Source organism: Burkholderia sp. AcTa6-5, assembly GCF_017815075.1.
GTDB lineage: Bacteria > Pseudomonadota > Gammaproteobacteria > Burkholderiales > Burkholderiaceae > Burkholderia > Burkholderia sola.
The window spans coordinates 1-57671 of the sequence record NZ_JAGIQE010000020.1; the positions used below are offsets into that span (position 1 = coordinate 1).

A 57671-nucleotide genomic window follows, 5' to 3' on the forward strand; every position below is an offset into this window, starting at 1 on the left:
ATGATCTGGCTGTCCGTGAATCTCGACTTCTTCATTCTGTAGAACTCCCTCAACGAGAAAATTCTACTTCTGATCCCGCCGGTTCTGCGGGGGGATTACCGAACGATACGGCCGATGCGGATCGTCCGAGACGGCGATCACAAGTGGAAGAAAGGTTACGGCCACCATCGGCGCTCGCTCGCGGAGAACGCGATGTATCGCCTGAAGACGCTCACCGGTACGGCTATGGGCACGTCGAACCGAATCACAAGCGACCGAGGTCGCTATCCGCATGAGCGTATTCCAACATGGGGCGTATCCTTGAGTTCGTAAGCCCTGTGTACTTCGATCTCCTCGTTTCGAACTACACCACCAAGCCTACGTCTGAAAATCAAACGTCCCGACGAAGCGCACGCGGGAGGCAGGACGGACGCTTTCTGCGTTCTCGTACTGGAAGTTATAAAGTAGGATCAGACCATTATCGTCAGCACTGCGCATAGCTTCGAGCTGAAGAATCAGCACGTCGGCAAAACTATCGAGCCAAGAAAATCCCACAAGATTCTCTCGGAGGCTTAGATCCGGTTGCAGCATGTCCGCCTCGCGGAAGCCATCGTCAAACCAATCAATTCCGGTATCGTCTCGAAACTGATTGAAAGAGTCACCATTCTCATCGTAGGCGTTCTCGATGTAGTCCGTAAGATCATCGTCGTCAGTGAACTTCCCGACCCAGACTGATACTTTATTAGCTTTTTCCATTCTTCCTTACTCCGTCGGCGGCCGACGACCCACGGGCAGATCGTCGACGCCATTAGTGAGCCGATAATTTCCCCAGTTCTGCAAACGCCGTAAGTACGTTGCATAGTCCATGGATGAATCGACAATATCGATGATTTCACCGTGCGCTGTCCCTGATCCTTTCTTTCCGTGCATCCAGTCAGGATTGATACCACCAGTAGATTTCGTCGGCGTTCGATTTCCCCAGATATCTTCTGCTGTGAGCCCCCAACGCTTAAAGGTAGGGGCACGACTTACTGGCAACCACTCGTGCTGTTCGACCGTCTTCTCGATCGTGTGGTCACGTGCACCGTACCGATAGCGCGCACGGCCGATCCGTTTCGGCAGGCCGCCTCAGTAATAATGGTAAGCATCCACGGGATGCCTGGCGCCCCGTGCGCGGCAATGTTCATTGCCGCGTCGCAACGAAAGTGCTCGGCCGGCTGTAGCGGACTTTCGGCCGAAACGATCCGGCGCGCACGTCGCGCCGATACGTAAGCGTGTCAGCGTCGCTATCGACCCGCTCCAGTTGTCCGGCGGCGTTGTAGTGATACACCTGATATCTCCATTTACCGACTTGAACAGTTGATCAACATCCGCTTTGGCCATTACAAATGATGTGCCGTCGCATTGACCCATATCATATTTTCGAAATTTCCGACAAATGCTCGCTGCGCTGGTCACCCACTAGACGTTGCACGCCACCGTCGTTTCGACCTTTCTGAAAAAATCACGCATAAGCATCACCATAATCCTTACCTTTCCAAAAGATATCCACACCAGAACTTTTATATAGCTCATCAAGCAGTTCAGAAAAGCTTAACGCTATTATCGGACAACTTCCAACTACGCCATGAATTTCGAAATTGCTATCGTAGCACCTTCCACCCCTTTCCTTTGATGTATCGATAGATATGTAGTCGCCATTATCCGTTTTACATATCGCATACCATGAAAAAGAAATGTCATCCTCACAAGGGTCGCCCACAATAATCATATTAGTTTGCAACACTTCGCTAGCCGACAATATTTTGAACGATATATTTTCTTTTCCGGATCTAAACAAAATTACGCCACCGCAAAGATCGTAGAATTCCACCATATCATTCGGATATGCCATGTCAGCATGCGGTAGCGGCGGCAACTTCCCGCTCACCGGCAACACCTGACATCTACCATCGGATCTAATAATCTCCACAATCTCTTTAATCGACCTCATATCCGCCCCTAGAATTTCACTGGATCAAACTCACCCGTGTATAAATACTGATTCAATGCCCTATAGTAGGCATCCCTACTCGCCTGTGGAACATTTGCTGCATCAAACATTTTCTCGGATAGCGCCTGCATTTCTCGATTGCTCACGGCCTCCCAATCAACTTTTCCGCCAACTGGACGCCCCGTTTTTATAGTTAGCCAATCTCGGTAAGCGGCCTTTGTCGCAGCATGCGACTCAACAGACAAAGCAATTGTTGGCGAATTAGTTGGATACTTCCCACCATAGTCCGGAACATTCTTTGCCATCCATACATCAAGTACTCCGTGGTGGTTTTCTAAAGGTGAATTGCTCGGTCGATATGGAACAACGTCATACTCTTTAACGTCCTCGCAACCGCTCAATCCCAGGGGGTCAACCCACGCATCTGGCGCGTGCACATAGCCCTGTGTTCTAAAACCACCTTCAAGTCCAATCGGATCGAAACTAAGATACTGTCCTGTATCTGGATCGTAGTATCGATTCAGGTTGTAGCACAGTCCCGTCTCCGCGTCGTCCCATTGACCGGGAAAACGCAAAGTCGTGTCGATTGAAATTGCTGCGCCTTGCGCGTCATTCGCTGCTCGTCTGGCCGGCAACAGTTTCCCCCACAGCGAATACGCCCCCTTCCAAACAGGCGTGCCATGTTCGTCGAACACCGCCTTTGGCAAACCGACCTGGTCTGTCAGAATCGGATAGATGCCGCTGTCGGTCTCCTGCGCAAGCGGCAAGAAACTGCTTGGCTCAATATGCCATGTCACGACTTGGCCCGTCGTACCGTCTCGCTGCTCGATCCAGCGTTCGGCAAGCATCGGACCGTCCCACAGGAACTTCACCGTTTCGCGGCCGCCGACTTGCTGCTTCTCGATCCGGCGATTGAAAGCGTCGTAGCGATACGCCCAAACACCGCGCTCGGGCGTAACGACCCTCACGAGCCGATTGAGCCCGTCCCACGTGTATTGCCACGTTTTCGGCCTGAACCCCGGCTGTTCGACCGTCTTCTCGATCGTGCGGCCACGTGCATCGTATTGATAGCGTGCGTAGCCAACCTGTTCCGGCAGACCTCCGCGGCGATAGTGGTGGGCATCCACGGGCGCCCGTTGCCCGTGCGCGGCAATGTTCATCACAGCGTCGTAGCGGAAGTGCTCGCTCGGCTGCAGCAGACTTTCTGCGCAGATGATCTGGCCGCGCTCATCGCGCTGGTAGGTGAGCGTATCCGCGCCCGTGTCGACTCGCTCCAGTTGCCCGGCTGCGTCGTAGTGATAGACCTGCCGCGTCAATTGCGCGAGCGCACGGGCCGGATCGGCTTGCAAGGCATCGAAGGCTACGGCAGGCCCCGCAATCTGCCGGCGTATACGGCCGAGCGCATCGTACTGTTGCTGCGCGACAAAATCTCCCGCCTCACGGCCGATCTCGCGCCCTAACCCATCACGCCGGATCGTCAGTTCCCCGACTTGCGTCAAAGCCCCGGATACATCGTACGCATAGGCGGTCTCGCGCCTAGGTGTCATCCGCAGACGGCGTTGTCCATCGGCGTCGTAGACGTGCCGCAACAGTTCGCCATGCTGATCTTCGCCGATTAAGCGGCCATTCCTGTCGTAGGCAAAGCGCGTCACATGAGCGTGCTCACCCTGGACCTCCGCCGATGCCAATCGCCCGCTCGCATCGTAGCGGTAGGCAAGCTTCACGTCGCCGGCATCGATCTCGATAAGCCGGTCGGATGCATCGTACGTATAGCGCCACTGGCCACCATCGGGCAGTGTCTTCGTCAGCAGGCGACCAACGGCATCGCGCTCGTATTCGGTCGCGCGGCCTCCCCAGTCGATCTCGGTCGCGAGACGCCCGGCCGCGTCGTAGCGGTACGTGTAAGTTTCTCCCAGCGCATTGATAACCTTCGTCAGCCGGGTCGCGTGGTCGTACTCAAAACGCGTTGCATGACCGGCCGCGTCGATCGACGCCGTGAGCAGATCGAATGGACCGTAGGTTCGCTGGATCGTACGTCCTAGCGGATCGATCCATTCGACTGGGAGGCCCTCACTGTTGTATCGCGTCTGCGACACGGAGCCATCAGGGCGCGTAACCGCGCTCAGCAGACCGCGCGGATTTGCCGGGCCGTCAGCATAGTCGTAACGCGTCACATGCCCGTCGGGCGACGTTTCCTCCAGCAGCCGGCCCAGCGTGTCTATCTTGCGCCTAAAGCGCGCACCCGTTGGCAACTCGATGTCCGTCAGCCGCAACCGGTCATCGTAGTCCAGGCGCGTCTCGCGATCACCTTGAACCACTCGCAGCAATTCGCCACGGGGCCCATAGCGATAGGTCGTTTTGTTGCCGTCCGGCTCGGTACGTGCAATCAACCGATACAGATGGTCGTACTCGAGCTTGATCGTGCCGCCGGTCGGCAAGCGCGCCCCGGTTAGGCGCTGCTCGTCGTCATAGTCGAAGTCAACCGTTCTCCCCGAGCTTTCGACGACCGAAGTCAGTTGGCCGCGCTCGTCGTATCGATAGTCCGTCCGTCGGCCAAGCGGATCAGTCCGGGCCATCAAACGACCAAGCTCCCATTCGGAGTAAGTGCAATGACCGAGCGGATCGGTTTCGGCCGTTACAAGACCTTCGTCGTTATAGGCGTAGGTCCATTCGCCGTCGACGTCAATCACGCGTGTGCAGCCGGCTTCGTAGATGAATCGGCCCGTGTGATAGCCCTGCCGTGTACCTGTCTCGACTACACGACCAGCGGTGTCGTACCGATATCGAACATCGGTCTGGTCTGTATCCCGCCATTGGGTCATCCAGCCGTGTTCGTCGTACGCGTAATAGAATTGGCCAAACTGGAAGCTCGCCACGTGGGTAAGCATGCCATGCTGGTAGTCGTAGTCCACAAGCGTTCTGGAACCACCGTCCGCATCATGGAGAACGATCCGTTGCAGCCGACGGTCGCGCCCGGGATAAGCAATCTCGAGCCGATAGCCACCGCTATGGACCATGCCACTCAAACGACCAGCACTATCGTAGGAAAGAACGATCGCGTTGCCGTCGAGGTCCTCGATCCGTTCGAGGCGAGACGAGCGCCCGTCAACGAGCGGCGCGAAAATACGCAGTTGTCGCGTATCGCGATCGAAGATGCGCGGATCGAGCCGGCTTCCGACCAGCCGATAACGCGGCTCGCGCAAGTTGATGCCGTTGAGCGCCATATCCGGCGCGTCAAAGCCGATCGCAAGGCCAGCGCCGTCGTGGAATCTCACGAAGCGGCCACCATCGAACGTCAATTGCTGCGACCAGTTGTCCGACCAGCGGTGACCGAGCAATCCGTGATCGTCCGATCGAGTCCGATAGCGTCGTTTGAACTCGAGGGGCAGGACTCCGGGAATGGCAAGATCGGTACGGATCTCCAGCATTTCTCCGGATACCGGATCAACCGGATCCTTGCACTTCGGTCGATTCTCGTCCTTGATACCCCTTTGTTCCGCAGATCGGGTGGGCTCAGGTCTGAATTTCTCGCGCAGCCCCTTGCCGGCAAACTTTCCCGCCCCACCGCCTACGAGCCCCCCGAGCAAACCCGCCAGGAACTCCTGAGTCGCCGACAACTCCGGGTTCTTCGGGCCATAATTCCCGGTCGTCTTGTCGATCCAGATGCTGTTGCGCCCCGAATTGACCTTGCCGCTACAGTGGGTCTCGTGGCCGATCCGCACCAGCGGCAGGCCGTTGACGAACACGGTTTTGCTGCCGTCGACGAGTGCCTGCGGCGCGCCGGAATGGTGATCGCATTTCACCAGGTCCGTGACGCGCGCCACTTTCTTACCTTCAAAATACACATTGCTCGAACCGGTGACGATCTCGCCACAGTTGGTTCCCATACTTTGGCTGGCTGACGCGAGCGCACTACCCAGCGTCAGGCCGCCCGCCATGCATGCCCCGACGATCAGCGCGCCGGCGAGTCCACCTGTTGCCACGGTCGCCGCCACTGCCACGCCAATCGCGACCCCCACGGCAATGCCGGCGAGAATCCCCATAAAACCCGACGAGTGCGCAATCCGATCGCCAATGCATGCGGGGTGCGGATCGCCTCGGCCGATTGTGAGGCCCAGGGCATCGCCAACCTGCGTGAACTCCTTTGACAGCCAGCCGGTCACGCCGACCTTATCGAGCGCCCAAGCGCCACCGACTGCAATCGCCAGCGGAAGCATGACGGTGCCCGCTGCAACCGCGCCCGCACCCAGTGCCGCCCCGCCGGTCGCACCACCTGCCAGCGCCGTACCGGCGGCACCCAGCCCGGCGGCCGTCCCCTCGATGGCGGTCAGGCCCGCATCGGCGCCGAGCATCCCATAGTTGAGGTGCTCGTAAAACGGCTGCTCGGCCGCTTTCGCGGCCTCACCGTCCTCCAGCCTGGCGATTTGATCGAGACGTTCCTGTGCGCTGCCGCTCGGCTCGTTGTAATTCGGCGTGTCCGACATTGCCGCCTCAGATCGGATCGCGCAACTGAAGGCTTTGAATCACCGCCCGGATTTGGTCGCGCTGTGTGTCACTCAGCGTACCGGGCGCGGTGAAGGTGAGCATCAGCACGACCTGCCCGTATTCCACCATCGTCAGCCGCTGGTGAATGGGCGCCTGGTTGTTCGCCCAAGTAAACTCATGCACGTGCGCAGCACGCCCGGATACCGTGGCGTCCTCATTTGCCACCTCGGCGTAATCTGGAACCTGCTTCGCCACCTTCCGGATTTCGCTTGTCACATATTCGGCGAACTTCATGCCCCACGGCAGGCGCTCGCGCGTAATCACGAAGCTCACGCCTTCCGTGCCTGTCGCTGCCGACACAAATACGTTCATCGTTTTATCCTGCCACTCCACGGGCAGCGCCAACGTGCCTTCCTGCATCTGGTACATGCTTTGTTATCCTTATTGGGATTAGCCGTTCTTCGGGTTGATGTCGGTCCGAGCAGCCTGGATGTTGATGTTGCTGTCATCCAGGTGGATCACCGAATCGCCCTTATAGATGTCGATCGAGTCGGCAGTCATGTGAATCCGCGTACCGCCATCGCCACCGATCTTGATCCAGAGTTCCTTGGCTTCCAGGGTGTGCACGCCCTGCGGAGTCTGATGCAGCGTATTGCCCTGCACTACAACGTCCGACAGGTTGCCCACTGCGATAGCCGTCGTATGGTTGCCCTTGCCGACCTCGACGGTCCGGTCGCCTTTGAGAACTTGAGTCCACTGCGCGTCCTCGACAACGGTATGCATGTCCTTCTGTGCATGCATGTAAAGCATCTGTGCACCATTGACGTCGCTCATCAGCAACTCGTTCGACCCCGCGCCCTTGTGCGTCTGGCTCTTGATCCCCATCGTCTGGCCGGCCGCGCCGTGATACGGGTTGCCCTGCTCGCCGTTGAACACGCGGCCGACGATCACCGGGTTATCCGGATCGCCCTGATTGAACGCCACCAGCACTTCCTGCTTGATCCGCGGAATCGCGGCCGCGCCCCAGCCGTCGCCCGCCCACGGTTGCGACACGCGCACCCACATCGAATCGGAGCCGTCCTTCTTGCCGCGCCGGTCCCACGGGAAATGCACTTTCACCGCGCTGCCGTTCGTATAGATTTCCTCGCCCTTCGGCCCGACGACGATCGCCGACTGCGTGCCGTGAATCACCGGCTTCGGCGTCGCGCGCGGCGCACGGTACGGAACCTTCTTCGGCAGCAGCGCGAAGCTGTTGCGGTACGGCAGCTTCGCGCTGTGCTGCGTGTAGTCGTTCACGGCCTCGTGACGCACGTGCAGGATCACGTATTCCTGGTTGTTTTCGAGGACGGGGTGATTCGCGACGGCCACGGCGCCGGCCGTGGTCATGCGCCACGCGTAGCCGCCGCCGGTATAGCGATGGGCTTGCGCCTCCTCGGCCTCCATCGCGAAACGGGCGTAGCGGTTGCCGTCGTCGCCGTGGTCGTACAGCGACTGGTGCTCGAACCGCTCGGTCGCATCGAGCCGCGCATGCTTGAGGTTCTGCGGCCCGGCCTCCACCAGCATCAGCGGCGACGACGGATTCTGGTGATTGAAGTCGCGGAACGTGACCTTGCCGACGCCGAAACGCCGGCCTTCGTGCAACTGGTCGATGCCGCTGTCCTCGCTCGCCTCGGTTGCGGCGAACGGCACGGTGGCGAGCCCGTCGATCGGGCGAAACAGCAGGTTCGTGTCGCCGATCACGAGAAAGTGCTTGTCCTTCTCGTAGCGATGCGTCCACACGAGCCCCTCCTGCTCCATCAGCCGCGCGCAGAAGTTGTAGTAGCTCTCCTGGTACATCACGACGTACTCGAGCGGCTTCTGGCTCGTCCGGATGTCGAACGTGAAATCGGAAAACCCGTGTTCCTGGAAAATCTCGGTGAGGATGTCCTGCGCGGTCTTGTTCTGGAAGATCCGGCAGTCGGTCGAGCGCGTGAGGAACCAGAACCACGGCACGGCCGTCAAGTGATATTGCGTGACGTTTCCGGGGTTGCCGGCCCGATCGAACGATGCCACGTAGCCGTCGAAGTAGCGGTCGCCCTCGACGGCACCCGACGCCACGACGCGTTCGAGCGTCGACAGGCGCGCCTGCTGGTCGAAGCGGATCTTGACCTGCTGGCCGATCAGGTCCTCGGGCCTCAGGTCGTGGCGATGCGACAGCAGGTCGAGATGGATTTCCGGCAAGCGGTTCACGTGCTCGTCGACGACGGCCGCGCTGACCAGCAGCACATCCGGGCCGAGCGGCGTATCGAGCGTGACGTAACGGTTGAGCTGCGTCAGGCGCGCGGGGTTCGCGGCGCCGTTGATCGCTTCGGCGATGGCGCCGGGCGTCTTCTCCATTAGCGAGAAGCCGGTCTGCGCGAGTTGCAGCGCGCGCTGGACGGTGTCGACGTGCCCCGCGAGGCCGGCAAGCGGCCCGAGGCTGCCGGCCACACTCGACGCCACCGGGCCGGCGAGGCCCCCGAGCGCGCTCAACGAGCCGAGCGCACTGCCGCCCAATCCACTGGGAATACCCCCGTTCGGAGCGAAACTCATTCTTGTTCCTTGCGTGTGATCTCAGGTTCCATCGGCCGGCTCGCCGGTCCGCGGCTTCGATAATGTAGGGTAAAACCCGAGCGCTTGAAAGACGTCCGCAAACGTTTTCGTTCGAGCACTGAAAAGCGAGAAACTAAACCAGCGGCTGGGTACCCGGACGCGGCGTCCCACGCCGAAGCAGCACGCCGGTAGCGGCCGAAAACAGCACGACCTGCACGAAGCTCGTGACCGGCACGTATGGTGCGAAAAACCGGTCCATCACCTGCGCGAATCCGCTCAGGCTGAACGCGGCGAAACGCTGCTCGTCCACCACCAACCGCACCTCCAGCCCATGCACGAAAGCCGATGCCGGCTTGCCGGGTAGCCAGCACCGCACGCGCGCCGTCGACAGCGACACGAGCGCATCGAAGCGCCGGCCGGCGTCGACGGAGTCCTCCGCCCAGCGTGCGCAAAGCCGCCTGAGCTGGGTCAGGCCGCCCTTGTCCAGCCGGATCGCCTGCGGCACGAGGAGCGACAGCAGATCCCACAGCTCCCCGTAACGGAAAGCGGGCGGCTGGCTCCGTGTCGGCCGGTTCAGCAGCGAAATCGTTCCCACCGGGTCGCCGCTGGGCAACGCCAGCTCGCGCCCCCGCATCCCGGACAGATCGCCCTGCGTGCAGGACAGCCGTATCTCCAGCTTGCGATGACCGGGATCGGCAGGTCGTCCGTCCTGGTCGACCAGTTCCAGTTCGACGCCGCGGCGCGACTCGGCAGTGTCTGCCGGGACTGGCGGCGGAGTCGCCTCCGTCTCCTTGGACCGGGAATCGACAGGCTCCTTAGGCGCCCGCCGTGCCTCGTCGCGCAACATCATCCAGAACAATCCGGGACGCATGCCCGCGCCATGTTGCAGCGACCGGAACGGCGCCAGCATCGACGCGCCCGAGTCGGAAACATGGCGAACGGTGTCGATCGACCAGATAGCCGTGCGCGACGCGCCGGCCTGCGCAAGCGCCTTCACCGCGTAATGGGCGCAGCCGGCGCGCGTCTCGATCGGCTGGGCGTCGTCCGGAAACAGGTTGATGACCGGCGCACAAAACAGCCGGACGTGGTCGGCGGTGGCGGCGGCCAGGCGTTGCGCGCGATGCGAATCCGGATGCACGCCCGCGATCGCGAGGTGGAGCGCGACGCGACGGTTGACGCCGGCGATTCGCTTGATCGCCCGCATGTCCAGGTCGACAAAGTCGAAACGCTCTGGCACCGCGCAATACGTCATCAGCAAGTGGAGCGGCCAGAGCGCATCGTCGGGCCGCACGTCCAGCAACGCATCGGCGGGATCGAAGCCGACAGCCGTGAACGTCGCGTCCGGCAGACGCTTCCAGCGCGTTGCATCGCCTGCTTCGACGAAGCTCCGGCCGGCAAGAAGCAACACGGCATCGGCGAGCGCCGCGACGATTTCCCGCGCACCGGTGAAATGCATGCGCAATGTGTCCGGCACGATGGCGAACGTCGCCTTCGGCGTCGTGAGTTCGAACGTGAAGGTCAGCAAACCGGTCGTTTCCGGGGGCAACGCGACGTCGCGCGGCGCGATCGACGAGGTCGTGTAGCGCACCGACGATACCGTCAGCGGCACGATCTCGACATCGTCCGCGATGCGGAATACTTCCTTGCCGACCGGTGCGATCAGCCGCTCGCCGCGACGAACGACGCGCGGCGCAGTCAGTTCGCTGCTGCCGTCGCCATGGAATTGCGCAATCGCGCACGATGGAAACGGGCGCAGAAAAGCGCCGTCGAGCGTATCGAGAAAACTGCCCGTGAACGCAGGCACGTCATCTTCGAGACGAATGTCGTGACACGCCGCCATCAACGCGAACGACTGCAACAGGCGTTCGACGTGCGGATCGTCCGAATGCTCGCCGGTGATCGCCAGCCGAGCGGCTATTTTGGGAAAGCGCTGAGCAAACGTCTGCATCGAATGGCGCAGCAGCGTCATCTCGCGTTCGAAGTGCGGCAGCAGATCCTTGGGTTCGATGGCCATACTCGTTCCGTCCGTCGCTGCATTCGCCTACGACGATGCAGCATTCATGAAAGCGGAACGATCTTATTCGGATAGGTCGCTTTATATTTCCAATGAATTGAACGGCCACCATGTTGGCGGCGGCGAATTCGGTCGATGGCCATCCTGCCTTCGGCGAATATCAGGGCTCGCCGCGTGTGAATGGCCGCTCGCAAATTTTCGCGCCAATGGTGGCGAACCGTTAAAACAGACAGCACAGCATGCTCGTCGACGCGGCGGCCACGCGCCATGCATCGCGTCACCGCGGCGAAACCACGATCGCCGCTCGCCGATTCTGCGCCCGCCCGCCCGGCGTCTTGTTATCCCCTACCGGATCGCGCTTCCCTTTCCCGACGATCGCGATCCGCTTCGCATCGAGTCCCGCGTCGACCAACTCGACAGCCACGACTTCAGCCCGCCGCCTCGACAGCTCGACGTCGTACTTCTCCGTCCCCTCGTTATCCGAATACCCGTACACCCGCACCCCGTTGATCCCCGCCGACTGCAACGTCCGCCCGATCCGTTCGACGATCCGCCGGACATCCGGCTTGAGGTTGTACCGGTCGAAATCGAACAGGATCGGCCCGGCCGCCCCGAACTCGAACCCCTGCCCAGTCTCCTGGAACCCGGCCGACTTCAGCGCCGTGACCTGCGTCTGCGTCAGCCCGCGATGAAGCGGCGGCGTCTGGCAGCCCCCCAGCAGCATGCCCAGCAGCAGCGCACTCCCGACGCACGTCCGCCTCATGCTCACAGGAAACGAGTGGTTCATTTCGCATCCCCTTCCATCGCGCCCGCTCCGCGAGCGCTTCTTTTAACCGCCGCCGCGGCCTCGTCCGCGGCGCGAGTCGATCGACATCACACCGGCCCTGCCACGCTCTCCGCCAACTGCCACGATCCCGGCCGCGCGCGCTTGGCGCGGTACATCGCGATATCCGCCGCGCGCAGCAGGCCGCTCGCGTCCGACGCGTGATCGGGATACAGCGCAACGCCGGCACTCATCATGGTGGCCACCACGCGGCCGTCGGACAGCTCGATCGACGGCGCCATGCCGGACAAAATCTCGTCGGCGATCCGGCACACGCTGCCCGCCTCGGGCACCGCCGCCAGCATCACCGCAAATTCGTCGCCGCCCAGGCGCGCGACGAGATCGGTCTCGCGCACCCGCGTGCGCAACCGCGATGCGATGCCGATCAGCACCGCGTCCCCGGCGTCGTGGCCGAGACAATCGTTGATCTCCTTGAAGCGGTCGCAGTCGAGATAGAGCACCGCGACCCGATGACCCGTCAACGTGGCATCGCACAGCGCAAGCGCCAGGCGCGATTCGAACTGCATGCGGTTGGGCAACCCGGTGAGCGCATCGTGCGTCGCCTTGTGCTCGAGCGACGCGTTCTCGTCGCGCAGCGTGTTCTGCCAGTCTTCGAATTCGTCGAGCAACGCGTTGAAGTCGTCGCCGAGCTGATTCAGTTCGGCGATCGCCGTCGGCTCGACGCGCCGCGCGAACGCCCGCTCGCGCCGCACCGCGTGCGCGACGCCCGCCAGCGCGCGCAGCGGCGAAACGATGTTGCGCAGCAGGCGCTTCGAGCTCACATACGCACCGAACACGCTGACGGCGAGGCAGCCGAGAATGCCGCCGACGCCGCCGAGCAGGAAGCCGAAGAACTGGTGCCCGCGCCCGCGCACGACGACGTGGCCGACGATGATGCCGTCATGCATCACCGGCGCGGTGACCGGCCCGGGCAGCGCCACGTCGGCGACGGCGCGCTCGAGCCGGGCGACCCCGTTTCCGGCCGGCAACTGCCACGTCGCGAACAGTTGCCCCTTGCTGTCGGTGACGACCACCTGCGCGACGTCCTCGTCGCCGGCGATCATCCCGATCGCCTCGTTCGCCGCGACGCGATCGCCGAACACGAGCGCCGCCTCGACCGTATAACCGAGCGAGCGCGCCAGCAGATTCAGGTTGTTGCCGGCATACGCGCGCAACGCGATCACGGCGACGACGATCAACGACACGGCGGCCATCGTCACGGCGACGAACGCGAGGCGCAGATGCGCGCGGCGCAGCACGCTTTGCAGCGTCGGGCGCGGCGGGCGCGAAGCGGGAACGGGGGGCGCGGATCGTGTCATGGCGCCACCGGCCGTCGTGCAAGGTTGAGGACATTCGGATGCACGCGCACGCCGCTGCGCGCGACGGCATCGAGATTGATGTCGAAGGTGACGCGTTCACCTTCGACCGTGACGCAGAACATCGCGCCCGCGGTGCAGGACATATCGTGTTCGGCAATGGTCAGCACCGGGCGGCCGGACAACACGGCCCTGACCCGTGCGCGCTCGTCGTTGCCGAGGGCGCCGAGATAGACGACGTCGCACGCGACGCCGAGCGCGGGGTCGTCGAAGCGGACGCGCTGCACGTCGAGCACGGTCGAGCCGGCCTGCAGCGTGTCGGTCAGGCCGCCCGCGTAGTCGGGCCTGCCGGTCACGCACAGATGCAGACGGACGGGCGTCGTCGGCCAGCGCGTGAAGCTGATGATGCCGAGCACCACCTGACGCACGGCGGAGTCGTGTGACGAAAAGGCGGGACCCGTTGGGCTGGCCGGCGTGGTGGTGGCGGCAACTTGCACCGCATCGATCGGGTGCTCGTCCATCACGGCAGGCGCGCCGGCGACGACCGGTACGGCGCTCAGAACGCAAACGATTGCGGCAAACGCCTGGCGGACCGTGGCGACTCGGCCCCGCCGGCCGGACGCCTTTCGCGCGGCGATGGCCGCCGCGCACGCTGGCGTCGATGCGACTGCGAGACTCGCAGCCGCCGCGCACACACTTGCATCCATGATGGAAACATCTGCCGCAGTCGTTCCCGGCCCTGCCTCCTGCCTGCCATGCGCGTGCAGGCACCGTATCACGCGCACGATTCCTTCCATCTTAGGTAAAAATTCGGATGACCAAGCAGTGGGAAACACCCGCGAAAGCATCGGAAAGCAGGCGGATTCCGTGTGGCTGCCCGATGAGACGGACGGACGCGTCGACCGATGTCGATTCGATCTCGGCGTCGGCGTCGGCGAATTGATCGGCGGATTGATCGTCGCGCACGGGCCAGCCGCCACGTATCGACCGCGTGCCCCCTCTTGGCCCCCCACGCCGGCGCGAGTATGCTTGCGGTTCGAACGATTCCCAACCCGGGCGCGCACACCGTACCGCGGCCACGCGCCCCGCCAACCGTCACTCACCATCGATGGATTTCGACGTCATCGTTCTCGGCGCCGGCATCGTCGGCGTTTCCGCCGCGCTGCACCTGCAGGATCGCGGCCGCAAGGTTGCCCTCGTCGATCGCGGCGCGCCCGGCGAAGGCACGAGCTTCGGCAATGCCGGGCTGATCGAGCGCTCGTCGGTCGAACCGTACCCGTTCCCGCGCAGCCCGTTCACACTGATGCGCTATGCGCTGAACCGCTCGACCGACCTCTACTGGCACAGCGCGTCGCTGCCCGCGTTCGCGCCGTGGCTCGCACGGTTCTGGTGGGAATCGGCGCCGCTGCGTCACGCGGCGGCGTCGCGCGACATGCTGCCGCTGATCGAACGCTGCATCGTCGAACACGATGCGCTGATCGCGCGGGCCGGCGCCGGCGAACTGATCCGCGCGAGCGGCTGGCTCGAAGCGTTCCGCACGCCGGCCGCCTTCGAACGGGGCGTGGCCGACGCCAGCCTCACCGCGCGCCGCCACGGGCTCGGCATCACGCCGCTCGACGCGGCCGCGCTGCGCGCGCACGAACCGAGCCTCGCCCCGGGCTTCTGCGGCGCGCTGCACTGGCTCGACCCCAAAAGCGTCGTCGATCCGGCCGCGCTCGTCAAAGCGTATGCGCACCTGTTCGTGCGGGGCGGCGGCACGCTGCTGACCGGCGACGCCGCGAGCCTCGACGCGCTGTCGCCCGGCTGGCAGGTCCGGACCGACGACGGCCCGGCGGCCGCGCCGGCCGTCGTGGTCGCGCTCGGCCCGTGGTCCGACACGGTGTTCGGCAAGTTCGGCTACAAGATCCCGCTGCGCGAGAAACGCGGCTATCACATGCACTACGCGCCGTCCGCGCGCGGCGTGCCGTCGGCGCCGATCGTCGATCGCGAATACGGCTACGTGATCGCGCCGATGCGGCGCGGGCTGCGGCTGACGACCGGCGTCGAGATCGCGCGCCGCGGCCTTCCGCCAACGGGTGTGCAGCTCGAACGCGCGGAACGCGTCGCGCGGCCGGTGTTCGGGTTCGGCGAGCGGCTCGACCCGCATCCGTGGCTCGGCTTCCGCCCGTGCACGCCCGACATGCGCCCGGTGATCGGCCCCGCGCCCGCGCATCGCGGGCTGTGGTTCGCGTTCGGACACAACCATCACGGGCTGACGCTCGGCCCCGTCACCGGCCGCCTGCTGGCCGAGATGATGACCGGCGAAGCGCCGTTCACCGATCCGGCGCCGTATCGCGCGGATCGCTTCTGAGCGCGCGATACCGGCGCCGGCACGAAGGCTCGGCTGGCGCCGAAACCCGTCGTCAGCGAAAGCGCAGCTGATTCCGCCCGAGCTGCGCAACGGACGCGCAGCCCATTAGCCGCATGTCCCGTTCGATCTCCGTGCGCATCAGTTGCAGCGCACGTTCGACGCCGGGCTGCCCGGCGGCGGCGAGCGGAAACAGGTAATAACGCCCCAGGCCGACCGCCTTCGCACCGAGCGCCAGCGCCTTGAGCACGTGCGAACCCCGTTGCACGCCGCCGTCCATCATCACGTCGATCCGGTCGCCCACCGCGTCGACCACCTCGGCAAGCTGGTCGAACGCGGCGCGCGAACCGTCCAGTTGCCGTCCGCCGTGATTCGACAACACGATGCCGGTGCAACCGATGTCCACCGCCCGGCGCGCGTCGTCGACCGACATCACGCCTTTCAGGCAAAACTGCCCGTTCCACTCCCGCACCATCGCGGCGACGTCGTCCCATGTCATCGACGGATCCAGCATGTCCGTGAAGTAGCGGCTGATCGACATCGCGCCGCCGCCCATGTCGACATGCCGGTCGAGTTGCGGCAAACGGAATCGCTCGTGAGTCAGGTAGTTGATCGCCCAGGCCGGCTTCAACGCGAACTCGGTCATCCCCGCGAGCGTCAGCCGGAACGGAATCGAGAAACCGGTGCGCTTGTCGCGCTCGCGATTGCCGCCGGTGATGCTGTCCACCGTCAGCATCATCACGTTCACGCCGGCTTCCCGCGAGCGGTTCATCATTTCGCGGTTGAGACCGCGGTCCTTGTGGAAATAGAACTGGTACACCTGCGGGCCCGCGCTGATCGCACGGGCCTCTTCGAGGCTCACGGTGCCGAGCGACGACACGCCGAACATCGTGTCGAATTTCGCGGCCGCGGCGGCGACGGCGCGCTCGCCGTCGTGATGAAACAGGCGTTGCAGCGCGGTCGGCGAACAGTAAACCGGCATGCCGAGCCTTTGCCCCATGACCGTCACCGACAGATCGACATCGCGCACGCCACGCAACACGTTCGGCACCAGATCGCAGCTTTCGAACGCGCTCGTGTTGCGCCGATACGTGGTTTCATCGTCGGCCGCACCGTCGATGTAATTGAAGATCGGTCCCGGCAATCGCCGTCGCGCCAGCTCGCGGAAATCGTGGAAATTGTGGCAATCGTTCACGCGCATTCGTCACACTCCATTCCGCGCACGAGCGGCATGCCGGTGGGCCGGCACGCATCGCGGCGTTCGTTCTATGGCGACGGCCGGGTCATCACCCCGTACGAGGCCGCGTCGGCACCGGGGTGGGTGCGCATCGCGGACACCGCTGCCGACCATACAGGAAATCGATTCACACGCTCAATCGAGCGCGCGGCCGAAAATGCGGATCACTTCGTCGAGATGCTCGGCCATCGCACGGCGCGCGGCGTCCGGGTCGCGCGCGCGGATCGCATCGAGGATCGCGCGATGCTCGCGCTCCGACCGGTGCGGCATGTCGTTCGGCATGTACAGCGACTGCAGCCGCTGGAACATCAGGTCGTACTTGTGCGCAAGCAGCTGCTTGATCATCAGCGCATACGCGGCGTTGTCGCTCGCCTCCGCGATGCGGATATGGAACAGCCGGTCGCCCGGGTGCGTGAGCGAGCCGCTGCGGTTATCGTCCTGATTGCGCAGAAATGCTTCGTGAATCCCTTCGATCTGCGCATCCGAGCCATGCTTCGCGGCCAGCGACGCGGCCTCCGGCTCGATCAGCCGCCGCGCCTGCAGCAGCGCGAACGGCGGGATTTCGGTGTCGAGGTCGAGCGCGATGCCGAGCTCCGGATCGATCTCGACGATCGAGAACGGCGCGACCGTCGCGTCGGGTGCCGTCACGGGTTCGGGCGCGGCGGCCGTTTCGGGATGGCGCACCTTCACGCCGTCGCCGACGCGCACGCTGACGAGCCCGTTCACTTCGAGCGCGATCAGCGCCTCGCGCACCGACGTGCGCGACACGCCGAACCGTTCGGCAAGTTCGCGCTCGGGCGGCAGATAGCTGCCCGGCGGGAAATCGCCGGACTCGATCATCGCACTGAGCTTGTCGGCGATCTGCTGGTAGAGGCGGCGGTTCTGAATCGGCTGGATGGACATACGTTGACGCTGGTAATCGGTTTCGTTCCGGACGGCCCGAGCATCGCATGGACCGTTCGCGCCTATTTTATATGCCGCGCTTCACATCGCCCGGCACCGCGTAGCAGCGCGCGGCCGTGCCGCCCCACAACGCGGCGCGTTCGGCCGCCGACAGCCGCGCTTCGGCCCAGCGTTCGACGAGCGACGCGACCTCGTCATACGACGCCGCGAGCAGGCACACGGGCCAGTCCGACCCGAACATCAGCCGCCGCGGGCCGAACGCGTCGAGCGCCGCGTCGAGACACTGCTCGATATGCCGGATGTCCTGCGCGCGCAGGCCGCGCCGCCAGTCGGCTTCGGTCACGAGCCCCGACAGCTTGCACGCGACGTGCGGCAGCGCGCCGAGTTCACGCAGCGACGCGCGCCAGCGCGCGAGCGCCGTGTCGTCGCGTGCGAACTCGGCGAGCGCGGGCTTGCCGACGTGATCGAGCACGAGCCAGTGCGCATCGTGCCGCGCGCAGAACGCACGCACGTCGGGCAACTGGCGCTCGTACACGAGCACGTCGTACACATAGCCGTTCGCCTGCAGCCACGCGACGCCGCGATTGAAGCCGGGATCCGCGACGAACGCGCCGACGTCGGCTTCGTCCTGCACCTGATGACGGAAACCGCGCAGCTTCGGGCTGCGCCACTCGGCAACGTGGTCGGCCAGCGCCGGCGCACCGAGATCCTCCCAGCCGACCACGGCCGCGATGCGTGCGTCGTCGCGCGCCAGATCGAGCAGGAACGCCGTCTCGTCGCGCCCGGCGCGCGCCTGCACCGCGATCGACGCGCCGAGCGCCTGCGCATGCATCTGCGGCCACAGTGCGTCGGGCAGGTAGTCGCGCGCGAGCACGCCCATCCCGGGGCCGATCCACGGATAGTCGGCCGCGCGATAACGCCAGAAGTGCTGATGCGAATCGATACGCACTGCGCCCATGATGCCCTCGTGTTCGATCATCGCGGCGGCGACGGTCATCGCCGCCGCCGCACGTCCGCCACGTTCAGTCGTACAACACCGCCGCGATCTTCGGATCGTCGATATTGGTCTTGTCGTACCAGTAGAACCCGGTATCGATCACCTTCGGCAGCTTCTCGCCCTTGATCGCCTTCACGGCCGCCTCAACCGTCTTGTAGCCGATGCCGATCGGGTTCTGCGTGATCGCGCCGGCCATCAGCCCGCTGCGGATCGCGTCCTTCTGCTGCTTGCCGGAATCGTAGCCGACGATCACGACCTTGCGCTTCATCTCGCGCACGCCGTTGACCACGCCGATCGCCGATCCCTCGTTGGTGCCGAACAGCCCCTTGAGCTTCGGATACGCCTGCAGGATCGACTTCGTCACTTCGGTCGACTTCAGCTGATCGCCTTCGCCGTACTGCACGGTCACGACCTGCACCTTCGGGTGCGCCGATTTCATCCGGTCGAGGAAGCCGTCGCGGCGGTCGATGCCGGTGCGGCTCGTCTGGTCGTGCGCGACCACGGCCACCTGCCCTTCGTCGCCGATCAGCGCGGCGAGCTTGTCGGCGGCGAGCGCGGCAGCCGCCTTGTTGTTGGTCGCGGCCGTCGTCACCGGAATGTCGCTGTCCACGCCCGAGTCGAACGCGATCACCGGGATCTTCTCGGCCTGCGCCTTCTTCAGCAGCGGCAGCGCGGCCTTGCTGTCGAGCGCCGCGAAGCCGAGCGCGGCCGGCTTCTTCGCGATCGCGGCCGACAGCATGTCGATCTGCTTGTCGACCATCGCCTCGGTTTCGGGCCCTTCGAACGTCACCTTCACCTTGTAGTCCTTCGCGGCCTGCGTCGCGCCCGATTTCACGGCCTGCCAGAACTGATGCTGGAAGCCCTTCGAGATCAGCGGGATGTAGGTTTCCTGCGCGTGCGCGCCGGCCGTGACGCCGACGGCGAACGTCAGCCCGACGATCGCGTTCAACACCTTGCTCCTGATCACTTCGCGTCTCCTTTTTTCGTATCGAATGAAATGCCGGCCGAAACCGGCGGTGAAGCGCATGCCTGCGTGTGTCAACGGCGGCGCCGGCGCAGGATGTCCACGTAGACGGCGAGGATGATGATCACGCCCGTCACGACCGTCTGCCATTCCTGCGCGACCGACATGATGCGCAGGCCGTTGGTCAGCACGCTCATGATGAACGCGCCGATGATGGTGCCGACGATGCTGCCCGCGCCGCCCGACAGCGACGTGCCGCCGATCACGACGGCCGCGATCGCATCGAGCTCGTAGCCCTGCCCGAGCGCCGGTTGCGCCGAGTTCAGCCGCGACGCGATCAGCAGCCCGGCGATCCCGCACACCGCGCCGCTGAACGTGTAGACCGCGATCTTCCACGCATCGACGTTCACGCCGGATAGCCTGAGCGCCTCCTCGTTGCTGCCGAGCGCGAACGTGTAGCGGCCGAAGATCGTCCGGTTCAGCACGATCGACGCACCGATCGCCACGAGGAACAGGATCAGCACCGCGTTCGGAATCGGCAGCGCGGGAATCAGGTTGCCGATCAGCGAATCCTGCGCGATCGACGTGAAGCCCGGCGTGTCGTTGAAGTAGATCGGCCGCGTGCCCGAGATCACGAGCGACAGCCCCTTGAGCAGCATCATCATGCCGAGCGTCGCGATGAACGGCGGCACCTTCATCTTCGCGATCACGAAGCCCGACACGCAGCCGGACAGCGCACCGAAGCACAACGCGGCCAGGATGCCGAGCGGCAGCGGCATCCCCCATTTCGTCAGCACGACGCCGGCCATCACCGCGCAGAACGTCATCAGCGTGCCGACCGACAGATCGATGCCGGACGTGATGATCACGTACGTGCAGGCGACGGCCAGCACGCCGTTCACGGCAGTCGCCTGCAGGATCGACACGAGGTTGTCGACGTCGAGGAAGTTCGACGACGCGAAGCTGAAGAACGCGATCAGCAGCACGAGGCTCGCGAACGCGAGCAGCTTCTGCCGCGCGGCCGGGTTGAAGAAGCGCGCTTTCAGGCTCGATGCGGCCGCCGGCGTGTCGCCGGTGGCAAGGGGCGGAACGGGATGCGTATCGTTGGACATGATCATTAGGCGTCTGAATCGGGACAATCAGGACAACACGGTCGACTCGCGCTGCGTCGCGAGCTGCATGATCTTTTCCTGCGTGGCGTCGGCCGCGCGCAACTCGCCGGTCACGCGGCCTTCGCACATCACGAGAATCCGGTGGCTCATGCGCAGCACCTCGGGCAATTCCGACGAGATCATCACGATCGCCTTGCCCTCGGCGGCGAGCGCATCGAGCAGCTTGTAGATCTCGCTTTTCGCGCCGACGTCGATGCCGCGCGTCGGCTCGTCGAAGAACAGGATGTCGCAGTCGCGCAGCAGCCACTTCGCGATCACGATCTTCTGCTGGTTGCCGCCCGACAAGAGCCGCGCGGGCTGCGCGACCGACGGCGTGCGGATCGCGAGCTGGCGCACGTACGACTGCGCGGCGTCGCGCATCGCGCGCGCGTCGAGGAACAGGCCGCGGCGCACGAAGCGGCGCATGCTCGACAGCGCGATGTTGTTCTGCACGTCCATCCCGACCGCGAGCCCGAAGTGCTTGCGATCCTCGGACAGGTAGCCGATCCCGTATTTCACTGCGTCGGCCGGCGTGCGGATCGTCACGGCCCGGCCGTGCACGCGGATCTCGCCCGCATCGACCGGATCCGCGCCGAACACCGCGCGCGCGACCTCGGTGCGGCCCGCGCCCATCAGCCCGGCGAAGCCGAGGATCTCGCCGCGCCGCAGCGTGAAGCCGACGTCGCGGATCGCGCGGCCGCGCGACAGCCCGCGCACTTCGAGCGCAATCTCGTTCGCGGACGTATCGGGCGGCGTGCGGGTGTCCGCATCGAGCTGGCGGCCGACCATCATCGCGATGATCGTGTCCATCGACGTGCCCGCCATCGGCACGGTCGCGACGTACTTGCCGTCGCGCATCACGGTCACGCGATCGGCGATCTGGCGCAGCTCGTCCATCTTGTGCGAGATGTAGACGATGCCGACGCCGTGCGCGCGCAGGTCGCCGATGATGCGGAACAGCTCGGCGATCTCCGCGTTGTTCAGCGCGGCGGTCGGCTCGTCCATGATCAGCACGCGCGAGTCGAACGACAGCGCCTTCGCGATCTCGACCATCTGCTGCTTCGCGACCGTCAGCCGGCCCACGAGCGTGCGCGGGTCGAGATCGAGCCGCATCCGCTGGAAGATCGCGGCAGCGTCCCGATTCAGCCGGTCTTCGTCGACGAACACGCCGAAGCGGCCGCGCGGCTCGCGACCGATGAAGATGTTCTGCGCGACGCTCAGGTGGTTCATCAGGTTCAGCTCCTGATGGATGATGCCGATGCCGAGCGCCTGCGCGGCACGCGGGTCGACGATCTCCACCGGGCGGCCGTCCATCCGGATCTCGCCCGCGTCGCGCGGGTAGACGCCCGCGAGAATCTTCATCAGCGTCGACTTGCCGGCGCCGTTCTCGCCCATCAGCGCATGCACTTCGCCCGCACGCAGGTCGAAACGGCAATCGTCGAGCGCCTGCACGCCCGGAAAGCGCTTGCCGATGCCGGTCAGCGCGATCAACGGCGGCGCGGTGTTCGGGTTCAGGTCGGGTTGCATGGAACGCGGCCCTCAGCTGATCGCACGATCGAGATGCGTATAGCCGCCGTCGACGAACAGCCACTGGCCCGTCGTGTGCGATGCGCGATCCGACAGCAGGAACACGGTCGTATCGGCGATCTCGTCGGCCGTCGTGAAGCGCTGGCCGAGCGGCACCTTCCCGGCGATTTCCGCGACTTTCGCTTGCGGATCGTCGAAGCCGGCGATCCAGTTCTGGTAGAGCGGCGTCATCACCTCGGCGGGAATCACCGCGTTCACGCGCACGCCGTCGTTACAAAACGCGACCGCCCATTCGCGCGTCAGCGCGAGCTGCGCACCCTTCGACGCGCAATAGCCGCTCGTGTTGCCCTGTCCGGTCACGGCCGTCTTCGACGAGATGTTGACGATCGCGCCGCGCGTCGCCTTCAGGTGCGGCACGCAGTAATGCGCCATCACGTAGTAATGGATCAGGTTGCGTTCGAGCGACGCGACGAACGCGTCGCGCCCCGCGTCGAGCCCGATGCTGTCGTTGATGCCCGCGTTGTTGACGAGGCCGTCGATGCGGCCGAAGCGTGCGATGGTTTGCGCGACCGCGTCGCGGCACTGCGCGTCGTCCTGCAGTTCGACAGTGACGCACGCGGCGCGCGGCTGTTTCTGTGCAAGTGCACGCCAGAACGCATCGTCGGGCGCGTGGCGCGCGAATACCACGGGAATCGCGCCTTCGCCGGCCAGCCGCATCGAGATCGCGGCGCCGATGCCCGACGCGCCGCCGGTCACGATCACGACCTTGTCTTGCAGATTCAAATCCACTTCGCGTCTCCGTCGTTCATGTTGTCGCCGCGCACGATGCGCACCACGCACACCACGCAAATGGCGCGCCGTCGTGCGTTGCCGTGCGTCAGCCGCGGAACCGGTACTGCTCCAGCGATTCGGGCTTCATCTCGATCGAGAAGCCGGGCGCCGTCGGCGGCATGTACGCCGCGCCGCGCACCACGCACGGTTCGACGAAATGCTCGTGCAGGTGATCGACGTACTCGGTCACGCGCCCTTCCTTCGTGCCGGAAATGCACACGTAGTCGATCATCGACAGGTGCTGCACGTATTCGCACAGCCCGACGCCGCCCGCATGCGGGCACACCGGCAGCCCGTACTTCGCGGCCATCAGCATCACCGCGAGAATCTCGTTCACGCCGCCGAGCCGGCACGCATCGATCTGCACGACGTCGATCGCGCCGCGCGCGATGAACTGCTTGAACAGCACGCGGTTCTGGCACATCTCGCCGGTCGCGACCTGCACCGGCGCGATCGCCTCGCGGATCTTGCGATGCCCTTCGACGTCGTCGGGGCTCGTCGGCTCCTCGATGAACCACGGCCGCGCGAACGCGAGCGCGCGCACCCAGTCGATCGCCTCGTCGACTTCCCACACCTGGTTTGCGTCGATCATCAGCTTGCGGTCGGGGCCGATCACCTCGCGCGCGATCGTCACGCGGCGGATGTCGTCGGCGAGGTTCGCGCCGACTTTCAGCTTCACGTACTCGAAACCTGCTTCCACCGCCTCGCGGCACAGCCGGCGCAGCTTGTCGTCGCTGTAGCCGAGCCAGCCGGCCGACGTCGTGTAGCACGGGTAGCCGTCACGCTCCAGCGCGGCGATCCGCGCGGCCTTGCCGGGCGCCTGCCGGCGCAGCAGGTCGAGCGCTTCGTCCGGGCTCAGGCAGTCGGTCAGGTAGCGGAAGTCGATCGCCCGCACCAGCTCCTCCGGGCTCATGTCGGCAACGAGCCGCCACAGTGGCTTGCCGACGGCCTTCGCCCACAAATCCCACACCGCATTGACGACGGCGCCCGTCGCCAGGTGGATCGCGCCCTTGTCGGGGCCGATCCAGCGCAACTGGCTGTCCGACGTGACGTGCCGCCAGAAGCGGCCCATGTCCTCGCGGATCCAGTCGAGGTCGAGGCCGACGACGAGGTGGCGCATCGCGTCGATCGCCGCGCAGCAGATTTCGTTGCCGCGCCCGATGGTGAACGTGAGCCCGTGACCTGCGAGCCCGTCGCGATCGGTTTCGAGGATGACGTAGGCCGCCGAATAATCGGGGTCCGGATTCATCGCGTCGGAACCGTCGAGCTGGCGCGAGGTCGGAAAGCGCACGTCGAGGACGCGCATCGATCGAATGATAGGCATGACGAACCGTCCGTTGAAGGAAATCAGGCCTGCACGGTGCGCTGGCGCTGCTCGCCGAGCCCGTCGATGCCGAGCGTGATCACCTGTCCGGCGCGCAGGTAGACGGGCGGTTTCTGCCCGAGGCCGACGCCCGGCGGCGTGCCGGTCGAGATCACGTCGCCCGGCTGCAGGCTCATGAAGCGGCTCAGGTAGCTGATCAGGTGCGGCACGCGGAACACCATCGTCGCGGTCGTGCCGTTCTGGTAGCGGTGGCCGTCCACTTCCAGCCACAGTCGCAGCGCGTGCGGATCGGGCACTTCGTCGGCCGTCACGAGCCACGGGCCGATCGGGCCGAACGTGTCGTTGCCCTTGCCCTTGTCCCACGTACCGCCGCGTTCGAGCTGGTATTCGCGCTCCGACACGTCGTTCACCACGCAGTAGCCGGCGACGTGCGACAGCGCATCGGCTTCGTCGATATAGCGACCGCCCTGGCCGATCACCACGCCGAGCTCGACTTCCCAGTCGGTCTTTTCCGAGCCGCGCGGGATTTCGACGTCGTCGTTCGGGCCCGAGATCGCGCTCGTCCACTTGCCGAACACGACGGGCTCCTTCGGCACCTCCATCCCGGATTCGGCCGCGTGATCCGAATAATTGAGCCCGATGCAGATGAACTTGCCGACGCGGCCGACGCACGCGCCGAGCCGCGGCATGCCCTCGACGAGCGGCAGCGACGACGGCGGAATGTCGCGCAGCCGCGCGAGCGATGCAGGGGTCAGCGCGTCGCCGGCGATATCGTCGATCACGCCGGACAGGTCGCGAATCTGGCCGTGCGCATCGAGCAGGCCCGGCTTTTCATGGTGTTTGTCGCCAAATCTCAGCAGTTTCATAGCGTTGTCTGAATGGAATCGGAAGGTAAATAGGAAGGCGCGGCCAGTTCGACGCGGTCGGCTAGACGCGGGCGGCTAGACGCGGTCGGCTAGACGCGGTCAGTTTGACCAGCCGCCATCGATCAGGTGAATCGTGCCGGTGGTGAACGACGCTTCGTCGGACGCCAGATAGAGCGCGAGCGCGGCCACTTCGTCCGCGCTGCCGATGCGGCCGATCGGCTGGCGCGCGACGAACGCCTGGCGCACCTCGTCGGCGGACACGTGGCGCGTGCGCGCCTGGTCGGCGATCCGCTGCGCCAGCGACGGCGATTCGATCGTGCCCGGGCAGATCGCATTGCAGCGGATACCGCGCTCGACGAAATCGGCGGCCACCGACTTGGTCAGCCCGATCACGGCCGCCTTGGTCGTGCCGTACACGAAGCGGTTCGGCACGCCCTTCACGCTCGACGCGGCCGACGCCATGTTGACGATCGACGCGCCGCCGGCTTCGAGCATCGCGGGCAGCAGCGCGCGGATCAGCCGGTACATCGACGTGACGTTCAGGTTCAGCGAGAACGCCCACGCGTCTTCGTCGCACTCGAGGATCGAGCCGTGATGCACGTAGCCCGCGCAGTTGAACAGCACGTCGAACGCGCGTTCGCTCGCGGCGAGCGCGGCCACCTCGTTCGCGTCGGTCACGTCGAGCCGCCGCGTGGCCAGCCGGCCGCCCGCGCGCTCGGCGTCGGCTTCGAGCCGCACCAGTGCGGCTTCGTTGATGTCAGTCGCCAGCACGTCGGCGCCCTCGCTCGCGAACCGCAGCGCGGTCGCGCGGCCGATGCCCTGCCCGGCCGCCGTCACCAGCGCGCGTTTGCCCTGCAATCTCATGAGCTTCTCTCCGAAAAAGCCGGCCGCCAGTCGGCCGATTGGCACAAAGGACTAAAGGTCCAACCAATCATAGGAACGGATCGCGCGTTTGTCACGAAATTGGGATTCAGTATTTACCCGAGGCGGGTCAATCCGTGCGGCGCACGAGAGTGCGGCGCGCGACCGGCGTTGAAGTGTCGCCCCGCGATCCGCTCAAACCCAATGCCGACGGGCTTTCCAGCCGATTCTTCGGCAACGCTCGGCACGGCGGCCCGCGGCAAACTGACAAAAAAGTCATGTTCGCGTCAGGGTGCCAACGGGTGCCGCACGCCATCATGGTGTTGCCGGACCGCGCTTCCGGTACATCGCCCCCGCCCGCTCCGGATCCCGAGCGGGCACCTCCGTCCCCCGGCGATGTATCCCGTGACTGGGCGAGCAGACACGGTGTGCGGGCCGATTTTCCGCCCCGGGCTTCTTGTCCGGGGCTTTTTGTTTTTGGTTTTCCAAGAAAATAAGCGTCGATTGTTTCTAAATCGGCAAAAGGTAATTCGAGCCGGACAGGATGTTTTTTCCGGTCACAGACGCTTACATTTAGCGCACCACTCATGGAAACCCCTACGGATTCCCCCTTGGGTAGTGACACCCACTGCCATGGCCGAACCCGCACGGGCTTTAGGAAACGGCAAAATGAAGGCCTCCCAATCCCTGCCTGCGCTCGATCCCGCCGACGTCCACGTCGAAATCCTCGAACGTTCCGATACGCTACTCGTCGTCCGCTGGGTCGAACCCGGCCGCTGTCATTACGGCGAACAACGCTGGCGCCGCCGCTTCGCGCAACGCACCGGCACCTGCGCGCTGTCGCGCCAGGTCATCCACCGCGGCGACGAAGTGTTCCGCCCGGCCGAGCGCCCGGCCCCCGCGAACGCCGCCGCCATGATCTCCGCCGCCGAGGTGCTCGCGCTGGCCGGCGGCAGGTAACACCCGCCGGTCCTGCGCCGGGCTCGCGGCGCCACGGCCTGAGCCCCGAACCCCTAGAAGCGCCGGTCTAATTCCTCCGCTTGTCTGCTCCGTCCGCCCGCACTATCGTTACACCACTCAATGTAACGATTAAGTGCCGCGGCCGACCGGCCGCGCCGATGGAGGCAGACATGCATGCATGGAGCGCGCGCCACGTCCCGGCGCAAGGCGGCAAGGTCGCGGTCGTGACCGGCGCCAACAGCGGCCTCGGCTGGCATCTCGCGGAAACGCTGGCCGCGAAAGGCGCGACGGTCGTGATGGGCTGCCGCGACGGCGCACGCGGCGCGCAGGCCGCCAACGCGATCCGCCGGCTTCATCCTCATGCACGCGTCGAAGTCGATCCGCTCGACCTCGCCGATCTCGCATCGATTGCACGCTTCGCGGCCGACGTCGGCGAACGCCACGGCCGCGTCGACATCCTCTGCAACAACGCCGGCGTGATGTTCCTGCCGCTGCGGCACACGCGCGACGGCTTCGAGATGCAGTTCGGCACCAACCACCTCGGCCATTTCGCGCTGACCGGCCATCTGCTGCCGGCGCTGCGCGCCGCGCACCGGGCGCGCGTCGTCACGATGTCGAGCGGCTTCAACCGCGGTGGCCGGATTCGCGTGGACGACCTGCGCGCCGCGCAGCGCTACAACCGTTATCTCGCCTATTGCGACAGCAAGCTCGCGAACCTCGTGTTCGCGATCGAGTTGCAGCGCCGCTTCGCGCGCGCGGCATTCGCGGGCATCAGCGTCGCCGCGCATCCCGGCTATGCGGCGACCAACCTGCAGTTCGCGGGCCCGGCGATGGACCGCTCGCCCGCCCGCGCCGCGTTGATGCGCGCCGCGAACCGTTATCTCGCGCAACCGGCCGACCAGGGCGCGCTGCCGGCGATTCATGCGGCCACGTCGCCCGATCTGGCCGGCGGCGCGTACATCGGCCCGTCCGGCTGGTTCGAATCGCGCGGGCTGCCGGCGCCGGCGAGCGTGCCGCGCGCGGCGCGCAGCGTGGCGGCGGCGGCGCTGCTGTGGGAAGCATCGGAAGCCGCGACCGGCGTGCGCTTCCTCAGCGCCGGGGCACCCGCCGGCCGCTCGCCGGGTCGGCCGCTCGATACGGCGGCCGAAGCGCGCTGAGTCGTGCGCCGGCGATCGCAACATTCCTCAGACTTATTACGCTGACCGAAAAGAAAGCCCGTTGAAAGACTGATGCGCCGCCGCACTGTTACCGGCCAGGAAACAATTTATCGTCAAAATCAGCGTTTACCCTGAACCCGCTGGTGACTAAGATTGGATCAATCGCTCAAGACATGGTGTCGGGAGCGAACCCAATAAAACACCGGAGGTCACCATGAAATCGCTCGTTTCCGCAGTCGTTGCCGCTGCCGCCCTGTCCGCTTCGTTCGGCGCATTCGCTCAAAGCACCGTGACGCGCGCTCAAGTGCGCAACGAACTGGTCCAACTCGAACAAGCCGGCTACAAGCCGGGCGTGTCGAGCCCGTACTACCCGAACGACATCCAGAGCGCCGAAGCGCGCGTTCATGGCGCCGACACCAGCGGCTACGGCGCACAACCGGCTCCGCTCGTCCATTCGGGCGCGCCGGCAGCCGCTTCGTCGAACGCACGCGACTCGATCTTCTTCGGCCAGTAAGCCGATGCGCCCCCGGCGGGCGCCGCGCGTCGCGCGATGAAGTCACGCAGTCCGGACGAGCCCCCTTCGCGGGGCTCGTCTGTTTTGTGAAACGCATACCTCCGCCGCCCGGCAGCGGGTGGCTTCGCCCGGACGCCTGGCGTCCGGGTGCTTTTTCCCCAAGAGGTCGTGCGTGAAGACGCCGTGTGTGTCGATCAGCGCGCAGCGTCGGCCGGCACCGCCCGCGACAACACGCGCCACCGCGACAGCAATTCGTCGCGATCGACGTAACAGCCCTGCAAATGCCGGCGGCCCGTCGACGGATCGAACTCGGTGCGCGCATGCAGCACGCGCCGGTTGTCGAACGCCCACATGTCGCCGGCCCGCAGCCGGCGCTGCACGCGAAAGCGCGGCTCGCGCGCCAACGCGAGGAACCGCCGGTACGCGCGATAGACGGCCGCGACCGAGCCGGCCGGCGCATCGAGCGGCCCGCGCAGGAAGTTCGCGACGCGCACTTCCGTCACGTTGCCGCGCGCATCGCGCCCGATCACCGGCGCCGAACAGCGGTAGTCGCTGTTCGCGCTCTTGTTCCAGAACTCGAACGGCGTCGATGCGAGCTGCTCGAAATCGTCCGGATGTTCGCGCCGCAGCGCGTCCGCGAGCGCGAAGCCGTCGAGGAAGATGCTGTCGCCGCCCGTCGCGTCGTTCGCGAGGCAATGCAGGAATTGCACGCCCGGCTGCAATTCGCGCGTCGGCAGGTCGGTGTGCGGCGGAAGATTCAGCGACGTATACGCATTGCTGTCCGGGCGCGGCTTCGATTCGACGTCGAACAGCACGCCGAAATTGCTTTCGCGGATCAGGCCGACGCGGCGCGCGACCTCGTCGACGCGGCCCCGCTCGGCCGGCACGCCTTCGACGAGCGTCAGCCCCGTGCGCTGCAATGCGCCGAGCCATGCGAGCAACGCGTGATCGTCCTCCATCACGTCGCGCCACGCGAACACGCCGATCGCCGTCGCATCGTCGCCGGTCCATATGTGCCGCCCGTGCGCGGCCACGCGCTCCGCGCGCGACGCGTCGTCATATGCATGCGCACGCAACCAGCCCGGCGACCACGCGCTGCGGTGTCCGTCGTTCCATTCGACATGCAGCGCGCCGTCGGTTTCGACGTGCACGGTAAGCGCGGACAGATCCGCGCGCGCATCGGCGATCTCGAAGACCTGTTCGCGCGTGATCGCATGCACGCACGCGGAACACGCGCAATTGTCGCGCAGCCAGTCGAAATGGAACGGCGATCGTCGCGCGTCGCTCCATTCGACGTCCACCCTGCCGTCGCCAATCGTCGCCGCCGCGATCGCCGCGTCGGCCGAAAATGTCCGCCAGTCCTCGATACGGTGTTGCGCTGCCGCCTGCATCGTTGCCTCCCGGAAAACGCCCGCTACGCGTGTGGTGCGAGCAAGAACCTGCCGACCATCCGGTGCATCCGTGCGGCCTGCGGGCTCGTCCCGAGCGCGCGCCAGCAGCCGTGCACCAGCCCCTCTCCCATCCAGTAGTTCGCGACGCCGCCCGCCGCGCGAACCCGTTCGACGTACACGCGCGCATCGTCGCGCAGCGGATCGTGCTCCGCGCCGATCGCGAGCACCGGCGGCAAGCCGTCGAACCGCCCGGCTTCGAGCGGCACCGACGCGCGCAGCAACGGGTTGCCGTTTCGCAGCACATTGGACAAATCACCGCCCCAGTACAGCGCGCGATAGCGATGCACGTCGTCGAGCGTCAGCATCGGCGCGTGCGCTTCTGTTTCGCGCGCGGGCGACTGCGGTTCGAAACCGAGCATCGGATAAACGAGCGCGATGCCGTCCACGCTGCCTTCGCCCGCATCGCGCAGCGCGGTCGCCACCGCCGCCGCGAGCATCCCGCCCGCGCTGTCGCCCGCGAGCGTCAACGGATGCACGCACGGCCCGAACGACCAGCGTGCATCGCGCGCGGCACGCGTGACTGCCACGCAATCCTCGAGCGCGGCCGGCGCGCGGTGTTCGGGCGCGAGGCGATAGTCGACGGCAATCACGTCGAGGCCCGTATCGGCCGCCAGTTGCGCGGTGATCAGCGCATGGCTGCCGAGCGAGCCGACGACGAAACCGCCGCCATGAAAAAACAGCACCGTGCCGAGCGGCGTGCCGTGCGCGGACGTATAGCGCCGCAGCGCGATCGCGCGGCCGTCCGGCGCGCGCCACACGGCGTCCTGCTGCACGATGCCGGCCGGCAGCGCGGCCGGCGTCCATTCGGCCGCGAAGCGGTCGTACAGGCGGCGCTGCTCGTCGGGCGAACGCGCCGCCGCATCGGCCGGATACCACGCGTCGACGGCCGCAACGAACGCCGCGATTTCCGGTTCGAGCATCGTGTGCGCTCCGCGGTCGAAGATCGAAGGTAGAAGATCGTGAAATGAAGCGCGCCGCTAGCGGCGCGGCGGCAGCCCGATCACGCGGCCCGCATAAGCCGGCGCCGCGCAATCGCGCTGCAACGCATGCAGTTCGGCCACGCGCGCGGCCACGTCGTCGTCGAACGGCGCCGATTTCGCGCCGTCGCGCGTATCGACGTGCAGCAGCATCTGCTCGCTCGCCGAGACCGCGTCGTCATGCCCGTCGGCGAACAGTTCGAGATACAGGTGCAGCCGCTTCGCGTCGTGCGCGAGCACGCGCGCATCGACGCGCACCGGCGTGCCTTCCTTGATCTCGTGCAGGTAGTTCACGTGCGCTTCGAGCGTGTAGACCGAGCGCCCCCGTTCGCGACGCGCGGCGTCGTCGAGGCCGATGCGATCCAGCAACGCATCGGTCGCGAAGCTGAAGATCAGCAGGTAGAACGCATCGCGCAGGTGGCCGTTGTAGTCGACCCATTCGGGCCGCACCACGTCGCGGTAAATCGTCAGCGGGGTATCGCCCGTCATCGCCTGTCCTTTATTCGTCGAATCGCATCCCGTGCCGCGCCTTCACCGCGGCGATCGATTTCAGCACCTCGGTGATGCACTCGTCGCGATAGCGTTCGAGCTCCTTGATGCTGCGCGTGCCCTGCTGTTCGGTCGTGCCTTCGACGACGCGGTCGATCAGTGCGTCGGTCAGCGTCGGCGCGACCAGCTTCGTCCACGGCAGTTCGAGCGCCGGGCCGAATTGCTGCATGAAGTGTCGCATGCCCGCATCGCCGCCGGCCAGCGTGTAGGTCAGGAACGTGCCCATGAACGACCAGCGGATGCCCGCGCCGAAGCGGATCGCATCGTCGATCTCGCCGGTCGTCGCGACGCCTTCGTTGACGAGATGCAGCGCCTCGCGCCACAGCGCTTCGAGCAGACGGTCCGCGATGAAGCCCGGCACTTCCTTGCGCACGTGCAGCGGCCGCATGCCGAGCCTGCGATAGACCTCCATCGCGCCTTCGACCGCTTCCGGCGACGTGCGCGCGCCGCCGAGCACCTCGACGAGCGGCAGCAGGTAGACGGGATTGAACGGGTGGCCGACCACGCAGCGCTCCGGATGCGTGGCCCGCGCGTAGAAATCGGTCGGCAGCAGGCCCGACGTCGACGACGCGATGATCGCGTCGGGCTTCGCCGCGCGGCTGATCTGTTCGTGCAGTTCGAGTTTCAGCGCCTCGCGCTCGGGCGCGCTTTCCTGGATGAAATCCGCATCGGCGACGCATGCTTCGATCGTCGACACGAACCGCAAGCGCGCCGGATCGGCGCCAGGCGCGAGGCCGACGCGTTCGAGCGCGGGCCATGCGTTCGCGACGCTCGCACGCAGCCGCGCTTCGGCGCCCGGCGCCGGGTCCCACACGACCACGTCGAGACCGTGCGCGAGCGCGCGGGCAATCCATCCGCTGCCGATCACGCCGGTGCCGATCGCGGCAAACGTGTTGATGTCGGTCTTCACAGCCATGTCAACGCATCCTTCAATTCAGGGGAAATCGGTGGGCGGTCTCGCGTGCGCGCAGGCCACCCTGTCATGTCAGTCAGTCGGTGAAAAAACTCACGCGAATTCGGCGAGCGCGCGACGTTCGAGCGGACGTTCGCCGCGCGCCGGCAGGCCGAGCTTGCGGCGGCCTTCGGCCGGCGTCAGCACGCGGCCGCCGAGCCGTTCGACGATCTCGCGGGCGCGCTCGACGAGCGTGCCGTTGGTCGCATGCACGCCGCGGTCGAGCCAGATGTTGTCCTCGAGGCCGACGCGCACGTGCCCGCCGAGCAGCATCGCCTGCGCGACCATCGGCATCTGCATGCGGCCGATCCCGAAGCCGGCCCAGTGCGCGCCCGGCGGCAGGTTGTCGACCATCGCCTTCATCGTGCCCGTATCGGCCGGCGCGCCCCACGGAATGCCGAGGCACAGCTGGAACAGCGGCGGATCGTCGAGCAGCCCTTCCTTCAGCAACTGCTTCGCGAACCACAGATGGCCCGTATCGAAGATCTCCAGCTCCGGCTTCACGCCGAGTTCCTGGATGCGTTTCGCGCCGGCGCGCAACTGCGCGGGCGTCGACACGTAGATGTAGTCGCCGTCGCCGAAATTCAGCGTGCCGCAGTCGAGCGTGCAGATCTCGGGCAACAGCTCCTCGACGTGCGCGAGGCGCGTGAGGCCGCCGACGAGGTCGGTGCCCTTGCCGAAGCGCATCGGGTCCTCGCCCGGGCCGATCTCGAGATCGCCGCCCATGCCGGCCGTGAGGTTGATGATCACGTCGACGTCGGCCGAGCGGATGCGGTCGACCACTTCGCGATACAGGTTCGGGTCGCGGCTGCCGCGCCCCGTCTGCGGATCGCGCACGTGGCAGTGGGCGACCGTCGCGCCGGCCTTCGCGGCTTCGATCGCGGCGGCCGCGATCTCCTTCGGCGTGACCGGAATCGCCGGATGCTTGCCGACCGTATCGCCCGCGCCGGTGACCGCGCAGGTGATGATGACTTCGTGATTCATGATGGGTGCCTCGCTTGATTCGGGTTGTGTCGCATTGCTAATGGCATAGGGGCGCGGGCCGTTACAGCCCGAGATACGCCTTCACCGCAGGCAGGCCGTCCTTGCCGTCGAACGTCTTGACGCCCGCGAGCCACGGATCGAGCACCTGCGGGTTCTTCTTCAGGTACGCCTTCGCGGCATCGGCCGGCTTGGTCTTGTTCATCACCGTCTGCATCAGCTGGTTCTCGAGCTGCGTCGAGAAGCGCAGGTTCGTCACGAGCTTGCCCGCGTTCGGGCAGCGCGCGATGAAGTCGGGCGCGGTGAGCGTGTACACGCGCGCTTCGCCGTAGTTCGGGCCAAACGCCGCGTCGCCGCCGGACAGGTAGTTCATGCTGAGCTGGATGTTCATCGGATGCGGCTCCCAGCCGAGGAACACGACCCACTTCTTCTCGCGGGCCGCGCGCTCGACCGTCACCAGCATCCCGGCCTCGCTCGATTCGACGAGCTTGAAGCCGCCCAGCCCGTACTGGTTCGTGTCGATCATTTTCTGGATCGTCGCGTTCGCGCTGCTGCCCGGCTCGATCCCGTAGATCTTGCCGTCAAGCTCCGCACGGTGTTTCGCGATGTCGTCGAAGGTCTTCAGGCCGGCCTGGTACGCGTAGCTCGGCACCGCGAGCGTCGCCTTCGCACCGGACAGGTTCGGCGGCTCGACCACGTTGATCGACTTGCTGTCGAGGAACGGTTGCAGCTGCTTCTGCTGCACGGGCCACCAGTAGCCGAGCGACACGTCGAGCTGCTTGCTCTTGAGACCGGCGAACGAGATTGGCACCGACGCGATCGTCGTGGTCGGCTTGTAGCCGAGCGCCTCGAACACGGTCGACGCGAGCGCCGTGGTCGACGTGATGTCGGTCCAGCCGATATCCGCGAAACGCACGGTGCGGCAGGTCGCGGCCTCCGTCTCGGCCAGCGCGGCTTGCGTGAACGCGCCGGTCGCCAGCACGGCCGCGGCGAGCGCGGCGATCTTCGTCGACTTCATGGTTCGATTCCTCCCGATTGGTCTCGCGGCAGCCGGCGCGCGGAGTGTGCGCCGGCCTGCATCGTGGGAGTAAAAGTAACGAGCCATATTCGCCACGAGAAGACCGGCGGCGACCTGTTCTTGCCTGTTTGCGACTATGAGTGGAAACCACTATGTTTCGTCTGAGGCTTGACGGACGGGGGTTTCGGGTTTCTCCGGGGAGCGCCGGGATTGCCCGGATGCGGCGCGCACCTTTCGATTCCGCCATGGCCTTGCTGACGGATTTCCGACAGGTCGCCGGAGGCCGTGGGCCGGCCCTATGCTGGGAGTCGCCGAGCGATCGCGCGCGGCCTGCCCGTTGCCGTGCCGACTCGTATCGTCCGGCCGTTGCGCGTCGCTCGAACGGATGCGGACGGACACGGCCGGCCGTCGCGATGTCCGTCTCCGGTCTTTCCGCCAAGGAACACCATGATGCTTGCCGCTTTCTTCGTCGTCGCCCTCGTCGTGCCCATGCGCCGCCGCGTGATGCGCAGCGCCGATGCGAAACTTCGTGCGCAATTCGATGCGGAAGGCCCGCGCGGAGACGCGTCGCGCCGGTTGATGCACGATGCGGGGTACCGCGTCTGAATATCGACGTCGGGCCCGGTGGCGATGCGGCGCGTTCAGCCCGCCGTCACCACCCGGACGAACGCGTCCGCGAGCACCGTCGGCTCGATCGGCAACACCAGCGCGCACACCGATCTCGCATCCTCGTCCGAAATCGGCACGAACACGACGCCGTCGATCCCGATGCTCGCCATCCGCGCCGGCACGATCGCCACGCCGTGGCCGGCCGCGACGAGATTCAGCATCGACGTCTTCGGCGACACGATCCGCGCGACCGACGGCACGAAGCCGCGCTTCAGGCACAGATCGATCACGACGCGCGCGAGGCCGCCCCGCTCCCGATACACGGCCGAGACGAACGGCTCGCGCCGCAACCGCGCGATCGCGACGCGCTTGCGGTGCGCGAGCGGATGATCGGCCGGCACCGCCACGCACAGGCGTTCGGCCGCCAGCTCGACGAAACGCACGCGTGCATCGCGCCGCAGCACCGGCAACCGGACGATCCCGACATCGGCCTGGCCGTTCGCGATGTCCGTCACCTGATCCTCGGACGACGCGCGGTCGAGATCGATGCGCGCGCCCGGACAATCGCGCATGAAGCGGTCGAGATCCGGCATCAGGCTGCTGACGGGCACGGTACTGGAATGCAGCAGCCGCAGCACGCCGGCCTCCCCGCGCGAGAACTGCGCGCCTTCGTCGGCGGCCGCCGTCAGCGTGGCGGGGATCGACGCCACGCGTTCGCGGTAGAGCGCGCCGGCCGGCGTGAGCCGCACGCCTCTCGGTTCGCGGTCGAACAGCAGGAACCCGAGTTCGTCCTCGAGCTGGCCGATCTGCCGGCTGAGCGCCGACTGCGCGACATGGAGCGCACCCGCGGCCGGCGTGAAGCCGCCGAGGTCCGCCACGGTCAGGAAATACTGGATTTGCCGGAGTGATGGCATGCCGAAACGAGATGGATGAGCGCCAGATTCGATATTTGTGTTATACCGGCGCGCTGCGCAGAATGAAAGCCTTCCGTGCCCGCACCACCGTGGCGGCCACGCTTTCGGAGCGTTCATCTTCGTGACTACCGTCCTCTCTTATTTGCTGGTCGTGGCGGCCGGCATCAGCGTTGCGTTGCAGCAGGTGCTCAACGCGAACCTGCGCACGCAGATCAGTTCACCGTGGTGGGCCGGGTCGGTCAGCTACGTCGTCGGCCTCGCCGCGATGCTGGCGGTCGCGCTGCTGTCGCCTCACCCGCGCGTGAGCGGCACGTTGTCCGGCGCCGGGTCGTGGTTCAACTGGACGGGCGGATTCTTCGGCGCGGTATTCGTCGGCGTCGCGATCCTGATGGTGCCGCGATTGGGCGCGGCGACGACGCTCGCGCTGATCGTCGTCGGGCAGATGACCGGCGCGCTCGTGTTCGACCACTTCGGCGTGCTCGGCATCCAGCAGCATTCGGCGAGCGCGATCCGCATCGCCGGCGCGGCGTGCCTCATCGTCGGGGTCGTGCTGATCCGCGCGTGACGGCGGCGCGTGCGTGGCCGATATGCCGGTCACACATGCACGCGCCGCGACGCTCACGCGTAGTTCATCATCACCGACTTGCTCTCCGTGTACTGGTCGATCACCGCGCGGCCGAGTTCGCGGCCGAAGCCCGACTGCTTCATCCCGCCGAACGGCAACGCGTTGTCGAGCAGCGAATGGCAGTTGACCCACACGGTGCCCGCGGCAATACGCGGAATCAGTTTGTGGATCGCGGCAAGATCGTTCGACCAGATGCTTGCGCCGAGCCCGTACGGCGTGTCGTTCGCGAGCTGCACGGCCGTATCGACGTCGTCGAACGGCATCGCGACGAGCACCGGCCCGAAGATTTCCTCGCGCACCACGCGCATCGCCTGCGTCGTATCGACCAGCACCGTCGGTTCGACGAAGAAGCCGGGGCCGTCGAGCGCGCGGCCGCCCGCCGCCGCGCGCGCGCCCTCGCCGAACCCCGAGTCGATGTAACCGCACACGCGCTCGCGCTGCTTCGCCGACACGAGCGGGCCGATCTGCGTCGCCGGGTCCATCCCCGGGCCGATCTTCAGGCTCGCGGCGAGCTTCGCGACGCGCTCGATCACGCCGTCGAACACTTTCGCGTGGATGTACGCGCGCGAGCCGGCCGTGCACACCTGCCCCTGGTTGAAGAAGATCGCGTTCGCCACGCCCTGCGCGGCCTTGTCGAGATCGACGTCGGGCAGCACGATCACCGGCGACTTGCCGCCGAGTTCCAGCGACATCCGCGTCATGTTGTCGAGCGCCGCATGGCCGATCGTCTTGCCCGTCTGCGTCGACCCGGTAAACGCGATCTTGTCGATGCGCGGATCGCGCGACAACGCCGCGCCGGCCGTGTGACCGTAGCCGGTGACGATATTGACGACGCCGTCCGGGAAGCCGGCCGCCTGGATCAGCTCGCCCAGCCGCAAGGCGCTCAGCGGCGTGTCTTCGGCAGGCTTCAGCACGACGGTACAGCCCGTCGCGAGCGCCGGCGCGATTTTCCACGCGGCCATCAGCAACGGAAAATTCCACGGGATGATCGCACCGACCACGCCGACGGGTTCCTTGCGCGTATAAGCGAAGATCTCGCTGTCCGGCAGGTACGGCATGCCGGCGTCGATCACGCTGCCTTCGATCTTCGTCGCCCAGCCGGCCATGTAGCGGAAGCACTGCGCGGCCATCGCGACGTCGAGCCCCTGCGCGACCGTCACCGGCTTGCCGTTGTCGAGCGATTCGATCTCGGCCAGCTCGCGCGCGTTCGCTTCGATCAGGTCGGCGAGCACGAGCATCAGGCGCTCGCGGTCGGTGGTCTTCGCGGTGCGCCACGGGCCAGCATCGAATGCACGGCGCGCGGCGGCGACCGCCTGCTGCACGTCGCGCTCGTCGGCTTCGGGCACGTGCGCGATCACGGCGCCGTCGGCCGGGTTCACGACATCGAGCTGGCGGCCCGACGCGGCGTCGCTCCATTCGGCGCCGATCAGCATCTTCTTCGGCTTCGCGAGAAATGCACGCGTCGCGCCGAGCAGCGCAAAGGTTTCGTTCGTCTCCATGTTCCTGTTTCCCTGATTCGTTGAGTGAGTCGGTCAGTAGCGCTCCGTGACGCCGTCGATCCCGCGCGCCTGCAACGCGCGGACGAGCCCGGTGCGCACGGTCGCGACGTCGGACAGCGCGGGGCGGCGATGCGCGGCGACTTCGGCGGCCGTATACGGCTTGAAGTCGCGCGGCAGCGCGTCGCGGTTCATCGTCGTGAGCACCCAGTTCAGCACGTCGGCCAGCTCCCGATCCGACAGCGCCGAGTTCGACGCACCGGGCACGCGCATCACGTACTCGCGCCCGGCCGGCAGATGCGTGAAATAGCCTAGCGAATTCGCGAGCGGCGGCACCTTGCCGGGAATGCCGCCGCCCGTCGCCGTGTGGCAACCCATGCAGTTGAGCACCCAGTGTTGCCGGGCAAGCGCGGCGTCGGCCGCGCCGTCGGCCTGTGCGGGTGCGGACACGACGAACGCGCAGGCCGCGGCGCCCGACAGCAGCAGCCAGCACGACAGGCGACGCGGCAGGCCGCCGAACCGCGATGACGACGACGCGCACCGCGTGCCGTTCACAGGCCGAGCCCCTTGATCACCACCGCGCGCTGCGCGTGCACGGCCGTGCCGTCCATCTGCTTCGCGCGCGCCGCGCGGATATCGGCCGCGGTGAACGGCTTCGCGTCGCCGTGCTGCGCGTTGAGGTCGAACACGACGTAGTTCAGCACGTGCGCGATGTCGTCGTCGCTCGCGCTCGCGAACGACGGCATCTTGAAGTTGTAGCGCTTGTCGTGCACCTCGATCTCGCCGAACATGCCGTGCAGCAGCGTCGCGATCAGCTGCGTCCGGCCGGCTTCCGCCGCCGCGTACTTGCCCGGGTACTCGGTCAGCGGCGGCGCCAGCCCGTCCTGCCCTTTTCCGCCCGCCTGGTGACACACCGCGCACTGTGCGTCGAACAGGCTTTTTCCGGCCGGGTGATGCACGGCTTCCTGTGCGCCGGCCGCGCCGGGTAATGCGAAGGTCCCCACGGCCGTCATGCATGCAACGACGATCCTTCCTGCCTGCTTCACTTTCATTGCTTAGCCGCCCCTAGCAGAACCGAAACCGAACAGTGGTAATTCGAATTACCGTTCGCCATGCACCAGTTGATGTCGTTGTTCAGCGACAGCTTGTACAGCGGCTTCTCGCGCTCGTTGCGGTTGCAGAAGCACTTGCCGCACGAAGTCTTGCCGCAGCAGTCGTTGTACGACACGATGTAGTCCGAACCGTCGTGCGGATTGCGGCAGGTGCCGATCCACGTGATCGGCGACGGCGTCGTGCCCGGCGGGCAACTGCTCGACGTGCCGCCGCAGCAACTGCAAAGCCAGCCGTCGATCGCGCAGTATTTCCAGTAGTCGCAGCTCGTCGGGTCGTCGCTCGCGCCCGACGCGGCGGCACCGGAAGCCGCCGACGCGCCCGACGCCGCATCGGCCGCATACGCGGTGCGATCGACGGGCAGCAGCGGCAGCATCGCCGAGCCCACCAGCACCTTGCCGAGCCTCGCCATCGCGCTGCGCCGCGAACTGTGCTGCGCGACGCCGCGCGCCGATCGTTCGAACCATGAATCAAACAGGCCCATGGGGTTGTTCTCCGTTGACGTTGAAAAGGGTCGGCCGATCAAGCGTGCTGCGCGTGTTCTTCGTGACCGCCGTGATCGTGATCGCCATGGACGAACTGCTGCAGCGATGCGACGCCCCGCTCCTTCGCTTCGAACAGGCTTTCGAGATGCTCGCGCGTGTTGACGAGCCCCTTCGCGCGCACGGTGCCGGTGTCGTCGAGCAGCACCGCGTACGGCAGCTTGCCGATCTGATACGCGAGGCCGAGCTCCTGCGACAGCACGTACGGGAAGCGCGCGAGGTCATGCTTCTGCGCGAAGCGCGTGTGTTCGTCGAGCTCGCCGTCGCTCGCGAGCACGATGTTCACCGGCGTCGATTCGCTCGCCTGCAGCGACGGCAACAGCGGCAGCAGCTTCTTGCAGACCGGGCACGTCGGCGACAGGAAGAACAGCAGCGTCGCCTTGCCCGCCGCGTCGATGCCGCCGACCTTGATCCGCGAACCGCGAATGTCGGTCAGCTCGAACGTCGGCGCGATCGCGCCGACCGCCGGCCCCTTGTCGATCATCAATGCGCCGGCCGGCATGATGCGTTCGTACAGGATGCCGATCTGGCGCACGAGCGCGAGACAGATCGCGCCGAGCGCAAGGACGGCGACCCACAACAACGCGGTGGAAACGGTGAGAGCGGTTTGCATCATGAATTCCTCAGATGTGAAAGGCGCGGGATGTTGGCGAGCAGCACGTCGACGGTGAGCAGCGCGCAGACGATCAGCAGCACGGAAGCGAACAGCGTCAGGTAGTCGAACCACACGACCGCGCGGCCGCCCGGCTCGACGAGCGCGGTCGCGGCCAGCGCGACGAGCAGCAGCACGCGGCCGACATGGAGCCAGCCGATGCCGCGCGGCGCGTCCGCGCGCGCGGCGGCAAAGCCGGAACACCCGCAGTCGATGTCGGTGTGGCCGCGCACGATGTTGATCGTCATGCCGGCCGCGAACACGAGCAGCAATGCGATCAGGCCGAGCGCGCCGGTCATGCGCGTATCAGGGAACAGCAGCGCCGCGGCGCAGGCGGCTTCCGCGAGCGGAATCGCGAACGCGGCGGGCGCGGTGAGCGCATCGGGCAGCAGGCGATAGCCGGCGAGCGCTTGGCGGAACGCCGCGGGCCGGCGCATCTTCGCGAAGGCGCCGAGCAGCACGACGACGGCCGCGCCGGCTTGCGCGCTGGTGGCGAGTACGGGATCGAGCGTCATCGCGGCCTCACGGGTTCACGAGCAGCGTCGACGTACTGCCGATCTGCTTCTCGACGTGCTGCCGCTTGCCGGTGCGCGCGTCCATCACGACGAGGTCGGACGTGCCCGTCAGCCCGTAGAACAGCGGCTTGTCGTCCTCGCCGACCTGGATCGACACGAGCGGATCGACCTTCTGCTGCGCGAGATCCCAGCGCGCGACCCGCTGTTTCGTCTTCAGGTCGTAAACCCACACCTGCGTGCCCGGATCCTTGTGCGTGCCGTCGCCGCCCTGGTGCATCAGCACGTAGTAGCGGTGCTGCTTCACCTGCACGGCCGTCTGCTGCATGCCGCCCGGGCGCCAGCCTTCGGCGCGCTCGGCGTCGGTCAGCAGCGACCATGGCTTGCCGAACGCCGGTTTGTCGCCGCTGAAATCGGCGCTGCGCACGTTGCCGTGATACGTCGTGAACAGATAGCCGCCGTTGTAGCGCGACGCGTTGATGAAGGCCGGATCGTTGTCGACGTCGATGAACGCGTCGGACATCGTGCGCTTCACCTCCTTGCCGTTCGCATCGAGCGTGACGGTCAGCGCCTTGCCGCTTTCGCACAGCGCGGTGAAGCGGTCGTTGCCCGACGGATACGCGAGCACGCACGCAGCCATGTCGATCTCCGACAGCACCTGCTTCGAGACGGCGTCGATCACCGTCACCGACGCGGCCGGCGTGATGTTCGCGACGTACAGCCGCTTGCCGTCGGCGCTGAACGCGGTGTTGTACGGCGACGGCACATGCTGCCCGTGCTTCGCCGGAATCACGATCTCGCCCGCGTGATCGAGCGTCGTGTTGTCGATCATCTCGACGACGTCGGTGCGCGTGCCGTGCGAGCCGCGCGAGAAATAGGTCGTCGCGACGAAGCTCGTCTTGCGGTCGGGCGAGATCGCGAAGCCGGGGGCGAAGCCGCCGTCGATCTGGCCGAGCAGCTTCTTCGCATCCGCGTCGTACACGTGGATGCGCCCGTCGGTCATCGACGGCATCGAGATGTCGACGACATAGACCTCGTGCGGATGCCACGGCGGCATCTTCTGCACGACCAGCTCTTCGGGTTTTTCCGTCGCGTTCGCGCTGCCGGCCGATGCCGCCGCCAACGCCAGCGTCGCCGCGAGCGCCGCGGTTCGTCGCCTTGTCCTCATGCCGCCTCCAGTGGGGAATTCACGTTAAGTGGGGCGACTGTAGTTCGACAATAAATCCCGTCAGCACCCGGACCGGCAACGCGTACGTGCCGATTCGGGATATTGGAAATGCGCGTGAAAGCCTCGCTGTACCGCCCCTTCCGACCCTCTGAAACATGCACACGGAATAGCGCTGCCCCGTATTGCGCCGACTATTCGGTCGGTTTAATCTTGCGCGGTTCGAACGATCGCCGGAGGGGCCGTGCTCGCGTTTCATCAGAGGTTCGACGACGCAGACCGGCATGCCGAGGCGCTGCGCGGCTGGAATCAGCGTTACGACCAGATCGGGTCCGGCGCGTATCGCAGCGCGGTCAAAAACGCGGTGTTCGACGGCGCGCAACTGTTCCAGGAAGCGGCGAACGTGCGCATCATCCAGCGCGGATGTTTGCCGCACGGCCATACGGTGTTCGGCATGCCGCTCACCGGCTCGGGCACCTTCGCGTTCGGCGATGCGCGCCTCGAGCGCGGCACGATCGTGATGGCGCGCGGCGGCACGCCGTTCGAACTCCATTCACCCGACGACATGTCGCTGATCGGCGTGGTCGTCGAACCCGAATTGATGCAGCAGATCGAGGATGCGGCCGACGTGCGGCTGGACGCACGCGCGCTACGGCGCGGCGTCGTCGAGGTGCCGGTCGCCGCGCGCGACCGCGCGAGCATGCAGCTCGCGACGCTGCTCGAACGCGTGCTGTCGGCGCCCGATGCGTTCGACGCGGCACCCGCGCAGCACGCGCTGCGCGCCGACGTCGGCAACGTGCTCGTCGATCTCCTCACGTACCGGATGCCCGAGCCGTCGAACCGGCTCACGCATGCCTGTCACGCCGACATCGTGCGCCGCGTGCACGACTACGTGATCGAGCATCCGGAAGCGCCCGTCGACATCCTGAGCCTGTGCACGCAACTACGCGTGAGCCGGCGCACGATGCAGAACAGCTTTCAGTCGGTCGTCCAGACGAGCCCGCTCAACTACACGCGCGCGCTGCGCCTCGCGCAGGTCCGACGCCTGCTGCTCGACACGCGGCAGTCCGACCTGCCGATCAGCGAAGCGGCCGCACGCTGGGGCTTCATGCATCTCGGGCATTTCGCGAACGCGTACAAGGCGCAATTCGGCGAATTGCCGTCGACGACGGCGCGCCGGACGGTGCGTGGTGCAAAAACGCGCTGAGCGCCGGCAAAAAACCGCGATAATCCCGGCTTGAACGTTCGGCGCACTGCGCGCCGGCCCGCGCGGTGCGCGGCGCCCCCCTGCTTCCACCCCACGCCCCGATGCCCGAGGATTTCCACTTCCTGCTGCTGCCCGGCTTCTCCGCGCTCGGCTTCATGTCCGCGGTCGAGCCGCTGCGCGTCGCGAACCGCTTTCGCACCGAGCTGTATCGCTGGCACGTGATCAGCGCGGACGGCGCGCCCGTCGCCGCGAGCAACGGCATTCCGGTCGCCGCCGAAGCGGCGTGCGCGGACGTCCCGCAGGTCGATACGGTGTTCGTCGTCGCCGGCTTCGATCCGCTCGTGTGCTACACGCGCACGCTCGGCGACTGGCTGCGCCGCCAGCACCGGCACGGCGCCACGCTCGGCGGCATCGATACGGGCAGCTTCGTGCTCGCGGAGGCCGGACTGTTCGACGCGTCGCAATCGCTCACGCTGCACTGGGAAGCGCTGGCCGCGTTCCGCGAGCGCTATCCCGGCCTGAACGCGACGCAGGAGCTGTTCGAGATCGACGACCGGCGCATCACGTGCGCGGGCGGCACCGCGTCGATCGACATGATGCTCGACCTGATCGGCCGCCGGCACGGCGCCGATCTCGCGGCCGCAATCTCCGAGCAGTTCGTCGTCAGCCGCATCCGGCAGCGCTCGGACAGCCAGCGGCTCGAGATCGCCGCGCGCTACGGCGTGCACAACCGCAAGCTGATCCAGGTGATCGGCACGATGCAGCGGCACATGGAGAACCCGCTCGGCTCCGACGCGCTCGCGCACGAGGTGTCGATCACGCGGCGCCAGCTCGAACGGCTGTTCAGCGCGACGCTGAACGACACGCCGACGCACTTCTACCTGAACCTGCGCCTCGATCGCGCACGCGAACTGCTGCAGCAGACCGACATGAGCATCACGTCGGTGTGCGTCGCGTGCGGCTTCGAATCGCCGTCGCATTTCTCGCGCACCTATCGCGCACGATTCGGAATGAGCCCGCGCAGCGACCGGCGTGCGACGCGCTGATCGTCTCGGCTTTTGATCACAATCCGGCGCGGTATTGCGCGTTCCGGCGGCGTTTCCGTCCGTTCGCTGAACAATGTCGGCAACTGGTCGACGAACCGAAGCGGTCGTCGAAAATAATCTGGAATGTCGTTGAAAATATTCTGTAACATACCAAAAAAAGTTAGATAGGCAGCCTAACGATACGCCTGCTGCATCTCGCGCGCGTCGCGCCACGCAGGCTGCCCACCGATATCACGATCGATCCGAGGGGTATGACATGACGATGCTCGATTCGCCGTCGCCGCACCTGCCTGCCGTTCGCTTCTCCTCCGCTTCGCCTGCCCGCTTCTTTTCGACCTGACATTTAGCGCTCCTTAGTCAGTCGACATTCCCACACCGCTTCGCCGCACCGGTTCCATCGAACCGGCGCGCGGGCCGTGTCGTGCCTGCTCGCCACGAGCGCGCGGGCGTGTCCAACCGTTGAGATGAGGATCACGTATGCAGACATCACGCAAAGCATTGCCGCTCGCCCTGGGTCTCGTGCTCGGTTTCGGCATCGTCGGCGGCACCCAGGCCGATACGAAAGTGTCGAATCCGCAGGCCGCGAGCCTGCGCGAAAGCCTGACGCGCGGCGTCGCGCCGCCGGCCGCGAAGGCCGACACGGCCGCCGGGCAATTCCGCTCGGACGGCGTCGCCGTCACGCTGTACAACCCGGCCTATCGCGTCAAGAAAGCTGCCGCGACGCCCGCCGCCACCGCGCGCGACTTCGTCGCGTCGCAAGCGGCGCAGCTCGGGCTCGACGCGGCCGCGCTCGCGAGCCTCGTCGTCACCTCGGAGCGCAACGACGCCGACTTCACCGTCGTGCGCCTGCAGCAGCAGGCCGCCGGGCTGCCCGTGTACGGCAGCGACATCGCGGTGACCGTCGCGAAGGACGGCCGCATCCTGTATGTCGCGAGCAACACGATCAACGGCGTGATCGCGACGACGCGCAAGTCGCAGGCCGTCGACCAGCAGCAGGCGCTCGACCGCGCCCGCGCGTATCTCGGCGTGAGCGGCTTCACGCATCTCGACGCGCAGCTCGTCGCGTTCGTCGACAAGGCCGGCACGCACACCGCGTGGAAGGTGCGCGGCCGTCCGCAGGACGGCCCGAAAGGCGACTGGGAACTGCTGATCGACTCGGCAAGCGGCGAAGTGCTGCGCGCGGAGGACAAGGCGTTCTACGCGACCGACGGCACCGGCTTCGTGTTCCGCCCCGATCCGCTGTCGCCGACGAAAAGCAGCTACGGCAGCACCGGCTACAAGGACAGCAACGACGCCGATTCGACGCAGCTCGCGGCCGCGCGCGTGCGCGTGACGCTGAAGGATCTCGCGCAGTCGGGCACGCGCTACACGCTGACGGGCCCGTACGCGTCGTGCATCGATTTCGATGCGCCGCTCGACAAGGCCTGCCCGTCGCAGTCCACGCCCGCGTTCGAGTTCACGCGCGGCAACCTGTATTTCGAGGCCGTGAACGTGTACTACCACATCGACACGTTCCTGCGCTACGTGAACCAGACGCTCGGCATCAAGGCGCTGCCGTACCAGTACACGGGCGGCGTGCAGTACGACCCGCACGGCGAATCGGGCGACGACAACTCGTCGTATTCGTCGAGCAGCGGCCGGCTGACGTTCGGGCAAGGCGGCGTCGACGACGCGGAAGACGCGGACGTCGTGATCCACGAACTCGGCCACGGCATCCACGACTGGGTCACCAACGGCGGCCTGTCGCAACAGGAAGGCTTGTCGGAAGGCACCGGCGACTATCTCGCCGCCGCGTACAGCCGCGACTTCAACCAGTGGAGCCCATCGGATGCGCAGTATCACTGGGTCTACAACTGGGACGGTCACAACGAGTTCTGGGGCGGCCGCGTGACCAACTGGAACGTCGGGCGCACCTATGCGCAGGCGCGCGGCGCGGAGATCCACACGGCCGGCCAGTACTGGGCGTCGTGCAACCTCGTCGCGCGCGACGCGATCGGCGCGCAGGCGATGGACAAGGCGTTCCTGAAGGGGCTGTCGATGACCAACAGCTCGACCAACCAGAAGGCCGCCGCGCAGGCCGTGCTGACGGCTGCCTCCGCGCTCGGCTACAGCAGCGCGCAGATCACCGCGATCGGCAACGCGTACAACAAGAGCTGCACGTACGGCGTGACCGTTCCGCAGAAGTCGTAATACCGCCGCAGGCGGGAGCGCATCGCACGACCTGCGGCGCGCTCCCTTCATCGACATCGCCATCCTCACGAGATCGAACATGCCTACTCTGACACCGACCCGCCTGAGCGCCGCGCTGGGCGGCATGCTGCTGAGCGCCGCCGCGCACGCGACACCCGTCTGGATCACGCTCGGCGACACCGCGTTCCGCCAGCTTCAACGCATCGATGCGACCGCAACCGCGCAGTACAGCACGACCGTCGACGCCGGCAAGGCGGCCGACGGCGCCGCGCGCCGCGAAACCGTTCACGTCGTCGAGATCGACGATGCCCGGCTCGGCGAGCTGGCCCACGCCGTCCACCACACGCGCGGCCACGGGCCCGGCTACGTCGTGCACGATTCGTTCGACGACGCGCGGCAGGCGCTGCAGCCGTTGCCGGCGACGCTCGCGAAACAGGCCGCCGCCCCCGCGTACACGGTGTCCAACGTGCCGCAGATCGGCACGTGGGTCCAGCAACTGCAAGCGAGCAACATCGTCGGCACGATCACGTCGCTGTCCGGCTTCACGAACCGCTACTACACGACGTCGCACGGCGTCGCCGCGTCCGACTGGCTCGCGCTGCAGTGGAAGCAGCTGGCGGGCTCACGCGCCGACATCACCGTCGAACAGTTCGCGCACACGGGCTTTCCGCAGAAATCCGTGATCCTGACGATCCGCGGCAGCGATCCGGCCGCGGGCACGGTCGTGCTCGGCGGCCACCTCGATTCGACCGTCGGCCGCACGACGGAGAACTCGCGCTCGCCCGGCGCCGACGACGACGCGTCGGGCATCGCCAGCCTGACCGAGGCGCTGCGCGTGCTGCTCGCGAACAACTACAGGCCGAAACGGACCATCAAGTTCGTCGGGTATGCGGCCGAGGAAGCCGGCCTGCTCGGCTCGAAGGCGATCGCGAAGCAGTTCCGCACGCAGAATGCGAACGTGGTCGGCGTGCTGCAGCTCGACATGACGAACTACAAGGGCGATCCGAAGGACATCTACCTGATCACCGACTACACGAACGCCGCGCAGAACACCTATGTGAAGAACCTGGCGGCGACCTACCTGCCGGAGCTCGCGATCGGCACGTCGCAGTGCGGCTATGCGTGCTCGGATCATGCGTCGTGGAATGCGCAGGGGTACCCGGCATCGTTCCCGTTCGAAGCCGACCAGAACGACAGCCCATACATCCACACGGTGAACGACACGCTGGAAAACTCGGATCGACAGGCGAACCATGCGCTGAAGTTCGGCAAGCTCGCGCTCGCCTATGCGGTCGATCTCGGCGGCATTGCCGGCGCGACGATCGAGCGCTGAGCGTGCGTCGCCGAGCGGCTCTCGCGTTCGGCAACGACACGGGCGCCCGTCTGCTTTTGGGGGCGCCCGTTCGAATGCGTTGTCTCGGTCCGGCTAGAATCGTCGTTCGACCACTCGCCACACGCTTGCCCACCATGACCGAACCCATCCGCTCCATCGACGACCTGTCGCCCGCCCGCGTCACGACCGCCTTCGACCTGCCCGGCCATACGACCGTCCGCTCGCTCGGCGTCGCCCAAGGCATCGTCGTGCGCTCGCGCTCGATCGTCGGCTCGTTCGGCGCGTCGCTGCAGACGATCTTTGGCGGCAACATCACGCTTTATACGTCGCTGTGCGAGAAGGCGCGCCAGCACGCGTTCGACAAGATGCTCGCCGAGGCGCGCACGCTCGGCGCGAACGCGATCGTCGCGATGCGCTACGACTCGACCGAGATCGGCGCGGGCGTGACCGAAGTCATCTGCTACGGCACGGCCGTGCGCGTGACGCAGGATGCATGACGCGTGATGCGCGTCATGCGTCGCGTTCGAGCGACTTCATGCTCGTGAGCTGCGGAAAGAGCCGCATCCATGCGAGCGCGACGGCGATCGTCGCCGCGCCGCCGACGACGATCGCGGCCGGCGCGCCCCACCACGCAGCCGTCACGCCCGATTCGAATTCGCCGAGCTGGTTCGACGTGCCGATGAACAGCGAGTTGACCGCGCTCACGCGGCCGAGCATGTCGTCCGGCGTGCGCAGTTGCACGAGCGACAGTCGCACGACGACGCTGATCACGTCCGATGCGCCGAGCGCGGCCAGCGCCACGAGCGACAACGCGAAGTGCCGCGACAATCCGAACACGATCGTCGCGATGCCGAACGCGATCACGCCGCCGAACATCGCGCGGCCCGGCCGCCCCTTCAACGGGAAACGCGTGAGCCACAGCGTGCCCGCGAGCGCGCCGACCGCCGGCGCCGCGCGCAATGCGCCGAGCCCCCACGGGCCGACCTGCAGGATGTCGCGCGCGTAGATCGGCAGCAGCGCGGTCGCGCCGCCGAACAGCACCGCGAACAGGTCGAGCGACAGCGCGCCGAGGATCGCCGGCTCGCGCCGGATGAACGCGATGCCCGAAAACACCGAGCGCAGCGTGACCGGCTCGCGCGCCGGCGGCGCGGTACGCAGCGGAATCGTGCCGCTCAGCATCGCCGCGATCGCGAAGGCCGCGACGCTCGTGCCGAACGCGATGGGCGCGCCGACACCGTAGAGCAACCCGCCGAACGCGGGCCCGAGAATCTGCGCGGCCTGGTTCGCGGACGTCGACAGCGCGGTCGCGCGCGGCAGGTCGATGCGCGGCACGACGGCCGGCAACAGCGACGACACCGACGGCGACTCGAACGCGCGCGCCGTGCCGACGATCGCCGCGAGCGCATACACGGCCGGCGCGGCCAGCCACCCTTGCACCGCGCCGATCAGGAACACGCCGGCGGCCAGCGCCTCGACGCTCTGGCAGATCGTCGCGATGCGCCGGCGGTCGTAGCGGTCGGCCACCTGCCCGACGACGAGCGTCAGCGCGAACATCGGCACGAACTGCGCGAGGCCGACGAGACCGAGCGCGAACGCGCTGTGCGTGAGCGCGTACACATACCAGCCGATCGCAACCGACAGGATCTGGAAAGCCAGGGAAGACATCACGCGCGTGCCCCAGAAACGCTGGAACGGTGCGTGGCGGAACAGATTGGCGGGTAACGGGGATAAAGGACGGGAATCGGGCACGGGGGTGGTCATCGGGATCTCGGTGGAGGCGGTGCGGACGCAACCACTCTTGGAGCGACAACGTCCGCATGTGCGTGCTTGCGCAACGGCTTGCCCATCGCAACGCGATGTCGGTCCCCCGGATCGCGGAGACAGTCGGCTGAACGCGCGGACGCGGCCAAACGGGAATGATATGTCAACGACGAAAAACCCGCCGGGCGTGTGTCCCGGCCCGTATCAAGCCGGCGCGCCGCACAGGAAAATAGCGATTCGTGGATATCCCCCCAAACGACGTCGCTCCCGGCCGCGAGTTGCACGATTGAAACATCTTTAGATAAATCACGGCAATGGGGCGTGCAGGAATCGAATGCCTGCCGTCGACGCAAAGCTGCGTCGCACATGTGCTTCCTTGCTGCGCGCGGGACTTGGCGAATCGGCGCGTCCGTCTGGCGTTTCAGAACTGAAACAACGCTGAGGTCTGAACGTTGCCTCACATCACCTATCGGTCGCTCGGCCTCTTGGTCATTGCGCCACAGCCTGCTGGTCCACTCCTTGCTCAGGTGTTTCGCACACATCCAAGCCGCACGGCCGTAGAGCCCAGTGTCGGTAACGAACAACCATTATGCAGGTCGGGGAAATCATGTCTAAGTACGCTACGGCTGCCATGCGGCTGCCTTTCTCGTATCACCCCTCCCTACACGTTGATTGAGCCGCGCTCACGAGCGCGATGAGAACTCGATACACGACGTGTTCCGGGGGGACGTATGAAATGCAGAAAAGACTTGCATTCGCCACCTTCGAGGCTGGCACGCATCACCGGCGTATTGCCGCTTCCTTCCGGTGCGACAGCGGAGGCCGAGCCCGGCTGGCCAACCAGCACCGCGGCGCTGTCGCAGCGAGCATTGCAACTTTTGAATGACGGGCACTTTCAACAAAGTGCCGCGTGCGCGAGGCAGGCCATCTCTGTCGATCAGGGCTGCGGCTTCCTGCGTCTGCTCCTGGGTGTGGCATTGAACCAGGGTGGCCGACGACGCGAGGCGCTCGAGGCGTTCGCACGGGCCGCCGCGCTCGCGCCTCATGATCCGCAGATTCGCTACAACCTGGCCGTTGCCTTGCACGAATCCGGGCAGCAAGAACTCGCGATATATGAGTATCGCGCCTGCTTGGAAAGCAATCCGGATTGCGCCAATGCGTTATGGAATTACGGCGAGCTTCTCCGGCTCCGGGAGCATTTCGACAAGGCGCTCGAATGCTTTGAGCGGCTGGCTCACCTCGAGGGCGGATTGCGCGAAAAGGCGGCACACCGAATGGCCGTGTGCTGCGCTTATCTGGGACTGGATGAGCGTGCCCAGGCCCTGTTCGAGACGCAAATCGCCGAAGACAACGATCCGGTCACGCATTGGGAATACGCGCATTTTCTGCTTGGCAGGGGGCGGTTCAGGGACGCCTGGCCACATTATGCGCAGCGTTTCGATGCGGGAAGGGAAATCAGCCTCAAGGGCATGAGCTTGCCGTATTCCGCATGGAGCGGCCAGTTCGAATCGGGCTCGACGTTGATCGTTTCCGGCGAACAGGGTGCCGGTGACGAGATCCTGTTTGCCGCGTTTCTGCCGCTGCTGCTGAAGCGGGCACGGTCGGCCGACATGCGCGTGGTGGTAGTGTGCCGGCCCGCGCTCGTGCGGCTGTTCCGCGAGAGTTTTCCGTCGGCAACGGTATTGGGGGGAATGGTCACGCAAGAGCCAGATCTTCGCGCTTTCGCTCAAGACTCCTCAAGAATCTGGCGAATCTCGATCGGCGATTTGCCTTTGTGGTTGGACAAACCTGAGCCGATCGCTTATCTGAATCCCGCTCCGGAGGATCAGCGCACTGCGCGGCAGTTGATCGCGCAGTCGCGCTCGGGCGATGGCTGCCGGCATATCGGCATCGTGTGGTCGGCCAATCCCGTCTCGACCGCGTCGAACCGGCTTGCGCGCAGTGTGCCGTCGGAGCTGCTGAACGCATATCTGAAAGACATTGGCAGTGTGCACTTCTATTCGCTGATGCCCACTGAACATCGCGCGGTTCTCGCCGGCGTGCCTGATTTGCCTGTTACCGATCTTTCTCATTTTTTGACCGACTTCAGCCGGACTGCAGCGGCAATGCAGTGCCTGGATGAAATCGTATCGGTGTGTACGTCGAGCGCCAACCTTGCGGGTGCGCTTGGGCTGAAGACACATGTGCTTTTGCAAAAGCATGCCGATTGGCGGTGGTTTGGGGACACCGCCTGGTATCCCGATGTCGTGACATACAGGCAAGAAGCGCGCGCGGACTGGGGAACCTGTCTGCAAGCGCTCTCCGCGAACTGGCGCTGATGAGAATTGGGGGAAAACATGAACAAGATCTACAAGTGCATTTTCAGCAAGCAACTGAATCAAATGGTTGTCGTTGCGGAGAGCGCGACGGGACAGGGGAAGTCAGGGGGCCGGTCCCGTGCGATACGGCGAGTGCGGGCCGTTGCTGCTGCCGCGTTGGCGGCTGGCACGTGCATGTCTCTTCCGCAACTGGGATGGGCGGACGGTGTCTGCTATAACCATGGTCCCAGCAACGACACTTGTGGGAGCACCTCCGCGACGTATACGGGAAGCGGGACCAATAACACGTTCTACGGGTATGTGAGCGGGACCGGCGTGACCGGCAACTCCGACACGGGTAACGGTGCCTTTTCGAGCTACAACGTCACGGGCGACTCGAATACGGGTAACGGCGCTAATTCGAGCTACAGCGTTACGGGCAGCAACAACACGGGAAGCGGAGCCAACTCCAGCTATGCCGTGACGGGCAGCAACAATACGGCAGTCGGTGCGAGCGCCGGTCAGTACGTGAACGGTAACGGGAACGTGGCGTTGGGTGCATCTGCTGGATCGGGAACCAGTGGCAGCCCGCTCAATATCACCAACACCACGGCGATCGGCTACAGCGCGACGGCTACGGGGACAAACTCCGTTGCGCTGGGTTCCAGCAGCACCGACGGGGGCGCGGCCAACGTGGTGAGCGTGGGCAGCAACTCGCTGCAGCGCAAGATCATCAATGTGTCGAGCGGGAACGTGGCGTCCGGTTCGACGGATGCGGTTAACGGCGGGCAGCTCTTTTCGCTCTCTACCAGCTTGAGTACGACGAACAGTAACGTCACGAGCCTGTCGACTTCGACTTCGACGGGGATCAGCACGGCGCAAAGCGGTGTGAACTCGCTGTCGACGGGGCTGAGTACGACGAACGGGAAGGTGACGAGCCTGTCGACTTCGACCTCGACGGGGATCAGCACGGCTCAGAGCGGTGTGAGCTCGTTGTCGACGGGGATAAGCACCACCAACAGCAACGTGACGAGTCTGTCGACCTCGGCCTCGACCGGGATCAGCACGGCTCAGAGCGGCGTGAACTCGCTGTCGACGGGTCTGAGCACCGCCAACAGCAACGTGACGAGTCTGTCGACCTCGGTCGCGGCCGGCATCAGCACGGCACAAAGCGGCGTGAGTTCGCTATCGACAGGTCTGAACACGACCGATAGCAACGTGGCGAGTCTGTCGACTTCGGCTGCGGCCGGCATCAGCACGGCGCAAAGCGGCGTGAGCTCGCTATCGACAGGTCTGAACACGACCAATAGCGCCCTCGGTGCACTGTCGACCCAGGAGTCGACTGATGTGGGCTCGTTGTCGACCAGCGTGAACACGACCAACGGCAACGTCAGCTCGTTGTCGACGGGCCTGAACGCCACAAACAACGCCGTCGGTGCACTGTCGACACAGGAATCGACCGACGTCGGATCGCTGTCGACCAGCCTGAATACGACCAACGGCAACGTGACGAGCCTGTCGACCTCGGCTGCGACCGGCATCAGCACGGCACAAAGCGGCGTGGCCTCCCTGTCGACGAGCCTGACCACGACCAACAACGCCGTCGGTGCACTGTCGACCCAGGAATCGACTGATGTGGGCTCGTTGTCGACCAGCTTGAATACGACCAACGGCAACGTCAGCTCGTTGTCGACAGGCCTGAACGCCACGAACAACGCCGTCGGTGCGCTGTCGACCCAGGAATCGACTGATGTGGGCTCGTTGTCGACCAGCCTGAATACGACCAACGGCAATGTCAGCTCGTTGTCGACGGGGCTGAGCACCACGAACAACGCCGTCGGTGCGCTATCGACGCAGGAATCGACCGACGTCGGATCGTTGTCGACCAGCCTGAATACGACCAACGGCAATGTCAGCTCGTTGTCGACGGGGCTGAGCACCACGAACAACGCCGTCGGTGCGCTATCGACGCAGGAATCGACCGACGTCGGATCGTTGTCGACCAGCCTGAATACGACCAACGGCAATGTCAGCTCGTTGTCGACGGGGCTGAGCACCACGAACAACGCCGTCGGTGCGCTATCGACGCAGGAATCGACCGACGTCGGATCGTTGTCGACCAGCCTGAATACGACCAACGGTAATGTCAGCTCGTTGTCGACGGGGCTGAGCACCACGAACAACGCCGTCGGTGCGCTATCGACGCAGGAATCGACCGACGTCGGATCGTTGTCGACCAGCCTGAATACGACCAACGGTAATGTCAGCTCGTTGTCGACGGGGCTGAGCACCACGAACAACGCCGTCGGTGCGCTATCGACGCAGGAATCGACCGACGTCGGATCGTTGTCGACCAGCCTGAATACGACCAACGGTAATGTCAGCTCGTTGTCGACAGGCCTGAACACCACGAACAGCAACGTGGCGAGCCTGTCGACTTCGGCTGCGGTCGGTATCAGCACGGCACAAAGCGGCGTGACCTCCCTGTCGACGGGCCTGACCGCGACCAATAGCACCCTCAGTGCACTGTCGACCCAGGAATCGACTGACGTCGGATCGTTGTCGACCAGCCTGAATACGACCAACGGCAACGTCAGCTCGCTGTCGACGGGCCTGAACGCCACGAACAACGCCGTTGGTGCGCTGTCGACGCAGGAATCGACCGACGTCGGATCGCTGTCGACCAGCCTGAACACGACCAACAGCAACGTGGCGAGTCTGTCGACGTCAGCCGCGGCCGGCATCAGCACGGCACAAAGCGGCGTGAGCTCCCTGTCGACGGGCCTGACCACGACCAACAGCAACGTGACGAGCCTGTCGACGTCAGCCGCGGCCGGCATCAGCACGGCGCAAAGCGGTGTGAGCTCGCTGTCGACGGGCTTGACCACGACCAACAGCAACGTGACGAGCCTGTCGACCTCGGCCGCAGCCGGCATCAGCACGGCACAAAGCGGCGTGAGCTCCCTGTCGACGGGCCTGACCACCACGAACAGCAACCTTGGGGCGCTGTCGATGCGGGAATCGACCGACGTGGGATCGTTGTCGACCAGCTTGAATACGATCAACAGCAACGTCAGCTCACTGTCGACAAACCTGAACACGACGAACAGCAACGTTAGCTTGCTGTCCACAGGGCTGAATACGACGAACAGCACGGTCGGCTCGCTTTCCACGAGCTTGAACACGACGACCGGCAGGGTCAATTCACTATCGACGAGTCTGAACACGACCAACAACAACGTATCAAGCCTGTCGACATCGGTATCGACAGGAATCAGCGCGGCGGCGAGCGGCGTGACTTCACTCTCCACGAGCCTGAACACGACGAACAGCAATCTGGCGTCGTTGTCGACTTCGTATGCCGGCTCGATTGCCACCTGGCTGAACAGCCTGAGCACGGTCAACAGCAACCTTTCGACGTTGAGCACTTCCACATCGACCAGCGTGGTTCAGCTCTTCACCGGCGTTGCGTCTCTCTCGACCGGCTTGAGTACGACAAACGGCAAGGTGGCGACGTTGAATACCGCGGTGACATCGCTGTCGACGGGGTTGGCCTCCCTGTCCACGCAGTTGAACTCCCCGGGGTTCGGCAAAGGCGGGTCGCAAAACACGAGTACGTCTCCTGCTACCGCGCTCTCGACATCGACCTCGACAAGTACCAGTACCGCGCAAAGCACCACATCGACAGGGACGACTTCGCTGTCTACCAGTTCGACTTCGCTCTCGACCGGCACAAGGGCAGTCTCTGCCGCGCAAGCAGTTCAGGGCATGTCGCCAGAGCCGGTCGCGACAGGCGCGGCAGCACAGGTCGCCGACAGTTCCGCCACGGCAGCGGGCGCCAACGCGCTCGCCTCGGGAAACAACTCGGTTGCGCTCGGCGCGGGAGCGATAGCAACAGCGGCGAATTCGGTCGCGCTCGGCGCGGGCTCAATCGCGACCGAATCGAACACGGTGTCCGTGGGCTCGCCAGGCAACGAGCGCAGGATCACGAATCTGGCGCCTGGTATGAACCCGACGGACGCGGTCAACATGTCGCAATTGGGAGCCGTGCAGTCGAACGTGAATCAAGTGGCAAGGATGGCCTATTCCGGAATTGCCAGTGCCGCCGCGCTGACGATGATTCCTGAAGTTGATCCCGGGAAGACGCTCTCGTTCGGCATAGGTACGGCCGGCTACCAGGGATATCAGGCAGTGGCCCTTGGTTTTACCGCTCGAATCACGAACAACCTGAAGGTCAAGGGAGGGGTGGCGATCAACGGTGCGGGCGGCAATACGTACGGTGCTGGCGCAGCCTACCAGTGGTAAGCGACGCACGCGCTCTCGGGTGAACAATCATGCGAATCGGAATGTCGGTTTTCACGCATGCGGGCGCGGGTGCCGACGATTCCGGTGACGATCCCGAGGCAGTGACCGGGTAGCCGGCATTGACCGGACGGATCTCGTGCCCGCTCCCCCCCGTCGAACAAAAAAAAGCGCGAACCGTGGTTCGCGCCAAAGAGAGACCTCGCTGAAGACGTCACATCATCCTGCCACGCCGCTTAGAACGAATGCCGCATCCCGATCCGCACGTCGGCCTGCGTCTGCGTCGTCGACGGCGTGAAGCTGTAGCCGATCACCGCATCGACGCCCTGCGACGCACGCAGGTAATCGCCGGAGATGTAGATGTCGGTGCGCTTCGACAGCAGGTAGTGCAGGCCGGCCGTGCCCTGGTTCCAGTGATGGCCTTCGAAGCGCGTGTGCTGGTAGCCCGCGATGAAGCTCAGCGCCGGCGTGAACTGGTACAGGCCGCCGCCTTCGTACACCTGCATGTGCGACGACTGGCCGAAGCCCTTGATCGTCGTGTACGAGTAGTTCGCGTCGAGCGTCAGCTTGCCGATCGTGTAGCTGGTGCCGATGCCGAACGTGCCCTGGCTGTCGACGTCCATCGCGGTGTTCGAGAACAGGTCGGTGCGCGCGCCGGTCGCCGGATCGACGGTGACGGTCTGCTGGCCGAGGAACGTATGCGTGCCGATCATCGCGTACGGGTCGAACGCGTAGATGCCGTTCGGGTTGTTCAGGCGCGTGTACGCGGCGCCGATCGAGAAGTCGCCCTTCGTGAAGCTCGCGCCCGCGCTCCAGGCGCTGTTGCGATGGAAGTTGCCCGCGACGTTGCCGAACGAATACATCGCGCCGAACTTGAAGCCGCTCAGGTCGTTCGACAGGAACTTCACCGAGTTCGGCAGGCGGTCGCCGTTGAAGCGGTCGAAGTCGCCCTGGTGGATCGCATAGCCGCTGCCCCACGCCGAGATGTTGTAGATCGACACGAGTTCGTTCGTGATGTCGAGCTGGTTGCCGAACGACAGCGTGCCCCAGTCGTTCTGCAGGCCGACATACGCCTGCCGGCCGAATTCCGCGCCGCCGAAGCCGAGTTGCCCGTTGCCGAGGTGGAAGCCGCTCTCGAGCGTGAACACGGCCTTCAGGCCGC

Annotated in this window: 52 protein-coding genes and 2 pseudogenes (1 of these 54 running past the window's edge); 15 read left to right on the plus strand and 39 right to left on the minus strand. The window is 65.6% G+C overall.

What is annotated here, in order from left to right:
• Nucleotides 1–141: 141 nt before the first annotated feature.
• Nucleotides 142–304: pseudogene (locus tag J8I33_RS24190) on the plus strand (IS5/IS1182 family transposase); the annotation flags it as partial.
• 53 nt (nt 305–357) lie between these two features.
• Here the strand turns inward: J8I33_RS24190 and J8I33_RS24195 are convergent.
• From J8I33_RS24195 to J8I33_RS24245, 11 genes are all read right to left on the minus strand, one after another.
• The gene (locus J8I33_RS24195; RefSeq protein ID WP_209927093.1) at nt 358–735 is read right to left on the minus strand and encodes an immunity 22 family protein; all 378 of its coding nucleotides are present in this window, start codon (nt 733–735) and stop codon (nt 358–360) included.
• 427 nt (nt 736–1162) lie between these two features.
• Nucleotides 1163–1309, minus strand: coding sequence for a hypothetical protein (locus J8I33_RS24200; RefSeq protein WP_209927086.1), 147 nt, complete (start codon nt 1307–1309; stop codon nt 1163–1165).
• A 174-nt stretch (nt 1310–1483) separates the two neighbouring features.
• On the minus strand, nt 1484–1909 hold the full coding sequence (locus J8I33_RS24205) for an SMI1/KNR4 family protein (RefSeq protein ID WP_348522277.1): 426 nt from the start codon (nt 1907–1909) through the stop codon (nt 1484–1486).
• Between the two features lie 71 nt (nt 1910–1980).
• Nucleotides 1981–6456: a DUF6531 domain-containing protein gene (locus J8I33_RS24210; RefSeq protein ID WP_209939221.1), complete on the minus strand. Its 4476-nt coding sequence runs from the start codon at nt 6454–6456 to the stop codon at nt 1981–1983.
• A gap of 7 nt (nt 6457–6463) precedes the next feature.
• Nucleotides 6464–6886 (minus strand): DcrB-related protein, encoded by a 423-nt coding sequence (locus tag J8I33_RS24215; RefSeq protein ID WP_089489619.1) that lies wholly within the window; start codon nt 6884–6886, stop codon nt 6464–6466.
• 21 nt (nt 6887–6907) lie between these two features.
• Nucleotides 6908–9028, minus strand: a complete 2121-nt coding sequence (gene tssI / locus J8I33_RS24220; RefSeq protein WP_209939228.1) for a type VI secretion system tip protein TssI/VgrG — start codon at nt 9026–9028, stop codon at nt 6908–6910.
• 133 nt (nt 9029–9161) lie between these two features.
• A complete protein-coding gene (gene tssF, locus J8I33_RS24225) occupies nt 9162–11042 on the minus strand; it encodes a type VI secretion system baseplate subunit TssF (protein ID WP_209939233.1) in 1881 nt (626 codons plus the stop codon).
• Between the two features lie 277 nt (nt 11043–11319).
• Nucleotides 11320–11829: an OmpA family protein gene (locus tag J8I33_RS24230; protein ID WP_050012342.1), complete on the minus strand. Its 510-nt coding sequence runs from the start codon at nt 11827–11829 to the stop codon at nt 11320–11322.
• An 86-nt stretch (nt 11830–11915) separates the two neighbouring features.
• Nucleotides 11916–13184, minus strand: coding sequence for a diguanylate cyclase (locus tag J8I33_RS24235; protein ID WP_050012341.1), 1269 nt, complete (start codon nt 13182–13184; stop codon nt 11916–11918).
• On the minus strand, nt 13181–13888 hold the full coding sequence (locus J8I33_RS24240) for a YfiR family protein (RefSeq protein ID WP_089489623.1): 708 nt from the start codon (nt 13886–13888) through the stop codon (nt 13181–13183). Before J8I33_RS24240 ends, J8I33_RS24235 begins: the two co-directional genes overlap by 4 nt.
• Nucleotides 13889–13979: 91 nt before the next feature.
• Entirely contained in the window at nt 13980–14147 is a 168-nt protein-coding gene (locus J8I33_RS24245; RefSeq protein ID WP_209939239.1) for a hypothetical protein, read from the minus strand.
• 142 nt (nt 14148–14289) lie between these two features.
• Between J8I33_RS24245 and J8I33_RS24250 the strand changes: the two genes are divergently transcribed.
• Nucleotides 14290–15531: an FAD-binding oxidoreductase gene (locus J8I33_RS24250; RefSeq protein WP_124594778.1), complete on the plus strand. Its 1242-nt coding sequence runs from the start codon at nt 14290–14292 to the stop codon at nt 15529–15531.
• Nucleotides 15532–15583: 52 nt separating this feature from the next.
• On the opposite strand, the gene J8I33_RS24255 is transcribed toward J8I33_RS24250, so the two are convergent.
• The 10 genes from J8I33_RS24255 to J8I33_RS24300 all read right to left on the minus strand — a co-directional run bounded on the left by J8I33_RS24255 (nt 15584) and on the right by J8I33_RS24300 (nt 26192).
• A complete protein-coding gene (locus J8I33_RS24255; protein WP_050012338.1) occupies nt 15584–16729 on the minus strand; it encodes an alpha-hydroxy acid oxidase in 1146 nt (381 codons plus the stop codon).
• Between the two features lie 171 nt (nt 16730–16900).
• Nucleotides 16901–17668, minus strand: coding sequence for a FadR/GntR family transcriptional regulator (locus tag J8I33_RS24260; protein WP_050012337.1), 768 nt, complete (start codon nt 17666–17668; stop codon nt 16901–16903).
• 67 nt (nt 17669–17735) lie between these two features.
• Nucleotides 17736–18626 (minus strand): amidohydrolase family protein, encoded by an 891-nt coding sequence (locus J8I33_RS24265; protein WP_089489787.1) that lies wholly within the window; start codon nt 18624–18626, stop codon nt 17736–17738.
• 64 nt (nt 18627–18690) lie between these two features.
• Nucleotides 18691–19632, minus strand: a complete 942-nt coding sequence (locus tag J8I33_RS24270) for an ABC transporter substrate-binding protein (RefSeq protein WP_050012448.1) — start codon at nt 19630–19632, stop codon at nt 18691–18693.
• 71 nt (nt 19633–19703) lie between these two features.
• Entirely contained in the window at nt 19704–20741 is a 1038-nt protein-coding gene (locus tag J8I33_RS24275; RefSeq protein WP_050012336.1) for an ABC transporter permease, read from the minus strand.
• A 27-nt stretch (nt 20742–20768) separates the two neighbouring features.
• Entirely contained in the window at nt 20769–22307 is a 1539-nt protein-coding gene (locus J8I33_RS24280; protein ID WP_209939243.1) for a sugar ABC transporter ATP-binding protein, read from the minus strand.
• Nucleotides 22308–22319: 12 nt separating this feature from the next.
• Nucleotides 22320–23096, minus strand: a complete 777-nt coding sequence (locus tag J8I33_RS24285; protein ID WP_209939246.1) for an SDR family oxidoreductase — start codon at nt 23094–23096, stop codon at nt 22320–22322.
• An 88-nt stretch (nt 23097–23184) separates the two neighbouring features.
• A complete protein-coding gene (locus J8I33_RS24290) occupies nt 23185–24462 on the minus strand; it encodes an L-fuconate dehydratase (protein WP_050012333.1) in 1278 nt (425 codons plus the stop codon).
• Nucleotides 24463–24485: 23 nt separating this feature from the next.
• Nucleotides 24486–25328, minus strand: coding sequence for an ureidoglycolate lyase (locus J8I33_RS24295; protein WP_050012332.1), 843 nt, complete (start codon nt 25326–25328; stop codon nt 24486–24488).
• Between the two features lie 99 nt (nt 25329–25427).
• Complete coding sequence (locus J8I33_RS24300; RefSeq protein WP_050012331.1) at nt 25428–26192, minus strand: SDR family oxidoreductase; 765 nt, start codon at nt 26190–26192, stop codon at nt 25428–25430.
• A gap of 666 nt (nt 26193–26858) precedes the next feature.
• On the opposite strand from J8I33_RS24300, the gene J8I33_RS24305 reads away from it, so the two are divergent.
• The 3 genes from J8I33_RS24305 (at nt 26859) to J8I33_RS24315 (ending at nt 28820) form a co-directional block, all read left to right on the plus strand.
• The gene (locus tag J8I33_RS24305; RefSeq protein ID WP_048243381.1) at nt 26859–27149 is read left to right on the plus strand and encodes a DUF3331 domain-containing protein; all 291 of its coding nucleotides are present in this window, start codon (nt 26859–26861) and stop codon (nt 27147–27149) included.
• 170 nt (nt 27150–27319) lie between these two features.
• Nucleotides 27320–28306 carry an oxidoreductase gene (locus J8I33_RS24310; protein ID WP_089489788.1) on the plus strand — a complete coding sequence of 329 codons (987 nt, stop codon included), beginning with the start codon at nt 27320–27322 and terminating at the stop codon, nt 28304–28306.
• A 214-nt stretch (nt 28307–28520) separates the two neighbouring features.
• Nucleotides 28521–28820 (plus strand): DUF4148 domain-containing protein, encoded by a 300-nt coding sequence (locus J8I33_RS24315; RefSeq protein WP_050012329.1) that lies wholly within the window; start codon nt 28521–28523, stop codon nt 28818–28820.
• Between the two features lie 194 nt (nt 28821–29014).
• Here the strand turns inward: J8I33_RS24315 and J8I33_RS24320 are convergent, their stop codons facing one another.
• The 6 genes from J8I33_RS24320 to J8I33_RS24345 all read right to left on the minus strand — a co-directional run bounded on the left by J8I33_RS24320 (nt 29015) and on the right by J8I33_RS24345 (nt 34748).
• Entirely contained in the window at nt 29015–30211 is a 1197-nt protein-coding gene (locus tag J8I33_RS24320; protein ID WP_124652925.1) for a TauD/TfdA family dioxygenase, read from the minus strand.
• A 23-nt stretch (nt 30212–30234) separates the two neighbouring features.
• On the minus strand, nt 30235–31191 hold the full coding sequence (locus J8I33_RS24325; RefSeq protein WP_209939247.1) for an alpha/beta hydrolase: 957 nt from the start codon (nt 31189–31191) through the stop codon (nt 30235–30237).
• Between the two features lie 57 nt (nt 31192–31248).
• Nucleotides 31249–31737 carry a thioesterase family protein gene (locus J8I33_RS24330; RefSeq protein ID WP_048243371.1) on the minus strand — a complete coding sequence of 163 codons (489 nt, stop codon included), beginning with the start codon at nt 31735–31737 and terminating at the stop codon, nt 31249–31251.
• Nucleotides 31738–31747: 10 nt separating this feature from the next.
• Nucleotides 31748–32713, minus strand: a complete 966-nt coding sequence (locus tag J8I33_RS24335; RefSeq protein WP_209939249.1) for an L-carnitine dehydrogenase — start codon at nt 32711–32713, stop codon at nt 31748–31750.
• Between the two features lie 90 nt (nt 32714–32803).
• On the minus strand, nt 32804–33733 hold the full coding sequence (locus J8I33_RS24340) for a 3-keto-5-aminohexanoate cleavage protein (protein ID WP_050012324.1): 930 nt from the start codon (nt 33731–33733) through the stop codon (nt 32804–32806).
• Between the two features lie 61 nt (nt 33734–33794).
• Nucleotides 33795–34748, minus strand: coding sequence for a choline ABC transporter substrate-binding protein (locus tag J8I33_RS24345; RefSeq protein WP_069617412.1), 954 nt, complete (start codon nt 34746–34748; stop codon nt 33795–33797).
• 447 nt (nt 34749–35195) lie between these two features.
• Between J8I33_RS24345 and J8I33_RS24350 the strand changes: the two genes are divergently transcribed.
• The gene (locus J8I33_RS24350) at nt 35196–35354 is read left to right on the plus strand and encodes a hypothetical protein (RefSeq protein WP_209939341.1); all 159 of its coding nucleotides are present in this window, start codon (nt 35196–35198) and stop codon (nt 35352–35354) included.
• A 35-nt stretch (nt 35355–35389) separates the two neighbouring features.
• Here J8I33_RS24350 and J8I33_RS24355 read toward each other — a convergent pair whose 3' ends face one another.
• On the minus strand, nt 35390–36271 hold the full coding sequence (locus J8I33_RS24355) for a LysR family transcriptional regulator (protein ID WP_209939252.1): 882 nt from the start codon (nt 36269–36271) through the stop codon (nt 35390–35392).
• Nucleotides 36272–36392: 121 nt separating this feature from the next.
• On the opposite strand from J8I33_RS24355, the gene J8I33_RS24360 reads away from it, so the two are divergent.
• Nucleotides 36393–36836: a DMT family transporter gene (locus tag J8I33_RS24360; protein ID WP_209939254.1), complete on the plus strand. Its 444-nt coding sequence runs from the start codon at nt 36393–36395 to the stop codon at nt 36834–36836.
• A 53-nt stretch (nt 36837–36889) separates the two neighbouring features.
• Here J8I33_RS24360 and J8I33_RS24365 read toward each other — a convergent pair whose 3' ends face one another.
• The 7 genes from J8I33_RS24365 to J8I33_RS24395 are packed head-to-tail and all read right to left on the minus strand — an operon-like array spanning nt 36890 to nt 42376.
• Nucleotides 36890–38395 carry an aldehyde dehydrogenase family protein gene (locus tag J8I33_RS24365; RefSeq protein ID WP_209939258.1) on the minus strand — a complete coding sequence of 502 codons (1506 nt, stop codon included), beginning with the start codon at nt 38393–38395 and terminating at the stop codon, nt 36890–36892.
• Between the two features lie 33 nt (nt 38396–38428).
• Nucleotides 38429–38947, minus strand: a complete 519-nt coding sequence (locus J8I33_RS24370) for a cytochrome c (protein WP_209939262.1) — start codon at nt 38945–38947, stop codon at nt 38429–38431.
• On the minus strand, nt 38944–39444 hold the full coding sequence (locus tag J8I33_RS24375; protein ID WP_209939267.1) for a cytochrome c: 501 nt from the start codon (nt 39442–39444) through the stop codon (nt 38944–38946). Before J8I33_RS24375 ends, J8I33_RS24370 begins: the two co-directional genes overlap by 4 nt.
• Nucleotides 39441–39986, minus strand: a complete 546-nt coding sequence (locus J8I33_RS24380) for a methylamine dehydrogenase light chain (protein WP_175654334.1) — start codon at nt 39984–39986, stop codon at nt 39441–39443. Before J8I33_RS24380 ends, J8I33_RS24375 begins: the two co-directional genes overlap by 4 nt.
• A gap of 38 nt (nt 39987–40024) precedes the next feature.
• On the minus strand, nt 40025–40660 hold the full coding sequence (mauD, locus tag J8I33_RS24385; RefSeq protein WP_175676339.1) for a methylamine dehydrogenase accessory protein MauD: 636 nt from the start codon (nt 40658–40660) through the stop codon (nt 40025–40027).
• Nucleotides 40657–41211, minus strand: coding sequence for a MauE/DoxX family redox-associated membrane protein (locus tag J8I33_RS24390; RefSeq protein ID WP_209939272.1), 555 nt, complete (start codon nt 41209–41211; stop codon nt 40657–40659). Before J8I33_RS24390 ends, mauD begins: the two co-directional genes overlap by 4 nt.
• Before the next feature lie 7 nt (nt 41212–41218).
• A complete protein-coding gene (locus J8I33_RS24395; protein ID WP_209939276.1) occupies nt 41219–42376 on the minus strand; it encodes an amine dehydrogenase large subunit in 1158 nt (385 codons plus the stop codon).
• 241 nt (nt 42377–42617) lie between these two features.
• Here J8I33_RS24395 and J8I33_RS24400 point away from each other — a divergent pair, with 241 nt between their 5' ends.
• The 5 genes from J8I33_RS24400 (at nt 42618) to J8I33_RS24420 (ending at nt 48646) form a co-directional block, all read left to right on the plus strand.
• A complete protein-coding gene (locus J8I33_RS24400) occupies nt 42618–43580 on the plus strand; it encodes a helix-turn-helix domain-containing protein (RefSeq protein WP_124555543.1) in 963 nt (320 codons plus the stop codon).
• A gap of 101 nt (nt 43581–43681) precedes the next feature.
• Entirely contained in the window at nt 43682–44626 is a 945-nt protein-coding gene (locus tag J8I33_RS24405; protein WP_209939281.1) for a GlxA family transcriptional regulator, read from the plus strand.
• Between the two features lie 477 nt (nt 44627–45103).
• A complete protein-coding gene (locus tag J8I33_RS24410; RefSeq protein ID WP_209939286.1) occupies nt 45104–46816 on the plus strand; it encodes a M36 family metallopeptidase in 1713 nt (570 codons plus the stop codon).
• Between the two features lie 79 nt (nt 46817–46895).
• A complete protein-coding gene (locus tag J8I33_RS24415) occupies nt 46896–48149 on the plus strand; it encodes a M20/M25/M40 family metallo-hydrolase (RefSeq protein WP_209939288.1) in 1254 nt (417 codons plus the stop codon).
• 134 nt (nt 48150–48283) lie between these two features.
• Nucleotides 48284–48646 (plus strand): YbjQ family protein, encoded by a 363-nt coding sequence (locus J8I33_RS24420; protein ID WP_209939292.1) that lies wholly within the window; start codon nt 48284–48286, stop codon nt 48644–48646.
• Nucleotides 48647–48659: 13 nt separating this feature from the next.
• Here the strand turns inward: J8I33_RS24420 and J8I33_RS24425 are convergent, their stop codons facing one another.
• The gene (locus tag J8I33_RS24425; RefSeq protein ID WP_209939297.1) at nt 48660–49910 is read right to left on the minus strand and encodes an MFS transporter; all 1251 of its coding nucleotides are present in this window, start codon (nt 49908–49910) and stop codon (nt 48660–48662) included.
• Between the two features lie 749 nt (nt 49911–50659).
• On the opposite strand from J8I33_RS24425, the gene J8I33_RS24430 reads away from it, so the two are divergent.
• Both J8I33_RS24430 and J8I33_RS34580 read left to right on the plus strand, forming a co-directional pair.
• Nucleotides 50660–52228 carry a tetratricopeptide repeat protein gene (locus J8I33_RS24430; protein ID WP_209939299.1) on the plus strand — a complete coding sequence of 523 codons (1569 nt, stop codon included), beginning with the start codon at nt 50660–50662 and terminating at the stop codon, nt 52226–52228.
• 18 nt (nt 52229–52246) lie between these two features.
• A pseudogene (locus tag J8I33_RS34580) lies at nt 52247–53007 on the plus strand (ESPR-type extended signal peptide-containing protein); the annotation flags it as partial.
• 270 nt (nt 53008–53277) lie between these two features.
• Here J8I33_RS34580 and J8I33_RS34585 read toward each other — a convergent pair.
• The gene (locus J8I33_RS34585; protein WP_245172386.1) at nt 53278–55641 is read right to left on the minus strand and encodes a hypothetical protein; all 2364 of its coding nucleotides are present in this window, start codon (nt 55639–55641) and stop codon (nt 53278–53280) included.
• Between the two features lie 15 nt (nt 55642–55656).
• Entirely contained in the window at nt 55657–55941 is a 285-nt protein-coding gene (locus J8I33_RS34590) for a hypothetical protein (protein WP_245170384.1), read from the minus strand.
• Nucleotides 55942–55975: 34 nt separating this feature from the next.
• On the opposite strand from J8I33_RS34590, the gene J8I33_RS34595 reads away from it, so the two are divergent.
• Nucleotides 55976–56512 (plus strand): YadA C-terminal domain-containing protein, encoded by a 537-nt coding sequence (locus J8I33_RS34595; RefSeq protein ID WP_245170375.1) that lies wholly within the window; start codon nt 55976–55978, stop codon nt 56510–56512.
• Nucleotides 56513–56745: 233 nt separating this feature from the next.
• Here J8I33_RS34595 and J8I33_RS24440 read toward each other — a convergent pair whose 3' ends face one another.
• On the minus strand, nt 56746–57671 hold the 3' portion of the coding sequence (locus tag J8I33_RS24440) for a porin (RefSeq protein WP_050012308.1). It continues 214 nt past the right edge of the window; only the last 926 of its 1140 coding nucleotides appear in the window; the start codon falls outside the window, past its right edge; its stop codon occupies nt 56746–56748.

What these genes read in the sequence shown, in the direction of transcription:
- J8I33_RS24305 (WP_048243381.1), top strand. Translation starts at nt 26,859, where the DNA reads ATGAAGGCCTCCCAATCCCTGCCTGCGCTCGATCCCGCCGACGTCCAC.
- tssF (WP_209939233.1), bottom strand. Translation starts at nt 11,042, where the DNA reads ATGGCCATCGAACCCAAGGATCTGCTGCCGCACTTCGAACGCGAGATG.
- J8I33_RS24210 (WP_209939221.1), bottom strand. Translation starts at nt 6,456, where the DNA reads ATGTCGGACACGCCGAATTACAACGAGCCGAGCGGCAGCGCACAGGAA.
- J8I33_RS24230 (WP_050012342.1), bottom strand. Translation starts at nt 11,829, where the DNA reads ATGAACCACTCGTTTCCTGTGAGCATGAGGCGGACGTGCGTCGGGAGT.
- J8I33_RS24215 (WP_089489619.1), bottom strand. Translation starts at nt 6,886, where the DNA reads ATGTACCAGATGCAGGAAGGCACGTTGGCGCTGCCCGTGGAGTGGCAG.
- J8I33_RS24260 (WP_050012337.1), bottom strand. Translation starts at nt 17,668, where the DNA reads ATGTCCATCCAGCCGATTCAGAACCGCCGCCTCTACCAGCAGATCGCC.
- mauD (WP_175676339.1), bottom strand. Translation starts at nt 40,660, where the DNA reads ATGATGCAAACCGCTCTCACCGTTTCCACCGCGTTGTTGTGGGTCGCC.
- J8I33_RS24390 (WP_209939272.1), bottom strand. Translation starts at nt 41,211, where the DNA reads ATGACGCTCGATCCCGTACTCGCCACCAGCGCGCAAGCCGGCGCGGCC.
- J8I33_RS24335 (WP_209939249.1), bottom strand. Translation starts at nt 32,713, where the DNA reads ATGGCTGTGAAGACCGACATCAACACGTTTGCCGCGATCGGCACCGGC.
- J8I33_RS24340 (WP_050012324.1), bottom strand. Translation starts at nt 33,733, where the DNA reads ATGAATCACGAAGTCATCATCACCTGCGCGGTCACCGGCGCGGGCGAT.
- J8I33_RS24310 (WP_089489788.1), top strand. Translation starts at nt 27,320, where the DNA reads ATGCATGCATGGAGCGCGCGCCACGTCCCGGCGCAAGGCGGCAAGGTC.
- J8I33_RS24350 (WP_209939341.1), top strand. Translation starts at nt 35,196, where the DNA reads ATGATGCTTGCCGCTTTCTTCGTCGTCGCCCTCGTCGTGCCCATGCGC.
- J8I33_RS24295 (WP_050012332.1), bottom strand. Translation starts at nt 25,328, where the DNA reads ATGAAACTGCTGAGATTTGGCGACAAACACCATGAAAAGCCGGGCCTG.
- J8I33_RS24420 (WP_209939292.1), top strand. Translation starts at nt 48,284, where the DNA reads ATGACCGAACCCATCCGCTCCATCGACGACCTGTCGCCCGCCCGCGTC.
- J8I33_RS24240 (WP_089489623.1), bottom strand. Translation starts at nt 13,888, where the DNA reads ATGGATGCAAGTGTGTGCGCGGCGGCTGCGAGTCTCGCAGTCGCATCG.
- J8I33_RS24355 (WP_209939252.1), bottom strand. Translation starts at nt 36,271, where the DNA reads ATGCCATCACTCCGGCAAATCCAGTATTTCCTGACCGTGGCGGACCTC.
- J8I33_RS24375 (WP_209939267.1), bottom strand. Translation starts at nt 39,444, where the DNA reads ATGAAAGTGAAGCAGGCAGGAAGGATCGTCGTTGCATGCATGACGGCC.
- tssI (WP_209939228.1), bottom strand. Translation starts at nt 9,028, where the DNA reads ATGAGTTTCGCTCCGAACGGGGGTATTCCCAGTGGATTGGGCGGCAGT.
- J8I33_RS24255 (WP_050012338.1), bottom strand. Translation starts at nt 16,729, where the DNA reads ATGCGCGTGAACGATTGCCACAATTTCCACGATTTCCGCGAGCTGGCG.
- J8I33_RS24290 (WP_050012333.1), bottom strand. Translation starts at nt 24,462, where the DNA reads ATGCCTATCATTCGATCGATGCGCGTCCTCGACGTGCGCTTTCCGACC.
- J8I33_RS24315 (WP_050012329.1), top strand. Translation starts at nt 28,521, where the DNA reads ATGAAATCGCTCGTTTCCGCAGTCGTTGCCGCTGCCGCCCTGTCCGCT.
- J8I33_RS24395 (WP_209939276.1), bottom strand. Translation starts at nt 42,376, where the DNA reads ATGAGGACAAGGCGACGAACCGCGGCGCTCGCGGCGACGCTGGCGTTG.
- J8I33_RS24405 (WP_209939281.1), top strand. Translation starts at nt 43,682, where the DNA reads ATGCCCGAGGATTTCCACTTCCTGCTGCTGCCCGGCTTCTCCGCGCTC.
- J8I33_RS24365 (WP_209939258.1), bottom strand. Translation starts at nt 38,395, where the DNA reads ATGGAGACGAACGAAACCTTTGCGCTGCTCGGCGCGACGCGTGCATTT.
- J8I33_RS24265 (WP_089489787.1), bottom strand. Translation starts at nt 18,626, where the DNA reads ATGGGCGCAGTGCGTATCGATTCGCATCAGCACTTCTGGCGTTATCGC.
- J8I33_RS24410 (WP_209939286.1), top strand. Translation starts at nt 45,104, where the DNA reads ATGCAGACATCACGCAAAGCATTGCCGCTCGCCCTGGGTCTCGTGCTC.
- J8I33_RS24300 (WP_050012331.1), bottom strand. Translation starts at nt 26,192, where the DNA reads ATGAGATTGCAGGGCAAACGCGCGCTGGTGACGGCGGCCGGGCAGGGC.
- J8I33_RS24320 (WP_124652925.1), bottom strand. Translation starts at nt 30,211, where the DNA reads ATGCAGGCGGCAGCGCAACACCGTATCGAGGACTGGCGGACATTTTCG.
- J8I33_RS24325 (WP_209939247.1), bottom strand. Translation starts at nt 31,191, where the DNA reads ATGCTCGAACCGGAAATCGCGGCGTTCGTTGCGGCCGTCGACGCGTGG.
- J8I33_RS34595 (WP_245170375.1), top strand. Translation starts at nt 55,976, where the DNA reads ATGTCGCCAGAGCCGGTCGCGACAGGCGCGGCAGCACAGGTCGCCGAC.
- J8I33_RS24380 (WP_175654334.1), bottom strand. Translation starts at nt 39,986, where the DNA reads ATGGGCCTGTTTGATTCATGGTTCGAACGATCGGCGCGCGGCGTCGCG.
- J8I33_RS24415 (WP_209939288.1), top strand. Translation starts at nt 46,896, where the DNA reads ATGCCTACTCTGACACCGACCCGCCTGAGCGCCGCGCTGGGCGGCATG.
- J8I33_RS24250 (WP_124594778.1), top strand. Translation starts at nt 14,290, where the DNA reads ATGGATTTCGACGTCATCGTTCTCGGCGCCGGCATCGTCGGCGTTTCC.
- J8I33_RS24330 (WP_048243371.1), bottom strand. Translation starts at nt 31,737, where the DNA reads ATGACGGGCGATACCCCGCTGACGATTTACCGCGACGTGGTGCGGCCC.
- J8I33_RS24425 (WP_209939297.1), bottom strand. Translation starts at nt 49,910, where the DNA reads ATGACCACCCCCGTGCCCGATTCCCGTCCTTTATCCCCGTTACCCGCC.
- J8I33_RS24235 (WP_050012341.1), bottom strand. Translation starts at nt 13,184, where the DNA reads ATGACACGATCCGCGCCCCCCGTTCCCGCTTCGCGCCCGCCGCGCCCG.
- J8I33_RS24275 (WP_050012336.1), bottom strand. Translation starts at nt 20,741, where the DNA reads ATGTCCAACGATACGCATCCCGTTCCGCCCCTTGCCACCGGCGACACG.
- J8I33_RS24195 (WP_209927093.1), bottom strand. Translation starts at nt 735, where the DNA reads ATGGAAAAAGCTAATAAAGTATCAGTCTGGGTCGGGAAGTTCACTGAC.
- J8I33_RS24345 (WP_069617412.1), bottom strand. Translation starts at nt 34,748, where the DNA reads ATGAAGTCGACGAAGATCGCCGCGCTCGCCGCGGCCGTGCTGGCGACC.
- J8I33_RS24280 (WP_209939243.1), bottom strand. Translation starts at nt 22,307, where the DNA reads ATGCAACCCGACCTGAACCCGAACACCGCGCCGCCGTTGATCGCGCTG.